This is a genomic window from Spirosoma arboris, assembly GCF_009754945.1.
Taxonomy (GTDB): domain Bacteria; phylum Bacteroidota; class Bacteroidia; order Cytophagales; family Spirosomataceae; genus Spirosoma; species Spirosoma arboris.
The window spans coordinates 461,371-519,041 of record NZ_WPIN01000005.1 but is presented as its reverse complement, the minus strand read 5'-3'; the positions used below and the strand labels follow the sequence as shown (position 1 = coordinate 519,041).

At 45.7% G+C, this 57,671-nt stretch carries 49 protein-coding genes (2 of these 49 only partly in view); 31 read left to right on the top strand and 18 right to left on the bottom strand.

Annotation, left to right across the window (positions count from 1 at the left end):
- Nucleotides 1-734 carry the 5' end (the start) of a UxaA family hydrolase gene (locus GO755_RS16135; protein WP_157586195.1) on the bottom strand. 925 nt of this gene lie to the left of the window's left edge, so the window shows 734 of its 1,659 coding nt (coding positions 1-734); its start codon is at nt 732-734; its stop codon lies off the left edge, out of view.
- A 284-nt stretch (nt 735-1,018) separates the two neighbouring features.
- Between GO755_RS16135 and GO755_RS16130 the strand changes: the two genes are divergently transcribed.
- From GO755_RS16130 to GO755_RS16115, 4 genes are all read left to right on the top strand, one after another.
- Entirely contained in the window at nt 1,019-2,170 is a 1,152-nt protein-coding gene (locus GO755_RS16130; RefSeq protein WP_157586391.1) for an acyltransferase family protein, read from the top strand.
- A 3-nt stretch (nt 2,171-2,173) separates the two neighbouring features.
- Nucleotides 2,174-3,964, top strand: a complete 1,791-nt coding sequence (locus GO755_RS16125; RefSeq protein ID WP_157586194.1) for an adenine deaminase — start codon at nt 2,174-2,176, stop codon at nt 3,962-3,964.
- 95 nt (nt 3,965-4,059) lie between these two features.
- On the top strand, nt 4,060-4,659 hold the full coding sequence (locus GO755_RS16120; RefSeq protein ID WP_111342829.1) for an RNA polymerase sigma factor: 600 nt from the start codon (nt 4,060-4,062) through the stop codon (nt 4,657-4,659).
- A 169-nt stretch (nt 4,660-4,828) separates the two neighbouring features.
- The gene (locus GO755_RS16115; protein ID WP_157586193.1) at nt 4,829-6,100 is read left to right on the top strand and encodes a replication-associated recombination protein A; all 1,272 of its coding nucleotides are present in this window, start codon (nt 4,829-4,831) and stop codon (nt 6,098-6,100) included.
- Between the two features lie 7 nt (nt 6,101-6,107).
- Here GO755_RS16115 and GO755_RS16110 read toward each other — a convergent pair whose 3' ends face one another.
- The 3 genes from GO755_RS16110 to aat are packed head-to-tail and all read right to left on the bottom strand — an operon-like array spanning nt 6,108 to nt 9,057.
- Nucleotides 6,108-7,358: a glutamate-5-semialdehyde dehydrogenase gene (locus GO755_RS16110; RefSeq protein ID WP_157586192.1), complete on the bottom strand. Its 1,251-nt coding sequence runs from the start codon at nt 7,356-7,358 to the stop codon at nt 6,108-6,110.
- 2 nt (nt 7,359-7,360) lie between these two features.
- The gene (gene proB, locus GO755_RS16105) at nt 7,361-8,395 is read right to left on the bottom strand and encodes a glutamate 5-kinase (protein WP_157586191.1); all 1,035 of its coding nucleotides are present in this window, start codon (nt 8,393-8,395) and stop codon (nt 7,361-7,363) included.
- 53 nt (nt 8,396-8,448) lie between these two features.
- Nucleotides 8,449-9,057, bottom strand: coding sequence for a leucyl/phenylalanyl-tRNA--protein transferase (gene aat / locus GO755_RS16100; protein WP_157586190.1), 609 nt, complete (start codon nt 9,055-9,057; stop codon nt 8,449-8,451).
- Between the two features lie 135 nt (nt 9,058-9,192).
- On the opposite strand from aat, the gene GO755_RS16095 reads away from it, so the two are divergent.
- From GO755_RS16095 to GO755_RS16055, 9 genes are all read left to right on the top strand, one after another.
- Nucleotides 9,193-10,104, top strand: a complete 912-nt coding sequence (locus GO755_RS16095; RefSeq protein ID WP_157586189.1) for a dihydrodipicolinate synthase family protein — start codon at nt 9,193-9,195, stop codon at nt 10,102-10,104.
- Between the two features lie 72 nt (nt 10,105-10,176).
- Nucleotides 10,177-11,181: a 4-hydroxyproline epimerase gene (locus GO755_RS16090; RefSeq protein ID WP_157586188.1), complete on the top strand. Its 1,005-nt coding sequence runs from the start codon at nt 10,177-10,179 to the stop codon at nt 11,179-11,181.
- An 83-nt stretch (nt 11,182-11,264) separates the two neighbouring features.
- A complete protein-coding gene (locus GO755_RS16085; protein ID WP_157586187.1) occupies nt 11,265-12,512 on the top strand; it encodes an NAD(P)/FAD-dependent oxidoreductase in 1,248 nt (415 codons plus the stop codon).
- A gap of 63 nt (nt 12,513-12,575) precedes the next feature.
- On the top strand, nt 12,576-14,132 hold the full coding sequence (locus tag GO755_RS16080) for an aldehyde dehydrogenase (NADP(+)) (protein ID WP_157586186.1): 1,557 nt from the start codon (nt 12,576-12,578) through the stop codon (nt 14,130-14,132).
- Nucleotides 14,133-14,194: 62 nt separating this feature from the next.
- On the top strand, nt 14,195-15,043 hold the full coding sequence (locus tag GO755_RS16075; protein ID WP_157586185.1) for a glycoside hydrolase family 16 protein: 849 nt from the start codon (nt 14,195-14,197) through the stop codon (nt 15,041-15,043).
- Nucleotides 15,044-15,069: 26 nt separating this feature from the next.
- Entirely contained in the window at nt 15,070-16,776 is a 1,707-nt protein-coding gene (locus tag GO755_RS16070; protein WP_157586184.1) for a GH39 family glycosyl hydrolase, read from the top strand.
- Between the two features lie 244 nt (nt 16,777-17,020).
- A complete protein-coding gene (locus tag GO755_RS16065; RefSeq protein WP_157586183.1) occupies nt 17,021-17,638 on the top strand; it encodes a hypothetical protein in 618 nt (205 codons plus the stop codon).
- 112 nt (nt 17,639-17,750) lie between these two features.
- Nucleotides 17,751-18,776 carry a DUF6807 domain-containing protein gene (locus GO755_RS16060; RefSeq protein WP_157586182.1) on the top strand — a complete coding sequence of 342 codons (1,026 nt, stop codon included), beginning with the start codon at nt 17,751-17,753 and terminating at the stop codon, nt 18,774-18,776.
- A 96-nt stretch (nt 18,777-18,872) separates the two neighbouring features.
- The gene (locus GO755_RS16055) at nt 18,873-20,438 is read left to right on the top strand and encodes a hypothetical protein (RefSeq protein WP_227686974.1); all 1,566 of its coding nucleotides are present in this window, start codon (nt 18,873-18,875) and stop codon (nt 20,436-20,438) included.
- A gap of 111 nt (nt 20,439-20,549) precedes the next feature.
- Here the strand turns inward: GO755_RS16055 and GO755_RS16050 are convergent, their stop codons facing one another.
- Complete coding sequence (locus GO755_RS16050; protein ID WP_157586181.1) at nt 20,550-20,945, bottom strand: hypothetical protein; 396 nt, start codon at nt 20,943-20,945, stop codon at nt 20,550-20,552.
- A 364-nt stretch (nt 20,946-21,309) separates the two neighbouring features.
- Here GO755_RS16050 and GO755_RS16045 point away from each other — a divergent pair, with 364 nt between their 5' ends.
- Nucleotides 21,310-22,002, top strand: coding sequence for a type 1 glutamine amidotransferase domain-containing protein (locus GO755_RS16045; protein ID WP_157586180.1), 693 nt, complete (start codon nt 21,310-21,312; stop codon nt 22,000-22,002).
- 71 nt (nt 22,003-22,073) lie between these two features.
- Here the strand turns inward: GO755_RS16045 and rfbC are convergent, their stop codons facing one another.
- Nucleotides 22,074-22,619 carry a dTDP-4-dehydrorhamnose 3,5-epimerase gene (rfbC, locus tag GO755_RS16040; RefSeq protein WP_157586179.1) on the bottom strand — a complete coding sequence of 182 codons (546 nt, stop codon included), beginning with the start codon at nt 22,617-22,619 and terminating at the stop codon, nt 22,074-22,076.
- A 110-nt stretch (nt 22,620-22,729) separates the two neighbouring features.
- Here rfbC and pyrF point away from each other — a divergent pair, with 110 nt between their 5' ends.
- On the top strand, nt 22,730-23,560 hold the full coding sequence (gene pyrF / locus GO755_RS16035) for an orotidine-5'-phosphate decarboxylase (protein WP_157586389.1): 831 nt from the start codon (nt 22,730-22,732) through the stop codon (nt 23,558-23,560).
- A gap of 103 nt (nt 23,561-23,663) precedes the next feature.
- Nucleotides 23,664-24,962: a DUF2851 family protein gene (locus GO755_RS16030; RefSeq protein ID WP_317165887.1), complete on the top strand. Its 1,299-nt coding sequence runs from the start codon at nt 23,664-23,666 to the stop codon at nt 24,960-24,962.
- Nucleotides 24,963-25,026: 64 nt separating this feature from the next.
- Here GO755_RS16030 and GO755_RS16025 read toward each other — a convergent pair whose 3' ends face one another.
- From GO755_RS16025 to GO755_RS16000, 6 genes are all read right to left on the bottom strand, one after another.
- Nucleotides 25,027-26,367: a Gfo/Idh/MocA family protein gene (locus tag GO755_RS16025; protein ID WP_157586178.1), complete on the bottom strand. Its 1,341-nt coding sequence runs from the start codon at nt 26,365-26,367 to the stop codon at nt 25,027-25,029.
- Nucleotides 26,368-26,441: 74 nt separating this feature from the next.
- Complete coding sequence (locus GO755_RS16020) at nt 26,442-27,185, bottom strand: 3-keto-disaccharide hydrolase (protein WP_157586177.1); 744 nt, start codon at nt 27,183-27,185, stop codon at nt 26,442-26,444.
- A gap of 53 nt (nt 27,186-27,238) precedes the next feature.
- Nucleotides 27,239-28,165 carry a sugar phosphate isomerase/epimerase family protein gene (locus GO755_RS16015; protein ID WP_157586176.1) on the bottom strand — a complete coding sequence of 309 codons (927 nt, stop codon included), beginning with the start codon at nt 28,163-28,165 and terminating at the stop codon, nt 27,239-27,241.
- A gap of 184 nt (nt 28,166-28,349) precedes the next feature.
- Nucleotides 28,350-30,053 (bottom strand): RagB/SusD family nutrient uptake outer membrane protein, encoded by a 1,704-nt coding sequence (locus tag GO755_RS16010; RefSeq protein WP_157586175.1) that lies wholly within the window; start codon nt 30,051-30,053, stop codon nt 28,350-28,352.
- 33 nt (nt 30,054-30,086) lie between these two features.
- A complete protein-coding gene (locus tag GO755_RS16005) occupies nt 30,087-33,224 on the bottom strand; it encodes a SusC/RagA family TonB-linked outer membrane protein (RefSeq protein WP_157586174.1) in 3,138 nt (1,045 codons plus the stop codon).
- A gap of 25 nt (nt 33,225-33,249) precedes the next feature.
- A complete protein-coding gene (locus GO755_RS16000; RefSeq protein WP_317165886.1) occupies nt 33,250-34,038 on the bottom strand; it encodes a FecR family protein in 789 nt (262 codons plus the stop codon).
- Between the two features lie 599 nt (nt 34,039-34,637).
- Between GO755_RS16000 and GO755_RS15995 the strand changes: the two genes are divergently transcribed.
- Nucleotides 34,638-35,426, top strand: coding sequence for a hypothetical protein (locus GO755_RS15995; protein WP_227686973.1), 789 nt, complete (start codon nt 34,638-34,640; stop codon nt 35,424-35,426).
- Nucleotides 35,427-35,514: 88 nt separating this feature from the next.
- Here GO755_RS15995 and GO755_RS15990 read toward each other — a convergent pair whose 3' ends face one another.
- On the bottom strand, nt 35,515-35,958 hold the full coding sequence (locus tag GO755_RS15990; RefSeq protein WP_157586172.1) for an OsmC family protein: 444 nt from the start codon (nt 35,956-35,958) through the stop codon (nt 35,515-35,517).
- Nucleotides 35,959-36,176: 218 nt separating this feature from the next.
- On the opposite strand from GO755_RS15990, the gene GO755_RS15985 reads away from it, so the two are divergent.
- From GO755_RS15985 to metK, 4 genes are all read left to right on the top strand, one after another.
- Nucleotides 36,177-36,962, top strand: coding sequence for a hypothetical protein (locus GO755_RS15985; protein ID WP_157586171.1), 786 nt, complete (start codon nt 36,177-36,179; stop codon nt 36,960-36,962).
- 124 nt (nt 36,963-37,086) lie between these two features.
- A complete protein-coding gene (lipA, locus tag GO755_RS15980; protein WP_157586170.1) occupies nt 37,087-37,965 on the top strand; it encodes a lipoyl synthase in 879 nt (292 codons plus the stop codon).
- Between the two features lie 86 nt (nt 37,966-38,051).
- On the top strand, nt 38,052-39,242 hold the full coding sequence (locus tag GO755_RS15975; RefSeq protein WP_157586169.1) for a lycopene cyclase family protein: 1,191 nt from the start codon (nt 38,052-38,054) through the stop codon (nt 39,240-39,242).
- An 83-nt stretch (nt 39,243-39,325) separates the two neighbouring features.
- Nucleotides 39,326-40,603 carry a methionine adenosyltransferase gene (metK, locus tag GO755_RS15970; RefSeq protein WP_157586168.1) on the top strand — a complete coding sequence of 426 codons (1,278 nt, stop codon included), beginning with the start codon at nt 39,326-39,328 and terminating at the stop codon, nt 40,601-40,603.
- 84 nt (nt 40,604-40,687) lie between these two features.
- Here the strand turns inward: metK and GO755_RS15965 are convergent, their stop codons facing one another.
- On the bottom strand, nt 40,688-41,065 hold the full coding sequence (locus GO755_RS15965; protein ID WP_157586167.1) for an HPF/RaiA family ribosome-associated protein: 378 nt from the start codon (nt 41,063-41,065) through the stop codon (nt 40,688-40,690).
- Between the two features lie 212 nt (nt 41,066-41,277).
- On the bottom strand, nt 41,278-42,636 hold the full coding sequence (locus tag GO755_RS15960) for a cytochrome P450 (RefSeq protein ID WP_157586166.1): 1,359 nt from the start codon (nt 42,634-42,636) through the stop codon (nt 41,278-41,280).
- Nucleotides 42,637-42,976: 340 nt separating this feature from the next.
- Here GO755_RS15960 and GO755_RS15955 point away from each other — a divergent pair, with 340 nt between their 5' ends.
- The gene (locus GO755_RS15955) at nt 42,977-43,438 is read left to right on the top strand and encodes a 3-oxoacyl-ACP synthase (protein WP_317165885.1); all 462 of its coding nucleotides are present in this window, start codon (nt 42,977-42,979) and stop codon (nt 43,436-43,438) included.
- Nucleotides 43,439-43,516: 78 nt separating this feature from the next.
- Here GO755_RS15955 and GO755_RS15950 read toward each other — a convergent pair whose 3' ends face one another.
- Complete coding sequence (locus GO755_RS15950) at nt 43,517-45,148, bottom strand: amidohydrolase (RefSeq protein WP_157586165.1); 1,632 nt, start codon at nt 45,146-45,148, stop codon at nt 43,517-43,519.
- Nucleotides 45,149-45,254: 106 nt separating this feature from the next.
- Here GO755_RS15950 and GO755_RS15945 point away from each other — a divergent pair, with 106 nt between their 5' ends.
- The gene (locus tag GO755_RS15945) at nt 45,255-46,649 is read left to right on the top strand and encodes a TolC family protein (RefSeq protein ID WP_157586164.1); all 1,395 of its coding nucleotides are present in this window, start codon (nt 45,255-45,257) and stop codon (nt 46,647-46,649) included.
- A gap of 40 nt (nt 46,650-46,689) precedes the next feature.
- Here the strand turns inward: GO755_RS15945 and GO755_RS15940 are convergent, their stop codons facing one another.
- Nucleotides 46,690-47,757 carry a DNA topoisomerase IB gene (locus tag GO755_RS15940; RefSeq protein WP_317165884.1) on the bottom strand — a complete coding sequence of 356 codons (1,068 nt, stop codon included), beginning with the start codon at nt 47,755-47,757 and terminating at the stop codon, nt 46,690-46,692.
- Between the two features lie 215 nt (nt 47,758-47,972).
- Nucleotides 47,973-48,563 (bottom strand): DUF6962 family protein, encoded by a 591-nt coding sequence (locus GO755_RS15935; RefSeq protein WP_198174845.1) that lies wholly within the window; start codon nt 48,561-48,563, stop codon nt 47,973-47,975.
- A gap of 144 nt (nt 48,564-48,707) precedes the next feature.
- Between GO755_RS15935 and sucD the strand changes: the two genes are divergently transcribed.
- From sucD to porN, 8 genes are all read left to right on the top strand, one after another.
- A complete protein-coding gene (gene sucD, locus GO755_RS15930; RefSeq protein ID WP_157586161.1) occupies nt 48,708-49,586 on the top strand; it encodes a succinate--CoA ligase subunit alpha in 879 nt (292 codons plus the stop codon).
- Nucleotides 49,587-49,600: 14 nt separating this feature from the next.
- A complete protein-coding gene (locus GO755_RS15925) occupies nt 49,601-50,848 on the top strand; it encodes a DUF4271 domain-containing protein (protein ID WP_157586160.1) in 1,248 nt (415 codons plus the stop codon).
- A gap of 110 nt (nt 50,849-50,958) precedes the next feature.
- Nucleotides 50,959-51,741, top strand: coding sequence for a uroporphyrinogen-III synthase (locus GO755_RS15920; protein WP_157586159.1), 783 nt, complete (start codon nt 50,959-50,961; stop codon nt 51,739-51,741).
- 183 nt (nt 51,742-51,924) lie between these two features.
- Entirely contained in the window at nt 51,925-52,899 is a 975-nt protein-coding gene (locus tag GO755_RS15915; RefSeq protein ID WP_157586158.1) for a PorP/SprF family type IX secretion system membrane protein, read from the top strand.
- A 254-nt stretch (nt 52,900-53,153) separates the two neighbouring features.
- Entirely contained in the window at nt 53,154-54,287 is a 1,134-nt protein-coding gene (porK, locus tag GO755_RS15910) for a T9SS ring complex lipoprotein PorK/GldK (protein ID WP_157586157.1), read from the top strand.
- Nucleotides 54,288-54,326: 39 nt separating this feature from the next.
- Nucleotides 54,327-55,139, top strand: coding sequence for a type IX secretion system motor protein PorL/GldL (porL, locus tag GO755_RS15905; RefSeq protein ID WP_157586156.1), 813 nt, complete (start codon nt 54,327-54,329; stop codon nt 55,137-55,139).
- A 136-nt stretch (nt 55,140-55,275) separates the two neighbouring features.
- Nucleotides 55,276-56,862 carry a type IX secretion system motor protein PorM/GldM gene (gene porM, locus GO755_RS15900; protein WP_157586155.1) on the top strand — a complete coding sequence of 529 codons (1,587 nt, stop codon included), beginning with the start codon at nt 55,276-55,278 and terminating at the stop codon, nt 56,860-56,862.
- A 56-nt stretch (nt 56,863-56,918) separates the two neighbouring features.
- Nucleotides 56,919-57,671 carry the 5' portion of a type IX secretion system ring subunit PorN/GldN gene (porN, locus tag GO755_RS15895; RefSeq protein ID WP_157586154.1) on the top strand. Its footprint extends 297 nt past the window's final position, so the window shows 753 of its 1,050 coding nt (coding positions 1-753); the start codon lies at nt 56,919-56,921; its stop codon lies off the right edge, out of view.

Below are 57,671 nucleotides of genomic sequence, written 5' to 3'. Positions count from 1 at the left end.
CTTAATACGGTTGCTCCCGCTACGTTGGGGTTATTAATGAAGCCCGCCAGTAATGAACATAAATAGCCCGAGTCTTGCCGGGTGCCTCCACAACCCATTTCGTGGGTCAGGAATTTAATGCCATCTACATGTTTGAAAGGGCGTTTTTGTGCATGATTGCTCGTTTGATTAGGTTCGATAAATGGCTGCATCTTTTTAATGACATCCATTTCGCCTGCCTTGTACAAACTCAATAACTCATGAACGTTTTCGCGGTAGATTTCGGGCTGAGCGTAGCCTAGTTCGCGCTCAAAGGCATCTTTTAAAATCAGGACATTGCGGTTCTCACAAAAAACCAGTGGCACTACAAGCCAGTAGTTGCGCGTACCAACACTGCCATCTGCGCGGTGATAGCCCATGAACGTTCGTTCCTGCCAGTGCGACACATCGGGCGCTTGCCAGGAGTAAGGCTGTTTTTTGTCGAGGCCGTATCGGTCGGCATCGTGTTTGAGATTAAATGTGGTAATCGGTTCTCCACGGCGAATCGGTTGGGTCGCTTTACCGACTAGCACACCATACATCGTGATTGGATCGCCGGGTTGTCGGTCTTCGGTCACAAATTTATGCTTGGCTCCAACGGCATAAGGCAACTCATAGGTATCATTCTCAAATTCAACGTGCTCCCCCGCCGACAGGTTGCGAAGGGCTACGATGACATTATCGCCGGGATGAACTTTCAGGACACGGGCAGTCATTAGAAATACTGGTTAAAAATTGTCAGAATTTAGTCAGATACAGTCAGGAATGGCCGGGCTGTTAACAGCTTTTGACGATACCTGATAACCATTTACGATACCTGACTAATTCATTAAAGAGACGCAATAAGCCGAAATATACCACCTCTCAGCAAAAACTTTATCCATGTTGTTGCGAATGTGAACGCCATTGCCAAGTTTTAAGACTTAATTCCTACCCGTTGCCGATGTCCCAACTTTCTGCTGTAAACCAAACCGGTTTCCTGGCTGGTCGACTAATGTCTATGGATGCCTATCGAGGTTTCGTCATGACATTGATGGCTGCCGAAATCCTGCAATTTGATCACCTTCACGAAGCCTTTCCCGATAGTAGTTTCTGGGCGTTTCTGGCTCATCACCAAAGTCACGTTGCCTGGGCTGGCTGTTCACTGCACGACCTGATTCAACCCTCATTTTCATTTTTGGTAGGAGTTGCTTTACCCTATTCGATTGCCAGCCGGGTTAAGCAGGGGCAATCGTTTCCCGTTCAGCTGTGGCATGCGTTTCGGCGGTCGCTGATTTTAATTCTACTCGGAATTTTTCTGCGATCCACTCATTCCGAACAAACGAGATTTACGTTTGAAGATACGCTTACACAAATTGGGCTGGGTTACCCATTTTTATTCTTAATAGGTAGCGCTCCCAAACCTCGAACGGCCTGGATTGCGCTAGGCGTCGTTTTAATCGGTTATTGGCTGGCGTTCATCATGTATCCAGCTTCTGTTGCAGGCTTCGATTATAGTACAGTTGGTGTCGCGACAGATTGGCCGGAACATTATACTGGCTTAATGGCGCATTTTAATAAGAATAGTAATCTGGCCTGGGCATTTGATACGTGGTTTCTGAACTTGTTTCCGCGCGAGAACCCATTCTTGTTCAATGGAGGAGGCTATGCTACCCTTAGTTTCATTCCGACTCTTGGCACTATGCTGTTAGGTTTGCAGGCAGGTCGGTGGTTACGATCAGGGATGACGCAGCGTGAAATTCTAAAGTACTTCCTGATTGCAGGAGCTACAGGCCTGATCAGTGGCGTTTTGCTACATGTGACTGGAATTTGCCCTATTGTTAAACGAATCTGGACACCAGCCTGGGTACTCTTCAGCGGTGGCTGGTGTTTTTGGTTATTAGCATTTTTTTATGGCGTTATCGATGTGGCTGGTCGGCGGGGATGGGCGTTTCCATTGGTCGTAGTCGGTATGAACTCCATCGCGATTTACTGCCTGGTGCACCTCATTGACAAGTTCATTATCACATCTTTATATACCCACTTGGGGCACGGGCCTTTTCTGGTGTTTGGCACTGCGTACGAACAACTGCTACTTGGCTTCGTTACGCTGGCTATTTTTTATTTAATTCTCTGGTGGATGTACCGCCGTAACCTATTTATCCGAATCTAATTTATGATCACGGCTAATATCCTGAATCTCTTTGATCAAACGATTTTTTATGGTACGCTCACGATTGAAAATGGGCGCATTAATGAGATACACCGTCTTGGGCCCGAACAAAAAGGTGAACCTTATGTATTGCCCGGTTTTGTGGATGCGCACGTTCACGTCGAAAGCTCTCTCTTAACTCCCCCACAATTCGCTCGACTAGCCGTGGTACACGGAACTGTCGCTACAGTATCAGACCCGCATGAGATCGGAAATGTCCTCGGCGTTGCGGGCGTTCATTATATGATTGAGGAAGCCCGGCGCGTCCCCTTCAAATTTATGTTTGGCGCTCCTTCCTGCGTTCCAGCCACAACCTTCGAAACGGCGGGCGCTACAATTAGCGTTAAGGATGTTCGGAAGTTGCTGGCATTGAAAGAAATCGGTTATCTGGCCGAGATGATGAACTTTCCGGGGGTACTGCATCAGGACCCTGATGTAATGGCTAAAATAGCTCTGGCCAATGCCTTTAATAAGCCTGTTGATGGCCATGCTCCCGGCCTGACTGGCGATGATGCTCAACGATACATTGATGCCGGAATCAGTACCGACCACGAATGCTTCACTTACGAAGAAGGTCTGGATAAAGCACAAAGGGGCATGAATATTCTTATTCGAGAGGGGAGTGCGGCACGCAACTTCGAAGCGCTGATTCCATTACTGACTGAGTTCCCACAGCAAATTATGTTCTGCTCCGATGATAAGCACCCCGATACATTGGCTGAAGGCCATATCAATCAGCTAGTTGTACGGGCTTTATCAAAAGGGCATTCGTTGTGGAACGTACTTCGGGCGGCTTGCCTAAATCCCGTGTTGCATTATCGATTACCAGTTGGACTTCTGCGAGAGGGGGACCCTGCAGATTATATCGTGGTTGATAGTTTACAAGCATTTAAGGTCCAGCAAACGGTGATTAATGGAGAAGTTGTCGCTGAAAATGGGGAGTCGAAAATTCCAGATTTGCGGAGTGAGCATGTCAATCAGTTTAGTTGTTCGGCTAAAAAGCCGGAGGATTTTGTGGTGTCATTTCCCTCACCCCCGGCCCCTCTCCCAGAACGGGAGAGGGGTGATGAAACATCTCCAGTACTTCACCCCTCTCCCGTTCTGGGAGAGGGGCCGGGGGTGAGGGAAATCCGTGTCATCGAAGCACTCGACGGTCAGCTCATTACAAACGAACTGCATCTGAAACCTAAGTTGGAGAACGACCAAATTATGCCCGATGTGGAGCGAGATATTTTAAAAATGGTTGTCGTTAATCGGTATCAGGACACACCTCCTGCCATCACTTTTATTAAAAACTTTGGGTTGAAGCATGGCGCCATTGCCTCTTCAGTTGGGCATGATTCGCATAACATTACAGCTGTCGGATGCGACGACGAAAGTATTTGCAAAGCGGTCAATCTGGTTATAGAATCTCAGGGTGGTTTGTCGGCGGTGGCGGGTACGAAGCCTCATGAACATGATGACGAAATAATGAGTAGACGTGAGTTTTTACATCTAACTACCACTCCCGATACATATTTACTGCCATTACCAGTAGCAGGACTAATGACCGATACGGATGGGTATGATGTAGCTACACAATATACGACACTTGATCAGTTTGCGAAGCAAGAGCTGGGAAGTACGCTGGCAGCTCCATTTATGACCTTATCGTTTATGGCTCTGCTAGTTATCCCAGCGTTGAAATTGAGCGATAAGGGACTGTTTGACGGCAAAAGGTTCACTTTTGTGTCTATTCAAGTGGGAAATCCGTGACCATAAAAAAAAATTTTAACTACTTTTTTTAATTCTATTTTTTATGGGTAAGTTTACACACTCCAAGGCTATTCCTAACCTTTACCCTCTCTATCATGGCTCGCTCCCGTACTCAAATCGGCCCCGACGACGAAACCCTCTGGAATTTGTTTCGTGGTGGCGATGAAAATGCGTTTGCCCGACTGTACCAAAATTATGTTCAAACCCTTTACCATTATTGCGCCCATTTCGCCACCGACCGGGCCCTGATTAAAGATTGCATCCACGACCTATTTGTTGAGCTCTGGAAGCACAGAACAACCATCGGACCAACTACTTCTGTACGGTTTTATCTGATGGCTTCGATTAAACGTAAGCTGGTTCGCCATCTAACGGCTGAACAGAAATTAGTTAGCCAGGATGACATGGTAAATGGTCGACGCGTTGGTGATACGCTTCCCGGCGCTGATCCATCTCACGAAAATTTACTGATTGCCCACGAGGAAGATTCGTTTATGAATGACTGCCTGCATCAGGCCCTCGAAAAACTTCCCCGCCGTCAGCGTGAAGCTGTTCACCTGCGGTATTTTCAAAACATGAGCAACGAAGAAATTTCGGCCCTCATGCACATTAACATTCAGTCTGTTTACAATTTGATATTTGGAGCTATGAGCAACCTCAAGCGTTATGTGACGCTCGAAAATGTGTCGCTCTGACGCTGACTACTCCTAACCTATTCTCCAACCCGGTAGCTCTTTATGAACTATCGGGTTTTTTATTTAAGGTGGCGTAGCCGAAGGCTAATATGTAGCTATCAATTTTACTAGACAAATTAGCCTTCGGCTACGCGGATTTCCATCCACGTTACTTTCGTAACTTCGTTGAATGAATACAGACTCAACGCCCTTGCCCGAGCGGGTACGCCCTCGAACACTCAACGACGTTATTGGTCAGCGTAAACTTATCGGCCCGAATGGTGCACTTCGTCGCGCTGTAGAGGCAGGCCGTTTGCCTTCTATGATACTATGGGGCCCACCGGGTGTTGGCAAAACCACGCTGGCATTACTGTTGGCCGAAGCCGTTAAACGCCCCTTTATTGCCCTAAGTGCAATCAATTCGGGCGTGAAAGAGATTCGTGATGTGCTGAGCCGCCCGAGCGGAATATTCCCACCTGTGGTGTTCATTGACGAAATTCACCGATTCAATAAAAGTCAGCAGGACGCCCTGCTCGGGGCCGTCGAGAAAGGACAGATTACGTTGATCGGAGCTACTACCGAGAACCCATCTTTTGAAGTAAATAGCGCTTTGCTCTCGCGCTGTCAGGTCTATATTCTGGAAGGGCTTAGCCGAGAGGAGTTAATTCAGGTGGTTGATCGAGCCATTGCGCAGGATGCGTTTTTGCAATCAAAAAGAATTACGGTTGAGTCGTATGATGCGTTGCTTCGGCTGTCTGGTGGTGATGGACGTAAACTGCTAAACCTCTTAGAATTAGTCGCTTCGGCTCACGTATCTACCGATCCGTTAGTTATTACCGACGAGGGCGTAACGACTGTTGCACAACAGAATATTGCTCGCTACGATAAATCAGGAGAGCAGCATTACGACATTATCTCGGCTTTTATCAAGTCGTTACGTGGTTCAGATCCCAATGCCGCTTTGTACTGGATGGCCCGGATGATCGTAGCGGGAGAAGATCCCATTTTCATTGCCCGGCGCATGTTGATTATGGCATCGGAAGACATCGGCAATGCCAACCCAACGGCCATGATTATGGCGTCGGAAGCGGTGCAGGCGATTCGTGCTATCGGCATGCCCGAAGGTCGAATTATTCTGTCGCAGGTGGCCGTGTATCTAGCCACATCACCTAAGAGTAACGCAAGTTATGTGGCTATTGATGAGGCTATTGCTCTAGCCGAGCAAACGGCTCATCTTCCCGTGCCTCTCCACTTGCGCAATGCCCCAACTAAGCTAATGAAGCAGATTGGCTACGGAAAAGACTACCAATATTCGCATGCTCATGAAGGCAATTTTGCCCAGCAAAACTTCCTGCCCGACGACCTAAAAGGTCACAAACTGTATGAACCCGGTCATAACGCTCGTGAAGCTGAAATCCGGCGGAGTTTGCAGAAGTGGTGGGGAGACTGGTATGGGTATTAAGGCTACGCTACCATCGTACCTGCCCGTCGCCCACAACGATCCATTTCTCAGTCACTAATTTCTCCAGCGCAAATGGGCCACGAGCGTGGAGTTTTTGCGTGGAAATACCAATTTCGGCACCAAGACCAAACACGCCCCCATCTGTAAAACGTGTAGATGCATTAGCATACACGGCAGCAGCATCGACTTCGCGAAGGAATTGGTCGATAAGTTCTTGATTTTGTGAGATAATTGCTTCGGAGTGTCGGGACGAATAGGCCTGGATATGGGACAGCGCTTCATCCAGATCAGCTACGACTTTTACGGCACATTTATAGTCCAGAAACTCGCGACCAAAATCTTCGGGTTGGGCGTGTTGCAGGCTTGTATAGCCTGCTTTCTTCAAAATGGCAAAAGAGGGTTCATCGGCGAAAACCACTACGTTCCATTTGTTGAAATCGGCTGTCAGCATTGACAGGAAACGCTCGGCAATGGCTTCATCGACAAGTACACAATCGAGCGAGTTACAAACCGACGGGCGCGAGACGCGGGCATTCACAACGATGGCAGCTGCTTTGGCCAAATCGGCGGTTTGCTCCACATAGGCGTGGCAAACCCCGGCACCCGTTTCGATGGTTGGCACCAGTGAGTTTTTGCGGACAAATTGAATCAGCGATTCTGATCCACGTGGGATAATAATGTCTACGTAGCGGGTAGCGGTAAGCAATTCATTGACAACGGCGCGGTCGGGCGGGAGCAGTGTAACCGCAGCTTTGGGAACACCAAATTCGACCAATACACCCTGAATCAAACCAATCAAATACCGGTTCGAGAAATCGGCTTCTTTGCCGCCTTTCAGTACACAGGCATTTCCTGAACGCAGACACAAGGATGCCACATCGACCGTTACGTTCGGGCGAGCTTCGTAAATAACACCTACCACGCCCAACGGCACGGCAATTTTTTTAAGTTTTAATCCCTGTTCGATTGTACGCTCCAAAATGACTTCTCCTGCCGGATCGGGTAGTACGGCTACTTCGCGCAAACTCTTGGAAAGGTCGGCTATGCGAGTTTCTGTCAGTTTTAGTCGATCATATTTGGGGTCGCTTTCCGACATCCGATCGAGGTCTTTCTGATTCTCGGCCACGATACCGGCGACATGATCGGCAAGCACATCGGCCAGGCGATTGAGTAAATCAGTTTTTTCAGCGGGGCTAAGCCGCCGAACGGCTGCTGCAGCTTGCTGAGTGGCCTGGAGAAGGGGCGTAATAGGAGTCATGATTACAAAAGTACAATATCATTCGCATTGGCGACCTCAACATTTTGCTGATTAAGCTGTTGCGATAACGTTTCGGACGAAATCCGCGTTCGGGCGACGGCCACCGTTTCCTGTTCTTCATTTATGATTTCGACCAGTTCGCCGGTTGCGAAATCGTTCAGCACAGCCCGAACTCCTACCGCCAACAGGCTTCGACGTTGTTTCAACGCCCGCACGGCACCCGCATCGATCTGCACCCGACCGACGGCTAAGCTGCCGCTTGCTAACCAACGATTCCGGGCAGATAGAGTAATTGGGTGTGGTGTAAACTCGGTTCCTGTTTCACCTTTCAAGGCCCGACCGAGGCTATCTGGTTCTTTTAATCCGAAAATAACGACGCGAATTCCCATCCGGGTAGCCAGTTTGGCGAACGTTAGCTTAGAAGCCATACCACCCAAACCTAGTGATGACTTATCAGTTCTAACAACGCCAAATACGCGTTCGTCGAACTCAACAACCTTTGGAATAATCTGCCCATTGGCATCCAATAAGCCACCTACCGACGTGCAGAGCATCAGTGCTTCTGCGCCAAAACCTACGGCAATGAGGGTTGCCAGTTCATCATTGTCGGAAAACTTTAATTCGCGATCACTAACGACATCGTTTTCGTTGGCAATTGGGATCAGATCATTGTCCCAAAGTTCTTCGTAGGTCTGCTTTAGTTGCAGAAACTGGTCGCGACTGGCAAAGTGGTGGCGTTCGCAAAGACTTTGGGCAATGGAAATGCCGTATATAGAAAAGAAACGAGAGTATTGATTGAGTAATAGTAAATTACCTACAGCAGCAGCAGCTTTACGTTGGGTAATATCGCCCTTATAATCACGAATTAAGGATTTTCCAGCACCCACTGCACCCGATGAAACTAGTACAATACGGTAATGCGGGTGCAGAGCGGCTACCTGACGGGCAATGTCTACCATGACGGGCTCATTAGGTTCGCCGGTAGGTTTTGTGATAGATGCGGTACCAAACTTTAGAACTAAAACAGGCTTTGACATGCGGGCAAAGATAGGGATTTACGGTTTTGTGTATACCGGAAACCATGATCTGCCTATACCTTTTCGGGCACTAAGGCCGTAAAGCGTGCTTTTTGTTTGAGGGCAATTTTAAGCTGCCGGAGGTAATCTGCTTTGGGGATTTCTATGGCACCGTAACGACGAACATTGTCGTTAATGAACTGTGTATCAAGCAAGGTGAAGTGTTGTTGACGGAGAATCAGGATTAAATTATGGAAGGCGACTTTAGAGGCATTGCTAACCTCAGTAAACATAGATTCGCCAAAAAACGCGGAACCTAAAGCCACACCGTATAGGCCTCCTACCAGCCGATTCTCTATATACGTCTCGACACTATGGGCCAGACCCATATGATGCAACTCTGTATAGGCGTCAATAATTTCATCGGAAATCCAGACGCTATCATCTTCAGAACGAGGTTTCGAGCAGGCCCGCATTACCTCAGAAAAGGCCGTATTCAGACGTATTTCAAACTGATTGCGGTTCAGAACCGGGTGAAGTGATTTAGCAGGTTTATAGCTATGAATAGGAATAATGGCCCGAGGGTCAGGTGCATACCAATAAAGCGTACCGTCGGCATCGGCCATTGGGAAAATCCCGTTTATGTACCCGTAAATCAGGTCATCAGCGGTTAGCTTATTCATGAAAACTGTAAATGTGTCGTATGACAAATATAGAAAAGGTGAAAATAGTACCACAATATACTAAATCCCAGTGCTATTATTTTTTGTGAAATACAGAACTTTGATCGACTCAATTTAATCAACTAACTATACCGCATGAACGTCTCTGTGAACTGGGAAGGTGTTTATCCCGCGTTACTGACTCCATTTACGGCTGATGATCAACTCGATCTGCCACTTTTTGAGAAAAATCTTCAAGCCCAGTTCGATGCGGGCGTCCACGGCTTTATCATTGGCGGCTCCCTGGGTGAAGCCAGTACGTTGCTGAACGACGAAAAAATTGAACTCCTAAAATCGGGCCTGGCTGTTAGCGATGGGAAAGTGCCTGTGCTGGTCAATATTGCCGAACAGGCTACCAAGCAGGCGATCGCCCGTGCCCACGAAGCAGAATCCAACGGTGCTGATGGGCTCATGCTTCTGCCTCCGATGCGTTACCCTGCCGATGCCCGTGAAACGGTTACCTTCTTTAAAGCGGTGGCTCAGGAAACGTCATTGCCAATCATGATCTACAACAATCCGTACGATTACAAGATCATGACCACTGTGGCTATGTTTCATGAACTGGCCGAGTTTTCTAACATTCAGGCCGTAAAAGAATCGACGCGTGATCTGACCAATATAACGCGGATGCGGAATGCGTTTGGTGATCGTTATAAGCTGATGGGTGGTGTCGATACGCTGGCGCTTGAAGCCCTGTTACTTGGTTGCGATGGCTGGGTTGGTGGGCTGGTCGATGCCTTCCCAGTAGAAACTGTCGCTATTTATGACCTGGCTAAAGCAGGCCAGATAGCCGAAGCACTTGAAATTTATCGCTGGTTTATGCCTTTGCTTGAGCTGGATATTCACCCCAAATTAGTCCAATACATCAAACTGGCTGCAACAGCCACTGGCCTTGGGTCAGAATATGTACGGGCACCGCGTTTGCCTCTCATTGGCGCAGAACGAGAGCAAGTACAACAGGTTATTCAAACCGCTTTGGCGAACCGACCACTTATTAATGTAGAGTGAAGAATGAAAAGTGAAGAATAGTTGCTTTAGCCCTTATTCTTCACTTTTCATTCTTCACTCTACACTGAAAATATGTCTGAGTTTCATTTTTTTTGCATTGACGCACATACCTGTGGTAACCCCGTGCGGGTTGTTACAGGTGGGAGCATTCCGTTTTTGCAGGGCGGGAATATGAGTGAAAAACGTCAGCATTTCCTGCGTGACTACGACTGGATTCGGAAAGGGCTCATGTTCGAGCCTCGTGGTCATGATATGATGTCGGGAAGTATTCTTTACCCGCCTACTGATCCTGCTAATGATGCGGGTGTTTTGTTTATCGAAACCTCTGGGTGCCTGCCTATGTGCGGTCATGGCACCATCGGTACAGTAACGGTTGCCATTGAGCGAAACCTGATTACACCTAAAACACCGGGTGTTCTCAACCTGGAAGTTCCTGCCGGATTGGTTCGGGCAGAATACCAGCAAGAGGGACGAAAGGTAACGTCGGTGAAGATTACGAACATCAAATCGTATCTGGCCGCAGAAAAATTGACGGTAGAGTGTCCAGATTTAGGTACGCTTACGGTCGATGTTGCGTATGGTGGTAATTTCTATACTATTGTCGATCCACAACCCAATTTCCCCGGTTTGGAGCATTACAAAGCTGAGCAATTGATTGGCTGGGCGCGGGTGATGCGTGAGCGGATGAATGAACAATATACCTTTGTACATCCCGAAAATCCGACCATTAACGGCCTGAGTCATATTCTCTGGACAGGCAAACCGCTGCAAGAAACTTCTACAGCCAGGAATGCCGTTTTTTACGGCGACAAAGCGATTGACCGCTCACCTTGCGGTACAGGAACATCAGCCCGAATGGCGCAATGGTATGCACAGGGACGACTCAAGCCGGGCGATACGTTTGTTCACGAAAGTATTATCGGGTCTATTTTCAATGGACGTATCGAAGCGGAAACAGAATTGGCGAGCCAGCCAGCTATTGTGCCAAGCATTGAAGGCTGGGCTCGGATTCACGGCTACAACCACATTATTCTCGACGAAGACGACCCATACGTATTTGGTTTTCAGGTTATTTAAAAAGTGAATGAGTGAAAGAATGCAAGAACGTTCTTTTCGCTCCGGTGCACTCTTTCGCTCATTCACTCATTCACTCTTTAATAATGTCACATATAGGTATTGTGGGTGGAGGCATCGTCGGACTTTGTTCGGCGTATTACCTGCACAAAGCGGGGCACCGCGTGACACTGTTCGATCAGGGGCCGATTGCCGATGGCTGTTCGTTTGGAAATGCAGGCATGATCGTGCCCAGCCATATTATTCCGCTAGCGCAACCGGGTATGATTGCCAAAGGCATGCGCTGGATGTTGAAATCGACCAGTCCGTTTTATGTGAAACCACGCCTGAACGCCGATTTGCTACGTTGGGGTTGGCTTTTCTATCGTCATTCGACGCCTGAACATGTTGAGCGATCGATTCCAGTGTTGCGTGATCTGAGTTTGCTTAGTAAAACACTGTATCAGGATTTAGCCACCAACGGCGATTTGAGTTTCGAATGGCAGGAGCGAGGGCTGCTTATGCTCTACAAAACCGCATCTGCCGAACACGAAATGGCCGAAGAGGCCGAGGTTGCTAATCACTCGGGAATTGAAGCACGCATACTCAACGGCCAGCAAGTACAGGATTTGGAGCCTGATGCGCGAGTTGATGTTCGCGGAGGTATCTATTACCCCGGCGATGCACACCTGAATCCGAATGAGTTAATCCGCTCATTAGTAGCTTATCTTCGTAAAGAGGGCGTTGCCATTCTGGAAAATCATGCCGTTACTGGCTTTGGTAAAACGGGTTCTAAAATTAAATCCGTGCAGACATCGCAGGGTGATTACTTTGTTGATGCGGTTGTTGTAGCGGGTGGTGCCTGGTCGCCAATAATTGCGCAACAGTTGGGGATAAGCCTCTCTTTACAAGGTGGTAAAGGCTACAGCTTTATGCTTCAAAACGTAGCGAACAATATTCGGGTACCAGCCATCATGCTCGAAGCCCGTGCTACCGCCACACCCATGGGAGCTGACCTTCGCTTTGCCGGAACGCTCGAAGTAGCGGGTACCGATATGACTGTGAATATGAATCGAGTACGAGGTATCGTGCAATCGATCAATCAATATTATCCAGATATATCGGTCGGTATGCCCGCAGTTGATACGGTTTGGCGAGGCTTACGACCCTGCTCGCCAGACGGTCTGCCCTATATTGGTCGTGCAGAACGCTATGACAATGTTGTGCTGGCTACGGGGCATGGCATGATGGGACTCAGCCTTGGGCCAGCTACCGGCAAATTAGTTAGTGAACTGCTGACTAATTCGGTTAGAAGCATGGACGTTGCCGCTTTTAAACCAGAGCGTTTCGCCTAAGTATATTCTTAAAAACGGGCTACTTTTGCCCTAACTATTTATAACATTCTCTTGCCTGTCGTTATGACAAACTCTCTTGCAAATCCTGTTGCCGAATCATTTCAGGGTATTAATCCAACTACCGGCCAACCCTTGCCGGGCATATTTGAGGAAGCGACCGCAAGCGAGGTTGCTCAAGCTTGTGAACGTGCCGCCGAAGCGTTTTCTGAATACCGTAAAAAGTCGGGTGCTGAGAAGGCTCGTTTCCTGGAACAAATTGCCACTGAAATTGAAGCCTTAGGCGACGAATTGTTGACACGCGCGCAGGCTGAATCGGGCTTACCACTGGCTCGTCTGACAGGTGAACGCGGACGCACGACTGGCCAGCTTCGTATGTTTGCGGAGTACCTACGCGAAGGCTCCTGGGTCGATGCTCGTATTGACACAGCCTTGCCAGATCGTCAGCCTTTGCCACGCCCAGATTTGCGCCAGATGTTACGTCCTTTGGGCCCTGTCGGTGTGTTTGGTGCCAGTAATTTCCCGCTTGCTTTTTCCGTTGCGGGTGGCGATACGGCTTCGGCACTGGCTGCTGGTTGCCCAGTTGTGGTGAAAGGACACCCAGCCCATCCGGGCACATCACAATTGGTAGGTGATGCTATTAGTCGGGCAGTTGTTGCTTGCGGGCTGCCCGTTGGAACATTCTCGTTGGTGCAAGGGCGCACAGTAGCTGTGGGAATGGCCATTGTAGAACACTCGGCTATTAAAGCTGTTGGATTTACAGGTTCGTTTCGAGGAGGAAAAGCATTGTTCGACGCAGCAGCCCGTCGCCCAGAACCGATTCCGGTTTATGCCGAAATGGGTAGTACAAACCCCGTTTTCTTTTTACCGCAACTGCTTAAGGAGAAGGGGGAAACGCTTGCACAGAGTTTTGTAGGTTCGCTTACTCTGGGTGTTGGACAGTTTTGTACGAATCCCGGCTTAGCCGTGGTTGAGCAATCGCCCGAAGCTGATACGTTTATGCAGACAGCGGCTCAGTTCGTAACGAATAGCCAGCCTGCTACCATGCTCACGCAGGGAATTCAGCGCGCGTTTACGGAAGGGATCAGTAAATTAACGTCTGCCGAAGGAGTGGATGTGCTTGGACAGGCTACTTCGACCGAGAGTTTCGCTAACGGCACACCAACGCTTTTGAAAACGTCTGCCGAATCATTGCTGGCTAATCCGGTTCTTGCCGAAGAGGTGTTTGGCCCAAGCAGTGTTCTGGTCGAAGCGACTAGTCGTGAACAACTGCTCGCTGTCGCGCGAGGCTTGGAAGGCCATTTGACCGCTACAGTATGGGGCACCGATGCCGAACTGCCTGAGTATGCTGATTTGCTCGAAATTCTGGAACAGAAAGTAGGCCGGTTATTGATTAACGGCTTCCCGACGGGTGTAGAAGTTAGTCATGCTATGCAGCACGGCGGCCCCTATCCGGCTACGACAGATTCCCGCTCAACCTCTGTTGGCACCAATGCTATTTTACGTTTTGCCCGCCCCGTTTGCTATCAGAATTTTCCCGATGCGTTGTTGCCCGACGAACTGAAAGCCGCTAACCCGCTGCACATCTGGCGTCTGGTCGATGGGAAACGAGTGAATGGATAACTTTCCCTCACCCCAACCCCTCTCCCAAAACGGGAGAGGGGCTAAAAGCTAGTTATCTAATCATGCGCCCATTCATCCTTCTTCTAACAGTTCTACTGATAGCCAGCCTTAACAGCTTTAGTCAGCCTGTTGGCTCACCGACTAAGTCAGATAGTGGCTGGAAACTAGTTTGGGCTGATGAGTTCGAAACGGCTGGACCGCCAAACCCGAAGAACTGGAAATTTGAAACGGGCTTTGTCCGAAACCACGAAATTCAGTGGTACCAATCAACTAATGCTCGTTGCGAAAACGGCTTTCTTATCATCGAAGGACGTCGCGAACAAAGAGCCAATCCGAACTATAAACCCTCCAGCTCTAATTGGCAAACTAACCGACCGACCATCGACTATACTTCCTCGAGCTTACATACGAATGGCTTGCACAGTTGGCAATATGGCCGTTTTGAGATGCGGGGACGTATTGATACCAGCCCCGGTTTATGGCCCGCTTTCTGGACATTAGGCGTAAAAGGGGAGTGGCCCGCCAACGGCGAAATCGACATTATGGAATATTATCGGAACATGCTCCTGGCCAACGTTGCCTGGGCAACCGGTAAGCCCTATACCGCAGAGTGGCGTAGTACCAAAAAGCCGATGAACTCCTTCAACGATCCCAATTGGTCGAAGAAGTTTCATGTATGGCGCATGGATTGGGATGAAACAGCTATTCGACTTTATGTCGATGACAAATTATTAAACACTGTTCTACTTTCAGAAACCATTAATAAAGATGGAACAGGTATTAATCCGTTTCGGCAACCTCACTATTTATTAGTCAATCTGGCTATTGGTGGAGATAATGGGGGAGACCCAGCGGTGACTCCGTTTCCAAATCGGTATGAAATTGATTACGTGCGGGTTTATCAAAAATAATCAGAGATTTATTGAGTACCCAATTCATGATGCAACAGAAACAGATTACCCACTTATTCGTTACACTGCTCAGTTTCTGGATAATCAATACAAGTCTAGCGCAGGTCAGCCAGCCCAAATCCGTTGCCATTGAGGTTGATTTGGCAGCCGATAAAGGTCCCATTAAGCCCATCTGGGCGTGGTTTGGTTACGATGAACCGAACTACACTTACATGAAAGACGGAAAGAAACTGCTTACCGAAATCTCGCAGTTGAGTAAGGTGCCCGTTAATGTACGAGCGCACAGTCTGTTGGTTACTGGCGATGGAAAAGCAGCTTTGAAATGGGGCTCGACTAATGCCTATACTGAAGACAAAAAAGGCAACCCAGTCTATGATTGGACGATTGTCGATAAAATTTTTGATACGTATATAGAGCGGGGGATGAAGCCCATTGCCCAGATTGGTTTCATGCCTGAAGCGCTATCGACGCACCCTCAACCATATCGACACTATTGGAAACCCGGCGATAACTACAACGATATTTATACCGGCTGGGCTTATCCGCCGAAAGACTATGCGAAATGGGGTGAATTGGTCTATCAGTGGGTGAAACATTCGGTGAGCCGATATGGTCAGAAAGAAGTTGAAAGCTGGTATTGGGAGCTATGGAACGAGCCCAACATTAGCTACTGGAAAGGTACCACCGACGAATACATCAAGCTCTATGATTACACTGCCGATGCTGTTAAACGCGCTTTACCAACGGCTAAGGTGGGCGGGCCTGAAGTAACCGGCCCTAATTGGGACGTATCAGCCAAGTTTTTTAAAGCCTTTATGGATCACGTCGTTAGTGGCAAAAACTATGTGACGGGTAAAACAGGTACACCCATTGATTTCATTACATTTCATGCCAAGGGCGCGCCCAAACTGGTGAATGGTGCTGTTCAAATGAATATGGGCACACAGCTTCGGGATATTGACAAAGGCTTTGAGATTGTGGCTTCTTACCCGACGCTGAAACACCTGCCGATTATCATTGGCGAATCCGACCCCGAAGGATGTGCGGCTTGTTCAGAAGATTTACATCCCCAGAATGCATATCGGAATGGAACCATGTATTCCAGTTATACGGCAGCTTCATTTGCCCGAAAATACGACCTGGCCCAGGCTCGTGGTGTGAATCTGGAAGGAGCCGTTACGTGGGCTTTCGAGTTTGAAGATCAGGCTTGGTTTCGTGGGTTTCGCGATCTGGCTACCAATGGTGTCGATAAACCCGTGCTGAACGTATTCCGAATGTTTGGGATGATGCAGGGTAATCGGGTTGCCGTGAAAGGCGGCCTTGCCTACGATTACGCCCGAATTCGGGATCAGAGCGTCCGGGCTGAAGATGACATCAATGCCTTCGCTACGAAAGATGCGAGAACGGCTTCTGTAATGGTCTGGAATTATCATGACGATAATCTCCCTGCGCCCGACGCTCCCGTCTCAGTCCAAATAAAGGGCGTTCCGGGGCAGAAAGTGTTGCTTCAACATTATAGAATTGATAAGCAGTTCAGCAATTCGTATGAAGTCTGGAAAAAAATGGGATCGCCTAAAACGCTGACGCCCGAGCAAGTAGCCGAATTGGAGAAAGCGGGCCAACTTCAATTGCTCACCTCGCCCGAATGGATTCCGGTGAAATCGGGTGAGGTTACTGTGAAAATGGATCTGCCTCGGCAGGGCGTATCTTTGCTGAAGTTTTCCTGGGAGTAAATTACCGTAAAACGAATAATAATCCTGTAGGGCACCTTAACTATTAATGGTGACCATGTCACGTATGTTCGTCATATAACAACGCATGGAGGAAGGTTTCCTTGGGCTACTTGTGCCGATTATAGCGATTCTCGTAAAAAGATTGCCAATGCCGACCGGACGCGAATGGTATTCGTTAAAAACAATTAAACCAAACCCTTTTCTCACTGTCGAACGTTTATACAAAAAGGACTAAAGACCAATTATGAAAAAAGCACTTGTTTTATTGTTGGCTGCATTGCCGTTGTTGTTTAGCCAATGCAGTGTCAATAACCAGATTTCTCAGGCGAAAACGCTGGGCAATTGCCGTTATACGATTGCTTCCGCCGATAGTATCTACCTGGCAGGTATCGATGTTCGGCAGCTACGAAAAGTAGAAGATATTAATCCCGCTCAGTATCCTCGTTTAGCGACGGGCTTGCTGACGCGTAATGTACCATTGAACGCCCGCTTGAATATTGATATCACTAATCCAACTAACAAACTGGCAGGAATTAATCAATTGGAATATCGTATTCTATTAGCTGGGCAGGAATTGTTCAATGGTTTCCTGAATCAACGTATTGAAGTACAGCCCGGTGGTGGGCGTACGCGGGTGCCGGTTCAGTTAAACACCAATGCTTATCAACTGCTTACAGATAGTAAAACGCGTGATGCGTTTACCCAATTAGTACAAAATTTGTCGGGAGCAGCTGGAACTCAGCCTTCAAAACTGACCATTAAAATTAAGCCAACGCTGGATTTGCTGGGTAAGCAGGTTAATTATCCAGGTTATATCACGATTGACCAGGACGTAACGAATAAAATTTTATTAGGTAATTAGCCTGCGTTATATCTTTGTATTCAGTAGCATTTTATTCGCCCCGACTTTTTAGGTCGGGGCGATTTGCTTGAGTTGCAACCCGGATTTCTACCTTTGACTAACTAATTAGCTGATGCGTTACTATTTTACTGCTTTCCTCTTTTTGAGTATGATTCTAACGAGTCAGGCTCAGTCGAATCAGATTCAACTCACTCATGACGAAGCACAGAAACGTGTTACCGTTACAGTAGATGGGAAGCCCTTCACTGCCTATATTTACCCTGGACCAACGGTTTTAAAAAAGCCAGTCTTATATCCCATTTTATCGGCCGGAGGTAACTTTATCACACGTGGCTGGCCACTCGACCCACGGCCTGATGAGCGCATTGACCACCCCCACCACGTAGGTATGTGGTTCAATTATGGTGACGTAAATGGTCACGATTTCTGGAATAACTCTATTCAGGTTGGTCCCGAGCACAAAGGCCCATTTGGAACCATTGTACATACTGGGATTAAATCTATGAAAAGCGGAAAGGGCAAAGCGGAGTTAATTGTTACTGCCGATTGGCTCGATAAAGATGGGAAAGCCATGCTTCAGGAAACGACTACTTATGAGTTCCAGGCTACAGCTAACAATCGTACGATTGAGCGTATTACCACATTAAAGGCCACTGATAAAGAAGTAGTTTTTAAAGATAATAAAGAAGGAATGATTGCCTTGCGGGTTGCTCGTCAACTCGAACAACCATCTACTAAACCAGAGGTTTTCACCGATGCACAAGGTGTAGAGACGAAAGTGCCAGTGCTGAATAATAAAGGTGTAACGGGCCTATATCACAGCAGTGAGGGTGTAGAGGGTGATGCTGTTTGGGGAACCCGTGCACAATGGGTAAAATTAACAGGCGTTATTAATGGAGAAGCGCTTTCGGTTGTTCTATTAGATCATGCCAAAAACATAGGCTATCCGACGTATTGGCATGCCCGTGGCTATGGTCTGTTTGCTGCCAATCCATTAGGGCCATCAATCATGAGTAGTGGAAAGGCACCCGCCTTAAATTATACACTACCAGCAGGTCAGGCTGTTACGTTCAGGCATCGTTTGTTAATTCAGTCGGGTGCATTATCTGATACCGAGTTGAGTCGATTAAACAAATAGTTAACATATATTTAAAATTATTAACTTGTTAGATGAGGATCATTTGGCATATTATTTGTAAACACCTCATTAGTATATCAAATCGTGCCGGTTTATATGACCCATATCCTCTTTAGTAAATTCTCGTATTGGAGTCGTGTATTTTTTGTTGCCTTTATATGGGCACCAACTCTGTTAATTGCTCAGATTCGTAATTCGTCTCCCATTCCAGGTGCGTCGCCATCACTTCGTTTGGCAGCCGACGGCTTACAAACAATTGAGAATTCGCAGATAAAGGTGGGCATTAACACAAACGCTGGTGGTGCTATTACCTACCTTACATTTCAGAATGATCAAGGTGGTAAAGTGAATACCCGGAATATGGTGAGTAATCCAGTTATTGGTGGGCGTACTGACCTGGGTCGGCAGATACAAATAGGTCTCTATGGTGGCCCCTATGACTACTCCCAAAATGGAAACCCCGCTTGGATTGGTCTGGGGTGGAATCCAATACAGGCAGGTGACGTATATTTTAATCCAGCACAGGTACTTTTAGTCGAAAAGCAAGACAACCTGCTTCATACAAAAACCATTCCCAAGCAATTTGCTTTTAATAATGAACCAGGAGAAGCTACAATAGAGCACTGGATTCGTTTAGATGGTAACGTAGTAAAGGTTCATGTAAAGGTAGTTTTGTCGCGCTCTGATAAGACTCAATACGAGGCTCGCCAGCAAGAGTTTCCTTGTGTGTATTTGACCGGTGATTACCATAAAATGTGGTTATATAACGGTACTAGTCCTTATACAAATGGCTCGCTCTCACTGGAACAGATACAGCCTCCTCAAACTATGATTTTTGGAGATGTCTTTCCTACAGAACCCTGGATGGCGTCGACGAATGAGAACGGCTATGGAGTTGGCTTGTATGCACCTGGTAACTACGAATTTAAAAGAGGTTATTTTGGGGCAGACCTAAGTGGAGATGAGACGAGTACAGTTGCTTCCTATATCGCAGCTACCAATAAGGTCGTATTTGATTATAATTTGGTTCATGAGTGGGATTACGAACTAATTTTAGGTCATATAGATAACATACGTTCATACGTATATGGTAAAACTCACTCGCCTACTGGTCCTAATTTTTTATTCGATACGGCGCGTAAGGGCTGGATTTATTATCATGCAACCGATACTGGGTGGCCTATTTCAGGGAAATTGCATGTTATGCTAGACGATGCAACAAATGCGCGTATTTTATCGCCATTCGTTTTTTGGAAAGGGCGTAGTAATCCGAAAATATATTTGCGGGCGGCATTTAATACGCAAAGTGATAAATTTCGCCTTAAATGGCGTAGAAGTGATGATATAACAATATATGGCACTGGTGACCGGATAATGGAATTCCCAGTAATTAATGACGGTCAATTCCATACCTATACAATTGATTTGAGCTCAAACGATAATTGGCTTGAAGCTGATATTGGACAAATTGCATTTGAGCCTATTACCGATAAAGCACAGCCTAACGCCTGGGTTGAGTTAGCCTGGGTTGCCACTAGTCCGGATGGCCCTACTCCCGATCCAATTGACCCAACAACAGATATTGATGCTCCTTGTGTTCCTGGTTGTGCTTTGGTTACTGTGAAAAGAATTCAATACATCCCTTCAAATCGAAAGCGGTAAACAACTAGCGAAAGGGCTCCCGCGTAGGTCTAGTTCTTATAAATCAGTTAGGGGTTAATTCACGGAGATAGTTTCCCGTGAATTAACCCCTAACTGATTTATAAGAACTATTTAGTTCAAATGCACTAGTGCTGACCGATAAACACGTCCATCAAGCGACTTCATCCACGAGCGTAAAGCTTGGCTTTCGGAAGTAGCTCGACCAAGCTCGTTATCGATCTGACGAAGTAAAAAAAATAATTGATGAATGTGTTGCCACTGATCAGCTAATCGATTACTGTTTTGAGCTTCTGGCTTTTGCTGACGAGCTGCCTGTGTTAGTTGGCGCAAACTCATTTTAAGATGATAACGAAGGATTATTAAGCGGCTGGCCATGGGTAACTCCTTCGGACTGCGCTCCATATGTGATATACTTTTGGCTAGTACGTTATTTCGTTGCTGAAGCTGATCGGATACAAGCATCCAGGCATATTCGGCTTGTAGAGATTCATAAGTTAAGTTTTGCATAATAGCTAGTACAGTACGGTTTACCAACAAATATAACGAAACACCAACTTATTTGATAAGATAAACTCTTGATTCGACAAATTTTTATTTGCTTAACTGACATTACACAAAATATTTATTATCAGTAGTTTACTATCGGTTATAATAAACTACTGACTTTGAGCATATATTATAAAGCCAGCTTATAATATATGCTCAGTTGTTCGTCCATGCGGGGCGCTGAATCTGGAAATTGGGCCAATAAAAAGCCTGACGATTTGAAAGAGAGTTTAAGTATCTGCCAATAGACGGTTTTACTATAAACCCTTTATCTTCGTCCCGAAGTGCGGATTATTTACCGTAAACTGCCGCTGTCAACTTACTCATGGACCCTATTTATCGTGCGTTAATTGTCTGTACAAACCATGCAGACTATCCAACAAAGCTCCAAAAAACGGGCTTGTGGCTGAGCGAGGCCACGCATTTCTATGATGAGTTGGCTGGGCGAAACCTGCCTTACGATATAGCCAGTCCTTTAGGAGGAACTATACCTATTGACGAGAGGAGTATTGAGCGACGTGATACGATTAATGAAAAATGGTATCATGATCCGACATTTCGCTCGAAGTTAGATAATTCTCTGAAGCTAGATGATATTAACCCTTCGAACTACCAGATTCTCTACTTTACTGGTGGACATGGGACTATGTGGGATTTTCCGGATAATCTGGCTTTGCAACGGCTTACCCAGCAGGTTTATGAAAGTGGCGGTATGGTGGCCGCTGTCTGTCATGGAGTGAGTGCGCTGCTTAATGTTATGCTATCTGACGGCTCTCTGTTGATTGATAATCGCCAGGTAACAGGTTTCTCAAATATGGAAGAAAAGCTTGTTCGGCTCGATGAGGAAGTGCCGTTTTCTCTCGAAGACGCCCTACGCCAGAAAAAAGCACTTTATAGTAAGGGCTTAATACCCTTTTTGCCTTATATTGAAGTCGACGAGCGATTAGTAACCGGGCAGAACCCACTATCAGCGCGAAAAGTGGGTCGGAAAGTATTGGAGGAAATGTATGAGAAGTGAATAATAATATAGGATGTATGATATAGTGTTTTCGTCCCACCTATATCATACATCCTATATCTTACATATAATCACACTACTGCCTGAGATAAAACTTCTCGTAGCGTCTTTAACTCCTGATCTTTCTCCGAAACAATAGGATCACTGACTCCCCAGTTAATATTTAGCTCTGGATCGTTCCAGATAATGCCGGATTCAGACGATTTGTTATAAACGTTTGTGCATTTATAGCTGAAAATACTGTCTTCCAAAGCAACAAAACCATGTGCGAAGCCTTCTGGAATATAGGCCATATTAGCCAGTTTTGCATCCAGCAAAAAAGTTTCGTATTGGCCAAACGTTGGCGAATCTGGTCGTAAATCAACAGCAACATCCAACACTTGTCCAGTAATAACCCGCACTAATTTCCCCTGTGCAAAAGGGGAATGTTGCATATGTAATCCTCGCAAAACACCCTTTACAGAGAAGGATTGATTATCCTGCACAAATTCCATGGGTAGCCCCAGCGATACGAAAAGAGGTTTATTATAGGACTCGAAGAAATGGCCGCGCTCGTCTTCAAATACGCGTGGAATTAATTCGATCAGGCCCTCAATGGCCGTTTGACGGACTTGCATAATAAAGTGATGTTTCGTAAACGAAGGTCTCTTATGGGCAAATTTATGAAACCGAGACTGTAAGTTGTAATTTTGGGCAGAATCTTTTGTCTGTGATTCCTTATTTCAACATGACCTATTCGGAGCTAAGTAATCTGATTTTTGAAAAAAAGTCCTACTTGTGTGTTGGTTTAGACACTGACCCTCGCAAACTTCCTCGCCACCTACTAACAGAACCCGATCCGGTTTTTGCATTTAATAAAGCAATTATTGACGCTACCGCCGATTTAGCCGTAGCTTATAAACCCAATATTGCTTTTTACGAAGCGCAGGGCCCTCGGGGTTGGGAGAGCCTACAGAAAACACTGGACTATATTCCAGCTAATTGCTTCACCATTGCCGACGCTAAACGGGGCGATATTGGCAATACGTCAGATCTGTATGCACGCACTTTTTTCGATCCCACAGCTGCTGGACTATCGTTTGACTCGGTGACTGTAGCTCCCTACATGGGCCGGGATTCTGTCCTGCCTTTTCTAGCTTATGAAGGCAAATGGATTATTCTTTTAGCACTGACATCCAATTCCGGTAGTGCCGATTTTCAGCGCCAGCAAGTAGGTGATCAGGAGTTATTTGAAATGGTAATTGACACGGCACACACTTGGGCCGGACCAGATAAGCTGATGTTTGTTGTAGGAGCTACACAAGCTGATGAGTTGAGTCGTATTAGAGAAATCGCTCCTGATAACTTTCTGCTTGTGCCCGGTGTAGGCGCACAGGGTGGTAGCCTTGAGGAAGTATCCCGGCGAGGTTTGACTGCTTCTGGAGGCCTTTTGGTGAATGCATCCAGAAGTATTCTATATGCATCAGATGGGATAGATTTTGCCGATCGGGCACGAATAGAAGCCAAAGCTTTACAAGAGGAGATGGCGAAGCACTTGGCTAATATCACTAAATTTTAGAATAAGGAATAGTTGTAGATATATTATTTTAGTAAGTGTGTTTATATTCAGCATTCAATTGAGTTGATATAAATGATACTTACTATTAATTATCTACTGACTCGTGCCTGAAATTTTTCTATATTTTATTTGGCAACACCAGTATTTCACTAGAAACAACCTCCTGACTACCGACGGTGAGCCTGTGCAGGTGTTACATCCGGGTTTTCGTAACTACAATGCTGGACCTGATTTCATTAACGCCCGGTTATTGATCAATGAAGTAGAGTGGGTTGGTACAGTTGAGATGCATACCCGAACATCGGATTGGCTCGTGCATGGTCATCAGCACGACCGGGCTTACGACAATGTCATTCTGCATGTTGTCTGGCAAGATGATCGATCTACCAATGGTCGTCGGGTCGACCGGGCTAACGGGACACCATTACCTACTCTCGAACTACAACCTCTTACTGATTCAAGCTTTCTGGATCGCTATCAAGTATTAGGCGACTCGCAGGAGCCTATACCTTGTGCCGGACAATTTCGGAACGTTGCTCCCTTACGCATTACATCAATGCTGGACAAAGCCATGCTGCAACGATTGGAGAGGAAGGCGGGAGGGGTTCAGCAACTAGCTGAACAAACAGGTGGTGATTGGGAGGAAACCGCCTACCGATTGTTAGCGATAAATATGGGGTTTAAAATCAATGCTGATCCCATGGCGCAACTTAGCCGCGCTGTGCCCTTAAAAGCGATTCTGAAACATCGTGATGTATTAGTACAAGTAGAAGCGATGCTGTTTGGTACAGCTGGGTTATTGGAAACAGATGAAGCGGACGATTATATGAAGACGCTTCAGCGCGAATACCGGTTTATGGCCTCTAAATATGCACTTGCTGATAAACAGATGGCTACGCACATCTGGAAGTGGGGGAGGCTGCGGCCCGCTAATTTTCCTACATTACGATTGGCACAGTTAACTCGCCTGATAACGCATCATGCCAGTTTATTTTCACTCTTTGTAGGTACGAGAGATATTGGAACCTTACTTAAAGCCTTACAAGTATCGCCAACCAACTACTGGCAATCGCATTACCGCTTTGGTAAACAAACTGAAAAAGGTGTTTCGGCTTTGGGACTAAACTCTGCCGAGAACATTGTGATTAATACAGTTGTACCATTGCTGGCAGCCTATGCCCATCATCGGGGTGAACCAGCTTATATTGACAGAGCCATTGATTTGCTAGAGCAGCTACCTGCTGAAAAAAACCGACTGACCGAAGGCTGGGACACTCTTGGACTGGGTATCCACACAGCCTTCGATTCGCAGGCGGCTATTGAACTCTATAATGAGTTTTGTTCCGTAAAGAAATGCTTAAGCTGCCAGATAGGAGCAGCACTATTGAAAGGTAATAAATGAATTGGGTGGAGTAAGTGAAGCAGGTTTACTACCATTCCACTTACTCCACCCAATTCACTAAACACTAACTAACAACTACATCTTGTTTGGTCGAATCCCAGGTTACACGTTTGCCGGTATGCAGAGCCATTGTGGCCATGATGTTAGCAACTGAGTGATTGAATCCTACGCGGGCAGGTGCATTTGGTTCTTTACGGCTACGCACACACTCCATCCAGTTCAGCATATGTAGCGAAGTCATTGGATCGCCACCGGTGTTGGCGGAAGTTTCCATTTTAGCGGCTTCTCCAAGTGACATGGTGGGCAGAAGATTCGCCTGCATATTCATGTCTTTGGCATATTTCGCTTCCAGACCTCCTTCGGGCGAAATCTTGTTCGTGTCGAGGTTAATCATGCCGCCATTCGAGAAGTAGTATTCTTTTACACCGCCAGCTTCGTTGTTCATCCGCGAGGAATATAACACCTGAAAGCCCTTAGTTTTATCGTTGTCCGGGCCGTAATCGAACACGGCTGTAAAGGTGTCAGCATTGACACGACCATCTTTCCAACTATAGACACCACCATTGGCAACTACGCTACGTGGATGATCTAAGCCACTGAACCAGTGTACTGTATCAATTTGGTGGGACATCCATTGACCAGGAATACCTGATGAGTAAGGGTAAAACAACCGGAATTCCAAGTATTTGCGTGGGTCCCATGCAGTTTTGGGACGGTTAAGTTGGTAGCGATCCCAGTCGGTATCTTCTTTGCGAATTTCCGACACCAACTTAGGCCGGCGCCAGCGACCCGGCTGATTGACATTCCAGGTCATTTCGACCATCGTAATGTCGCCAAACTTACCCGATCTGATAAAGTCATTGGCCGCATGGTAGTTCGGTGCTGACCGGCGTTGCGAGCCAACCTGCACAATTTTCTTTGAACTTTCGACGGCCTTAACGGCTCTGCGAGCGTCATCCAAAGCTTCGGCGAAGGGCTTTTCGCAATACACATCCCGGCCCGATTCAACGGCGGCAGTGCAGTGGAGTGCATGCTGGAAGTCGGCCGTGCTAATAATTACAGCGTCGACATCTTTGCGGTCGAGGAGTTCGTCGTTATTACGAGCTTTGAAAAATGTACTATCGTTCAAACCTTTTCCTTTTAAATATTCTTCAGCTTCGTCACGACGCCGATTCCAAAGGTCGGAAACGCCCACAAAAGCAAAATTCTGGGCTTTGGCATGTTCCGCAAACGCAGGTGCCAGCGACTGCCGGAAGCGGTCGGAAAAACCGATGATGCCGACCCGAACGCGGTCGTTCGACCCTAGTATACGGGCGTAACTGCTGGCTGAGAAACTCATCCCCAGTCCTGCTAAGCCGACGGCGGCCCCTGCCGATTTTTTTATAAACTCACGCCGATTTTCCATAAAATTTAATGTGTTTAAAAAAAGATACGATAAACGATGATAGAAAGACTATTGGCTGTAGCACGTAAAGCCTTTTAAAGTGTTTTGATCTTCATATTTCGGAAGTATACCCGATTACCATGATCCTGAAGTAGAATATGACCTTTAGGCGCTTCACCAAAACGCCCATTGGCGTTATATTCGGGGGCTTTATATTTGCTCATAGCAACCAATTCGCGGAATTGCTCGCTGCCTCGTTCGTACTCGACTACTTTTTTCCCGTTTAACCAGTGTTCAACGTGTTTACCTTTCGAAATAACGCGTCCTGTATTCCACTCACCAATTGGTTTGGCTTGCTTGCCAGTTGCTGGAATTAAATCATACAGAGAACCAACCGTACGGTTGCCATTGCGACCCAGTTTCGCATCGGGATGCTTGTCGTCATCCAATACCTGAAACTCAAGGCCAAATGCTGATCCTTTTGGTTTTGGGCTTTGTTCGGCCACAAAATATTTGACACCACTATTGGCGCCTTCAGTTAATTTGAAATCAAAGACAAGGTCAAAATCAGTGTATTCGCTAGTGGTAACAATATCGCCGAAGCTTTCCGATTCAGAGCCGTTCGATTGTTGGATCGTCAGCATGCCATCGGTAACTTCCCAGCCTTTTTCGGGGAATTTGTCTTTGTAAGCACCACGCCAACCGTTAGTGGTTTTGCCATCAAAGAGCAATTTCCAGCCGTCTTTTTTCTCCTGTGCTGTTAGTGTATTGGGAGCTTGTTGGCCTTTGGCCGCAAGTAAACTCAGTGCCAGAAAGCCGGATAAGATTAGTTGTTTCATAGTGTTAATACGTGGAAAAACGAAAACAGAACTCCGTTTCCATCTAGTCAATTTCACAATTGAACGTGGAGCGTTTTAGTAATATAGTCTTTATTGATCTGAGCGCACTGAATGGGCGTTTTGTCTTTTTCGGGTACACCATCTAACTCAACAATTCCCCAACCGCTGAATTTAATCTCATCTAAGGCTTTGAATACCGCCGGAACATTTACATTTCCCCGTCCCAGTTCCACAAATTTGTATGCTTTGGGATCACCAGGTTTTTCGGGGAGGGGCGACATTGTGTCTTTCAGGTGAAGTGCGTAAATAATGTCTTTGTATTGCTTGACAGCCTTTTCGGGTTGCCCACCACCTTGTTTATAGTGAGCAATGTCAAGCTCTAATTTCATGTACTTGGGATTCATGGCCTGCACAATTATCTCTACTTCTTCAGGGGTTTCGCCGAGTTGACTCATATGATTGTGATAGGTAGCCTGAATACCCAAGTCGGCAGTTTGCTTACCGATTTCGTTCATAACAAACGCCAGTCGTTTCAACTCTTCGGTCGTTGGAAGTCGATCTTTAGGCCGCGCTGAGTTCGTTAACTGAATGGCCGACCCACCAAGTGCTTTCACAAAACTTGCGTGGGCTACGTGCATATCAATGGTACTCTGTTCTTTAGCTGGGTCAATTTCCACATTTCCACTCGAAAACATAGCCAGAGCCAGGTGGTTCTGATCAAGTAAGGCTTTCAATTCAGAGGGCTTGGCTTTATAGGGTCCAAACGCATTGGCGCGAAGCTGAATACCATGATAACCGAGAGAAGCCAGATCTGTGATTGCCTGTGCATCGTTTCCGCCCCACGTAATGGCTGAGTAGGCAATTTTCAGGCCGGACGGTTTGCTGGTTCGGGCAAATAACTGGTTCGTTGCAGCAGTGAGTGCCAAAGCTGATAAACCAGCCGTGGTGAGAAACTGTCGTCTGTTTACAGTCTCTTGCATAAGTAGGAGGGGAGGGATAATCAGTATAGACTAGTGTGCCTGAATACTGATGGTGAAACGAATGAGTTACAGTTTAATAACTGGCAAAATAAGTGTAAATAGACTTAGTTCTACTGAAATGAAGAGCGAAAGCGAGAAAAGCAGTTAACTAATTCGCTCTTTCTCGCTTTCGCTCATTTATTCGTTAGTATCCAGGATTCTGCGGGAAACCTGGGCTACCATTGGCGGCTTTATCGCTGCGGTCAATCTGAGTTTGTGGAATTGGTCGTAGATTATGTGTTTCCTTAATCGCTGGGGCTGCATCTGGGTTATATAATTTAACCCGAGAAACCAGATTCCCCCAACGTTTCAGGTCAAGCCAACGAGTTTGCTCACCCAGCAATTCGCGCGCACGTTCCTCCATCAGGAAATCCATAGTTGCCTGATCAGCCGTAATTTCCATGGCACTTTCCTTACCTGGTACCGCTGCCCGACGGCGAACCATGTTGATAGCAGTTGCTGCGTCAGCTGCTTTTCCTTGTTGGATCAGGGCTTCGGCTAAGATCAGATAGGTATCGGCTAAACGGAACACTAAATAATCACGGCTACCAGCTTCATAGGTTTTATCAGGACGAAGCGGGTCCATGAATTTAACTAAGGTTGGAAACAGAGAGTTACTGTACAAACTGGGAACCAATACCTGATAGGGTTTGGCTGCGCGTTGCGCCATTGTCCATTCAACACCTGGAATGTAGATGGTGGTGTCGCCAGCTTTGAACGTAACTGATTTTTTTGAGTTGTCAAACACGTTCGTGAACGTACCACCGGCGGTATTACAGAGCCATGTATCCCGGAAGGTTTTTTTATAGCGGGAGTCATTGACTCGGTCCTTAAATACGGTTTCCAATAAATAGGTGGTTGGCTTCAGGCGCTTAAATGGGCGATCATAAACGATGTCACGTTGCATACCTGCCTGTACATCATATTGCATCCCAAAGAGCAAGTGAAGGTTGTTCCCATTACTATTCACCGTATTATCCGAATTGATATTCGTCAGTGGATCAGACGTGTATTGTACCGACCAAATTACTTCGCTGCTAATCTCACCAGCGCCTTGTGCAAATACACTTGCAAAATCGGGCAGTAACTTGAAACCATAGTTCGCAATTACGTTTTGAGCATAGGTCGCTGCTTTAGCGTAATCGTCAGCTGCTTTGGCCGATGAGGTCGCCTTGGTTAGATACACCTTCGCCAACAAACTTTCAGAAGCTGCCTTAGTCGCTCGTCCATAATCAGACGATGCTGCCTTGTTTTCCAAGTCGGGCAAAGACGCTTCTAAATCGGCAATGATGGCTTTGTAAATATCTGCTTCTGGAGCCCGCACTGCAGTCTTCGTTGGCACCAGCGTTTCGGTCAGGCGTAAATCGAGGGGGCCAAATTGCTGGAGCAAAATGAAGTAATAGTGAGCCCTTAAGAATTTAGCTTCGGCCACGCGTTGTTTTTTGATAGCATCCGTTGTGTTAGCTACAGTTGCCGCTCTTCCTATGACCGCATTACAGGTGTTGATCCCTTTGTAGAGTTCCTCCCAAACTTGTTGGATAATATCAACAGTACCAATTAATTGAGAGTCATAAAAGTGAAACCCTTTATAACTGCCGTCGGCACCCGTCTGGTAAAGGTCAGTACCATATTCGGTCATGGTCAGCCCACGTTCCTGGCCGTAAAAGGTTCGTATTGACGAATAAGCGGAGTTAATAGCTGCCTGGAAACCTGCGGGCGTGCTAAGATAATCGCTACTAATGTTCGAAACGACGACTTCATTCAGTGTGTCTTTACACGACTGACCCATGAGCATAAGAGCCGTAACTCCTAGTACTCTTAGTGATTTTATGGATAATTTATACTTCATTTTTTTAGATGTTAAATGGCGCAAACGCCTGTTTTAGAACTTGACATTCAGACCAAAGGTGGTTACCCGAGTGGCAGGTGTAACATCGCTGTTTACGTTACCGTCCGACGATTCGGGGTCAATACCATTGTATTTCGTGCGATAGCTCGAGAAAATAAATGGCTGCTGGATGCTGGTGAATAAACGCAGGGATTGTAAGCGCAACTTTTGTGTAATAGAAGCTGGGAAGGTATAACCAAAGTTGATGTTCCGCACTTTCACGAACGAACCGTCGAAATAGATAAACGACGTGTTATAGATTGGAAACTCTTGGTTAAAGTTGGGCCGTGGGAATGCGTTTGTTGGGTTATTAGGTGTCCAGTAATCGACAACGATCTGATTGTACCGACCTTGTAAGGTGAGGTTGTTCTGATGGAACTTGCTGACAATGGTCTGTCCGATCCGGGCGAAAATAAAGAACGAAAGATCAAATCCTTTATAGCTGAATCGGTTGGTGATACCACCCTGCCATTTGGGAATATCGTTACCCAGAATTACCCGGTCATTCGCCGTGATTTTTCCATCACCGTCAGTATCCTGTAACTTAACTTGTCCAGGAGTAAAGCCAAATGACTTAGCAACATCCGCTTCACTGGTTTGCCAGATACCTAACTTCTTATAATCAAAGAAGGAGTTAAGTGGTTGGCCAATGAACCAGCGGTTTCCTGTATCATCTATTTTACCATTGTACAATGACAGAATAGCTTCTGTGTTTTTATAGAATGTGAAATCCGTTGACCATTTAAAACCACTTTTGCTATTTATGTTTACCGTCGATAAACCTATTTCTATTCCTCGGTTGCGGGTTTCACCTACGTTACGTGTAACAGCGTTGAAACCCGTTGATGTTGGCAGGTAATCGGATAGTAGCAGGTTGGTAGTATTGGTTTGATACACTTCCAGCGATCCAGCTACCCGACCGCGCCAGAAGGAGAAATCGACCCCAACGTTTTTGGTTGTAGAGGTTTCCCATTTCAAATCAGGGTTACCGATGGTATTAGGCCGATATCCATATGCTGGTACAGCATTCCAGGCATAAGGTGTGCGACTTACTAAGCCCTGTGTTTGGTAAGGCGAAACCCCCTGGTTACCTGTTTGGCCATAGCTTACCCGTAGTTTGAGTTGGTCGAGCCAGGTCACGTTTTTCAGGAATTCTTCACTGCTCATGTTCCAGGCTAAAGCCAGACCAGGGAAATTACCGTATTTGGTGTTTTCACCGAATCGGCTCGATCCATCACGACGGATAGTTGCTGTCAGCAAATACTTATCATTGTATGCATAATTGACACGAGCCATATACGAATTAATCGTCCACTGGGTAAGCCCGCTGCCTACACCCAATACAGAACTGGCATTTCCTTCGTTATAAAATGATTGTGTTTCAACCGGAACACCCTTCACCGAAATGCTATTGATTTCAAAGTTATCCCGTTGAATGGATTGCAGAGCCGTAACACCCAGCGTATGCAGACCAAACGTCTTATTATACGTTAAGATGTTTTCAAGTACGTAGTTAAAACCAAATTGAGTGTTGGACGAAGCCACAGGACTTCCTCCTTTGATATCGTTTGTTAGACCTCCTTCAAAGCGCCCTGCCCGTTGTGAGGTAAAGTCAGGACCGAAGTTAACGCGGTATTTCAGCCCGTCGATAATGTTAGCCTCTGCATAGATTGCATTAAAAATGCGGTACTTTTTGGTCTCATCAACTTGAGCACCTGGCACAAGCTCGGCCTGAGGATTCGTCAGTAACGCATCACTCGTTTGCGAAAAGATCATATTCCCGTTATCATCAAAGGCTTTGGCCAGCGGGTTTTGACTCAGCGTGTACCCGTATGGATTTCGGTTAGCACCATTCCGAATGCTATAGACCAAATTCGATGAAATACCGACTTTAAGTACTTTATTGATCTGGTGATCGATATTAACCCGAAGCGATGTACGTGTATAATCTAAGCCCGGAATAATGCCTTTGTCCTGAAAGTAGGCACCTGAAATATAAAATTGTGTTTTTTCATTGCCACCCTGAACCCCAATGGAGTGGTTCTGCTGGAAACCCTGCCGAATCATCATGGATTGATAATCGGTCGTACGGTTGTTCGCAATACCATCTAATTCAACCGCTTCAAACAATTTAGAGTCAGCATAGGCATCAACAGTACCTGTAGGGACAAGATTACCATTTGCATCCTTGTAGGTGCCAACTGTCCGGCGCGACTCCCGCTTTAACTCAGCATATCCAGCGCCATCATACAAGTGAATTTTGTCTAAAGCATTGGTAAAGCCAACGTAGTTATCGTAGCTGATTACGGTTTTGCCTTTAGGCGCTCCTCGTTTGGTTGTAATTAACACAACACCATTGGCGCCCCGTGCTCCGTAAATAGCGGTCGATGTAGCATCTTTCAAAATCTCTGTCGAAGCGACATCATTTGGGTTAAAGTCCTCATAACCACCAGAGACAAAATCAAAGGGGCGGCTTGCTGACAGTTCGTTCCGATCGCCCGTCAGTGGAATACCATCGACCACATAGAGCGGGTTGTTACTCGCGTTAAACGAACGACGGCCCCGAATCAGAATTTTCGGCGTTGTACCAGGCTTACTCCCTGATTGAGCCACGTCGACTCCAGCTACCCGGCCTTGTAGTGCCTGGCCTATGTTAGTAATTGGCATCTCGGTGATTTGCTTTGCGCTTACCGATGAGATAGCACCAGTTAACTGGCTCTTTTTCTGCGTACCATAACCAACAACGACTACTTCATTCAGAGTTTTGTCGTCGGAGTTCAGTCGAACATCAACGGTTGATTTATTACCTACCGTAATTTCTTCGGCCCTGAAACCGACCGACGAGAATACCAATACGGCCTGTCCGTTCGGTATGGCAATTTTGTAGGCACCATCAGCATCGGTAGTGGTACCACGTGAGCTGCCCTTCACCGCTACGTTTACACCCGGAAGGGCATTGTTATCGTCGACCGATACTACTTTACCCGTAATAATGCGCTCCTGCGCCGGGTTTTCTACAAGTGGTCGATGGGTAGGTGGCGCGCTGAACGCCGGTTGGCTAACAAGCGTGAGCGCCGTTAGTCCAAGCAAAGGAAGCCACGCTCGCCGTGGCGGTTGGGTAATTGTCTGCATTGTAGGTTCAAGTAAGAGTTAATTGTTAAGGTAAAGACTTAGCTAAACCTGCGATTATCTGAATCGAATCGCCAGGTTGAAGCCGAATAGGCTGTTGTTGTTTTAGAAGTAAGTTTACATTCCCTGAAGTCAGGGCTACGTAAGTTCCTTTTGGGCGTTGCCGTACTCGAAAAATGGTACCCACGGCTTCTATCGTAAAGCCGTCTACATGGACCCGGAATAAACGGGCTGATGATGTGTCATTCCGGTGTGTAACCGAAAAGTCAGCTTCACCTGTTAGCCAGACTGCCCTTGGTGTTTCGTCATCCCATTGGCGTGCATACCGTACAGAGCTGTTGGGTTGCAGCGTCATGGTTGAGTTATCGGGTAATCGGATCAGCCGGGTTTGGTTAGCCGGAGTACTTATTGTTGACACACACTGATTAGGGCCATACTGCATCCAGAGTGCCCAGCCAATCAGGAGCATGACACCCATCAGGGCAGCTACTGTTCTAATAAAGTACCACCAGCCAATAACAGCCCGTACATCGGGTTGAAGCGGGCGGAGGTCTTCCATTGTTTGGAGCGATTCGCGAATTCGCCCCCACACCGACGAAATTTCGTCGGTCGATAATGCTGGTAGCCTTGGCTGGCTAGCTTCCTGAATCAGTCTACGGGCCGATTCGACCGTTTCGCTACAATCTGGGTTTTGCGAAAGCCAGTTTTGCCAATAAGCCTCTACCTCGTCGTCGTTGGGATGTTGTACCCAACGCACAAACAAGTCATCAAGGGCGAGCTCCTCAACGGTGTAAGCAGAGTATGGCTTATGGGACACGGTGTATAACTGTTTCGTGTAGGCCAAAGCGTCAGATATAAGGGTTTCTACTTATTAAAAACATCACCTGAAGGCGGAGTTGTCGCCTGATAGACTTAGATTAATTGTGGATTATTCTTCGATTTAGCTTTATTATGTACTATTATTCTTTGAAAAAATTCTAGTATGATATTCAGAAAAAAACTAGACATAAAGAATGTTTTATCTCACTTTTTTTATGCAAGCGTTACCGGGAACGTTCCCGGATAGGAAAACAGCAAGAATTTTTTGTCGAATAGAGGGAGTTTTGTAACAAATAACTGGTATTCTCGAGGTGATTTATAGAGTGTATTTGCTAATGTATTTTGTACTTATTCAAGAAGGGTTCCAGCTGACGAGGAGAATATGGGCAGTTTTCAAATAACGTAAACAGCCTACGAAAGGCATAGACTTCTTTTTTAGTCGACTTTTTTAGCTCTTTTTTTACCAGTTTTATGCCTGTCTGCTGGCGATTTTTTGCGCAAAAAAAACGCCAGCAGATAATGTTTCGATCATTTTTTTGACAAAAAAGCTCCGTTAAAACCATTAAGCCTATCCGTCGTTATTAGTTTACCAACGGTATGAAAATTATGCGATTTCAATGGATTTTAGGTTTACCTTTTCTAATTTGGCTTATTATCGGAACAACAGCCTGGGCACAGCCCGAAGCATCTGTCGAGACTTCCGCCCATAAAATTTCCGACACTGTACAGAGTAGCCGTCCAAAGTCACTTACATTCACTGCCTCAACCGACCAGCGTTTTTTTTTCTTTAGCGATACTCGTAATGCTAATAACCGGCGAGTTCCGGTCAGTGTGTATGGGGTAAGAGCTGGGTTTTTATTTCCTCCTCAGCATGATCGTCCTGCTTTGCGAGGTGGGCGTTCCGCTAGTTTTAAGGCTGGTGCGGGCTTTTACTTTATTAACCAGCGGCTCGACGAGCCCGGTTTACTACCCAACACGTCGGAATCCGTTACCCGTCATTTGCGTATTGCCACCGTGTATTATGAACGTTATCTGTTCCGCCGGAAAGCCTTTGAAGTGAGTATGCCAATTGAATTTGGATATGGACACTCGCGCTATGAACGGGATGATGACCAATTGAACAAACACGAAGTGGCGCGGGGAATTTTTTTGCCACTTGGGGTTGGGGTTGCTGCCGCCTACCAGTTCCCAACTGTACGCTGGCTACGACCCTTACACTGGTTTGGCCTAAATATACTGACCGGCTATCGCTTTATTCTAAAAAAAGATATTCCAGACAGTCAAATCAATTATACTGGTTTTTATATATCAGTTGGTCCTTCCTTTTTTCTGGAAAATCTGACCGCCGATATTAAATATTGGCGTCAGAAACGAAAAAAGCGATAATCAGTTTCTCTTTGAAGCTGATTATCGCTTTGAATTATAGGGATCTCATGATGTATTTCTCTAGTCCCAATACATCATAAGTCAACTATCAGGCTGTTACTCCTTCTTCCCATTGAATACTCACCGCCTGCTCGAGATCTGGATGAAGGCTGATGGCAACTGGGCAGGTATGCGCAATTTTTTCCAGGCGGGCGCGGGTTTCATCATCGGGTAGAAACGGCTCGCCCTCTCGATTGGCGCGGAGAATCAGGGTAATTTCAATCCGGGCAATGCGCCGAGGAGGTTGGCTTGTCATCACCTTCGTTACATCCAGTTCGCTACCAGTTAGGTCGATACCATCACGTCGGGCAAAAATCGCCATGGTTGTTATAATACAGGAGCCAAGAGCATTGGCAACAAGGTCAGTAGGAGAGAAGGCTTCCCCCAAGCCCTGATTATCAGTAGGTGCGTCGGTATTAATGTGGGTGTTTGATTGTAAATGCACACAATCTGTACGTAGACCACCCAGGTAATCAATATGAATCGTTGCCATAGAAAAAAACGTATATGCTTAGTCGGTCGAAAATTCCCTATCTTATTAGGTTAATGGATCATCCTAATAAAAACCATTGCCTAAATCTGATGGGTGCAAAGGTTTTATTCGCTGTTTCGGCTTAAACATATAAAGAATGATGTAGTTACGCTAATTGTGGCGCCTGATTTTGTGAATATACATAATAATGAGTAGCTTTAATTCAGGATTTTACGGAAATGCAAACACTATACAAAGTACTTGGACTTGCGTTAAGCTCGCTCCTGCTATCAGGCCACGTTTCTAATGCGCAAAATGCTGACAGTGAGGATGATAATTATCACACTATAACTACGTTTGGGTTGACTACCAACACGAATTCCGGGATAATTGGCGGCTTTGCGTTCCGGCAGTCGCGGCTATTGTCGGGTAAGTTGATGGGTATGCCACAATATAGTTATCTGAGTGTTGAGCTTGTTAATGTAAAGCATCCCAAAGAGATACAGTCTTCCATCAATTCTATTGGCTCGCGCTATATTGATGGGAAAGAAAATTATTTGTTTGTGTTGCGCCCATCATACGGTAGGGAAGTAAAGCTGTTCCAGAGAAATGGTGACGAAGGTATTGCGGTAAGTGGTATTCTGGCAGGAGGCCCTTCATTAGGCATCATTAAGCCCTATTATTTAGAAGTATCTTATGGGAACTCATCCCGAACAGTGCCTGCTTCCCAAGTCAACGGGTTTACTACACCAACGGGCGAGACAGTAACGGGAGCCGGAGGTTTTTTTCAAGGCCTCGATCAGTCGAAGCTAACTGTCGGGCTGAACGTAAAAGCTGCTTTGAGTTTTGAACTGAGCGCTTTTAGAGCCAATACGACTGGTGTTGAAATTGGATTTTTAGCCGAAATTTTCCCCAATAAGGTCGTTATCATTCCCAATCAAAGTCCTACTGGCAACCGGGAAGATGGCAATCGTAACTTCTTCACCTCGGCCTACCTTACGTTGTTTTTTGGAAGTAAGAAATAAAAGAAGTAAGAGGCAGGGAGCGCGGAGCACGGTTTTTTATCCATGCTATACGCTCCCTGCCTCTTACTTCTATAGTGAACTTTCCGCCCTGAAAACGAATTTTGCTGGAAAGGATTGAGGAGCCATGATCGAACTACCCGTAATACCCTCTGAACAACAACGAAAAAAGCGCCCTGATTGGCTTCGTGTAAAATTGCCAATTGGACCTGAATATGCCAAAGTTCGTAAATTAGTAGACGAGCATAAACTCCATACCATTTGTGAGAGTGGCAATTGTCCAAATATGGGCGAATGCTGGGGAGCAGGCACTGCTACATTTATGATTCTGGGTAATGTTTGTACACGAAGCTGTACTTTTTGTGCCGTGGCAACCGGACGCCCAAACGAGTACGATACCGACGAACCTCGGCGCGTGGCCGAAGCCATTGTGCTGATGAAAGTTAAACACGCTGTGATCACATCAGTCAATCGGGATGAACTGAAAGATCGGGGAGCGGAAATCTGGTATCAGACAGTGAGACTCATTAAAGAAGCATCACCCTCCACAACTATTGAGACACTCATTCCGGATACAAAAGGTAACTGGGATGCGCTTGAACGAATGATTTCGGCTGGTCAGGAAGTAGTTTCGCACAATATGGAAACCGTCGAACGGCTCTATCGCCGTGTTCGACCACAGGCTCGCTATGAACGTAGTCTTGAGCAGATCCGTCGAACGAAAGAATATGGTCAGCGAACAAAATCGGGGATTATGCTTGGTTTAGGCGAAACTCACGATGAAGTGTTTAAGGCAATGGATGATCTGGCCGAAAATGGACTTGACATACTCACACTTGGCCAATATCTGCAACCCACTAAAATGCACCACGAAGTAATTGAGTGGATTCATCCCGATACGTTTGCAATGTATCGTGAAGAAGGATTAAAGCGCGGGCTAAAATATGTAGAGTCGGGCCCATTGGTTCGATCAAGTTACCATGCAGAGAAGCATGTGAACGTGTAAGAAGACGGATAAATAAACAATTTAGCCATCTTCACCATTTTAAAGGAGAGAGTCCGGACCAACGGCCCGGACTTTTTCTTTGCTGCATGAAAAAATACGACTTCATCATCGCTGGGGGAGGTATGGCAGGCTTAAGTCTGGCATATTACCTGCTTCAGTCTCCATTACGTGATCGACGTATTCTGATTCTGGACCGCGAACAGAAAAATCGTAATGATCGGACATGGTGCTTCTGGGAGCATGAGCTCGAAGTAGGGAGGCCAGAGCGGTCTAGCCAGTTGACAGCACGACCATTTGAGTCGGTTTTGTTTCGCACCTGGCATTCGATCTCTTTTCATGGCACTACTTATTCTGGTGTACTCGATATGGGGGAGTATCAATACAAAATGCTTCGGAGTATCGACTTTTACACATTTGTAGAAACCGAACTGGCAAAATGGCCTAATGTTGAGCGGAAGAATGCGACGATCCAGCGCATAAAAGACACTCCGCAGGGCGGCTTCGTTATTGCCGATGACGAACCATATATTGCCGACTACGTATTCGATAGCACATTTGCTCTAAAATTAGACCAGCCTGAAAATCATAACCTGCTACAACATTTTAAAGGCTGGGTAATTAAGACCTCAGCTCCTTGTTTTGATCCGAAACGACCCGAAATCATGGATTTTCGTGTAGATCAGCAAGGAGATTGCAGATTTCTGTATGTATTACCTTTCGATGAAAAAACGGCCTTGATTGAGTATACAATTTTCAATTCTACACTGCTGTTCGATAAGGAATATGATGCTGAACTCCGCCAGTATATCGACCGTTTCTTAATGACAGGAGGGTATGAAATCTGCGAAACCGAATATGGGGTTATTCCCATGTCGGATGAGCAAACCCAGGAGAACCCTTCTGAACATATTGTCAGGATTGGTACATCGGGTGGTTTTACAAAAGCGTCAACGGGGTATACCTTCCACCGAACGCAGCGTTATTTGCAGGACATTGTGCAGAACCTTGCCGAAACGGGTAAGCCACATCGTATGGTGCCTTGGTTTAAGCGTCGATTTAAGCTTTACGATAGTATTTTCCTTAATGTTCTGGAAAAAAATCGACATCCGGCCGATGACATTTTTACCCGAGTGTATACCGAGAACCCCCAGCGCGTTTTCAAATTTTTGGATGAGGAAACCCGCTTTTTCGAGGAAATAAGATTATTTGCTACAATGCCGTTCTGGCCATTTCTGCTTGCCTTTTTCGATGTATTGCGCCGAAAGATAGCTGGATAACAACGAAGGCAGGAGTTGAGGGTTTGCCCCCTACCCAGAAACTCGTAGATTTGTAGCTTAAACCAAGTCATACGGATAACTCAATGCCTTATCTCTTCACTTCCGAGTCTGTTTCTGAGGGACACCCCGATAAAGTTGCCGATCAAATTTCTGACGCACTGATTGATAATTTTCTGGCGTTTGATCCATCCAGCAAAGTAGCTTGTGAAACCCTTGTTACAACTGGTCAGGTTGTTCTGGCTGGCGAAATTAAGACCGATACCTACTTAGACGTTCAGAAAATCACGCGCGAAGTGATCCGTAAAATCGGCTACACCAAGAGCGAATATATGTTCGAGGCTAATTCGTGCGGCATTTTCTCTGCCCTGCACGACCAATCAGCCGATATCAATCAGGGCGTTGATCGGCTGGTTGACAACAACGATTTTGAGTCAAAAGCGAACGCTCAAGGGGCTGGCGACCAAGGTATGATGTTCGGTTATGCCACCAACGAAACTGACAACTACATGCCATTGCCGCTCGATTTGGCTCATGCCATTCTTCGCGAAATGTCGGTGATTCGGAATAATGAATTAGAGTTGATGCCGTATCTACGTCCCGATGCCAAGTCGCAGGTGACCATTGAATATTCTGACGACGATCAACCTATTCGGATTGATACTATCGTAGTGTCGACTCAGCACGACGATTTTGCCGATGATGCAACAATGCTGGCCAAAATCAAGGAAGACATTATTAATATTGTAATTCCGCGTGTGAAAGCGGCTCAGAAAGCCGAGCTGCATGGCCTGTTTACTGATAACATTACCTACTACATCAACCCAACTGGTAAGTTTGTAATTGGTGGTCCTCATGGCGATACTGGTTTGACGGGCCGGAAGATTATTGTTGATACTTACGGCGGTAAAGGCGCGCACGGGGGCGGTGCTTTTTCGGGTAAAGATCCATCCAAAGTAGACCGTTCTGCGGCTTATGCCACTCGTCATATTGCCAAAAACTTAGTAGCCGCTGGTCTTTGTGATCAAGTACTGGTACAGGTTTCTTATGCTATTGGCGTGGCTAAACCATGTGGTCTATATGTCAATACCTATGGCACTGCCAAAGTAGATATGCACGACGGTGCTATAGCTGAGAAAGTGAGCGAAATTTTCGATATGCGCCCTTATGCTATCGAACAACGGCTTAAACTCCGCAACCCGATTTACTCGGAGACGGCTGCCTATGGTCATATGGGTCGCAAGAATGAAATCGTTAAGAAAACGTTCGGATCTAACGGGAATACGAAAGAAGTTGAAGTTGAGTTGTTCACCTGGGAAAAACTTGATTTTGTTGATAAAGTCAAAGCTGCATTTGGTTTGTAAAGTAGCACGAAAGGAACCCACGCTACTAAAATCAGAAAGCCACTCCCAAGAGTGGCTTTCTGATTTTAGTAGTACTCTAATTAGTTATAACTCATCAGGTTCAAAGACCTCGTCTTCAGCTTCAACTCTGGATGTTACCTCAGCGATAGCTGGGCTGGAAATATCACTTCGTTTTTGTTTAAATCGAACGAGTTTGTCTTTCAAGACATCCATTACCCGATCGGTTGCGCTTTCGAAGCTTTTATCGTGTTCCTTCACGAAGATTTCCTTACCTGGAATCATCAGTCGGACTTCGACGATTTTCTCTTTGACTTTATTGGAGTCAGCCCCCTCTAGTCTTAAGAACACTTCTCCGCTGATAATACGATCATGAAAAGTGTCTAGCTTATCAAGCTTAGCCTGGATAAAATCTAACAGGCTCTGATCTGCCGTGAATCTAACGGCGTGCATTTGTAGTCTCATTGTGTCGCATTTAAAGTGAACTGAAATTAGAACATCAATGGACTGTCTAAGTTTGGCTATTGGAACCACAAAGTCAAGGCTATCTACGAAAGATGCAACTGTGTTTCACAGGATTTAGCCTTCAAAAGAGGTAATCGCTTGACAGAATAGCTTTTTAATAGAAACGTGGAACGGTTAAATACAAAAATTCTTTAAAAAGTATAAATGAGAATTTACGACAAACCGATCCAAATGGATTGATTTGGACGTAGTGTGATCAGTGGCTTAGGAATGATGCGCTGATTTGGGGTCGCCTTTAACTCAAATGAACGTACTAGCATGGCTAACAAAATCTGCATTTCCATTAGCGCGAATTGATTTCCAATACATAGACGTGGGCCTCCACCAAAAGGCAGGTAAGCATAGGAATGGAGTTGGTCTTTGGGACCACCCGGTACAAATCGATCGGGGTCAAATCGATCAGGGTTAGGCCAATTAGTCGGGTCTCTGTGAAGTAGATAAGGCGAAATCAACGCGGTATCGCCTGCTGGAATAGTGTAAGGTCCAATAGAGTCTGGATTGTGCGCCCGCCGACTCATAATCCAGGCGGGTGGGTAAAGTCGCAAAGACTCCTGCACGACTTGTAGCGTATAGGTAAGCGAACGAAATAAGTCAGGTGATGGCGTTACTGCATCGCCTAATACAGTTCTGCTTTCAGCCTGGAGTCGCATAAGAACGTCGGGATGCTGACTTAAAAGATAGATTGTCCAAGCCATTGAGACAGCTGTAGTTTCGTGACCTGCCGAAAAAATGGTTACGCACTCATCGCGTAATTGCTGATCAGACATTTTTTCGCCCGTGTCTTCATCTTCGGCGCTCAGCAACATGCCTAACAAATCATCTTTATCTTCGTCACGTTGGCGTCGTTGTTCGATAACTCCGTAAATAAAAGTATCGACCTGCGTTCGGGCTCGCTTTGAGCGTACATTATCTGGTGTTGGCCAGCTATAAGGAAACCGAAGTGGGGATAACATCTTCTTATTGGCCAGATAATTAAGGTCATCGAGGGCGGCTGAGAGACCATCCAACTTTCCCGTTGTATCAGATCCAAACAGCGTTTTGCAGACAATACGCATCGTTACATCCATGAACGCCTGCGACATATTGACTGGCTGTTTGCTTCTCTGCTGTTTCAGCTCCACTATCCAGTTGGCCGTTTCGGCAATCATGGTTGTCGTTAGAGCGGCTAACCTCTGCCGATGAAAAGCGGGTTGTGCCAGCCGTCGTTGCCGTCGCCAGAAATCGCCATCACTGGTCAGTAGTCCATTTCCCAGAAAAATCTTCAGGATCTCAAACGCTGGTGAGCGACCGTAATTTCGATGATTTTCCTGTATGACATGTTTGACATCTTCAGGTCGAAGGACCAGGTACTGATGCCTTCCGCCAATACGCAGATGCACAAGCCGTTCGTGCTGACGCTGTAACGTATGCAGTGTACCCAGTGGATTGCGCAGGAAGGCGAGGGTATTTCCTAGCATGGGCAAACCTGGATGAAGTGGTACGGGAAGAGTAGAAAGATCTGTAGTTTCCATCAATGAAAAGCCATTCCGAAACAAGGTTCAGAATGGTTATAAAGATAATGTTGACCTATTAGAATTGCTATGAATTAACGACCTCTCCACCGTTTACATGAATAACTAACCCGCAAAATACTGTGCCAAAACACGTAAGCTGGCGCTAGTTCGCGGGTTGGCTGGCGCGTTCCATAGGCGTATCTTTGTCAAATTTCTCACTTCTTTCTGCGTTTTAGCTAGCCGGGTGAGTAGAGGAATCTTTACATTCATTACGTTGCTATTGGTTGCATTTTTGGGAATAAGTCAAAACGGGCAGCAAACTTTGCTGTGGAAGAAATGAAGAAACGAAATTTATAACGTGTCGAATCAACAACAAATCAAATCAGCCCTTTTCGCCCTGTGTGAAGCTTATGTACAACAACGAATCATTAACGCCCGACAAGCGATGGAAGATGCTCAGGAGGCCGCTAATTCGGAATCAAAAAGCAGTGCGGGCGATAAATATGAAACCGGTAGAGCTATGGCTCAACTCGAACGCGACCGAAATGCTCAGCTCTTAGCCGAAGCTCAGAAACTTGGTCAGGAGTTGGCTCGGTTAAACATCGAAAAAAAATATGATACTGCTCAGTCAGGTAGTATGGTCATTACGAACCGAGGATCATTTTTTATTAGTATGAGCGCTGGCAAACTCACCGTTGATGGAAGAGATTATTTTGCTATTTCAGCTGCATCTCCTATTGCAGGGGCCTTAGCAGGACGAAAAGCGGGCGATGAAACAACGTTCAACAAAATAACTTATCAGGTACTGGAAGTGTATTGAAAATAGTCTGGGTCGTCAACAATTGTCAGAAGCTGGTCTGGAGTCGTTAGTTGAACGACTCCAGACCAGCTTCTGACCTTAATAAACCCGCTCGCCACCAAGCCAGGTTTGGCGTACTTTCGTCTGGCGTAGTTTCTGATTTGGAACCGTCATAATGTCCTGGTCAAGAACCACAAAATCAGCCTGTTTACCCGGAGCGATACAACCCCGCAATTGATCTTCGAAGTTCGCATAGGCTGCCCAGCGAGTCATAGCAAGTAGGGCTGATTTTCGATCAACAGCATTTTCCATCTGGTAGCCACCTTCCGGGAAGTTTTTAGCATCCTGACGGGCTACTGCTGCATGAAAACCAAATAGTGGGTTAGGGGCCTCTACTGGAAAATCACTGCCAAAAGCAATCAGGCTATTCTGTTTCATAAGGTCATTAAATGCGTAGGCTCCTTTTACCCGAATTGGCCCCAGTCGATCACCGGCCCAGTACATGTCTGACGTGGCATGCGTAGGCTGCACAGACGGAATAATTGAATATTGGCCAAACTTCACAACATCTTCTGGGGAAACTACCTGCGCGTGTTCGATTCGCCACCGACGATCGTTTTTCTCTTTCAATAGTTTACCGTAGAGATCAAGCATTAAATGGTTGGCCGAATCACCTATGCAGTGCGTATTGGCTTGAAATTTAGACGCATACAGCAGTTTTGTTACACGCTCCAGTTCGGATGGAGCAAGCAGCAGAAAGCCGCTGGTTTCGGGACGGTCGCTATAAGGTTGACGCAGGCAAGCTCCACGTGACCCTAAAGCGCCGTCGGCGTAAAGCTTGAAGGAGCGAACGGTCAACCGATCTGTTTGGAAGGGTCCCCGTTTGAGAAAGTAATTCAGATTTGGTTCGCCGAGGCTGATCATGGCGTAATCGCGAATCTTGAGCTTACCCGCTTGTTGCAAACTATCGATCAGGTTAATTTCATCGGGGCTGATGCCTGCATCAGATATAGTCGTGAGTCCCAATGTGAAACAAGCCTTTTGCGCATTTAGCAACATGCGGGCTTTATCGGCATTGTCGGGACGTGGGATAACACGTTTAATGAATTGCATGGCATTGTCTACTAGTACGCCTGTTGGCTGGCCGTTTTCAAGGATAACTTCGCCACCCGGCAGTTTCGATCCAGCGGTTACATTGGCTAGGCGAAGAGCTTTTGAATTCACAAAGAGTGCATGACCGTCTACTCGCATCAGTGCAACAGGTACATTGGGGAAGGCAGCATCCAGTTTTTCTTTTGTCGGAAAAACTTTGTCTGGCCAGTCGTTCTGATCCCACCCACGACCGGTAAGCCAGAGAACAGTAGGGTGGGCCTTATAAAATGTTTTCAATCGTTCGAGAACCTCATCATACGATTCTGCTCCAACCAGATCGGCCTGATCAAGTACTTGACCCAGCCCCAGGAAATGAGCATGGGGATCATAGAAGCCTGGATAAACCGGTTGTCCATTCAGATCAACTGTGGTCGTGGCCTCATATTGATCGGCCAGCGCTTGTTCTTTACCTACCGCCAGAAATTTTCCATCCTCAATGACAAACGCATCGGCCATCGAAAAGCTGGAATCTGCGGTATACACTTGCGCATTTTTGACGAGCAGATCAGCCTTTTTTTTGAAGGAACAGCCCGTTAACAGAGCCGAAAGAGTAGAAAACAGCAGCAGTAGACGTTTCATGGAGATTAAAAGGAAAGATGCAAGATAAGCGAAAGGCGAATAAGCTGACGGGCCAATTGAAGATTCTCTTACTTTTGTCTTACTTGTTCTTCTCAACCTCGAATCAATGAAACTCAGCAGTTGGTTTATTTTTACTTGTCTTCCTTCTTTGGCTCTTGCTCAGCAATCCACTCAACCTGCCCAAACCCCTATTCAACGTGCCCTACGCAATGCTACTATTGTGCAGCAAGGTGAAATAGTTACGTTGGCTAACGCTATTCAAACAGCACTTGCCCAAAACTATCAAATTAAAATAACTCAGGCACAGCAGCAGATAGCTAACTATAATAATACGCTGGGCAATGCTGGTTTCTTACCTGTGTTGAGTGGTAACCTAACTAATAACAACTCAAATCAGCATATACGACAGTCTTATTTAATACAAACCACTCAGCCTACTGATCTGCCAGGAGTTGTCAGCAAAAACACGACCGCTAGTGTCAATTTAAACTGGAACATTTTCAACGGATTTGCTACGTTTTATGTGCTTGATCAGCTCAAAGAGTTAGTAAAAATTAGTGAAGTAAATACCCGAGCTAATATTGAAGCAACAGTAGCCAGTGTCTCGTCTGCTTACTATAACGTCGTGCGGCAACTACAACGTTTACTGGCTGTACGTCAAGCGCTTGATATATCACAATATCGGCTTGATCTTGCCAAAACTAACTTTGAAGTGGGTAGTTTCTCGAAGGTAGATTATCTAACCGCTCAAGTTGATTATAATGTAGATAGTGCTTCCCTGATTGCTCAGCAACTGGCGCTCTCTAATGCTAAAATTTTACTGAATACACTGTTAGTACGTGATCCTGTTACTGAATTTGCTGTGCAGGATACAATTCTGGTGCGCTCCAATTTAGTTCTGGAGCAGTTACGTGAATCACTGCTGGCTAATAACCCATTATTGGCGGCTGCTGTCCTAAACCGTCGGGTTGCGGATTTAAATATAAAATTGGCCGAGGCACAACAATACCCAACCGTAAATTTATTGTCTGGCTATGCGTACACGGCCATTAATAACCAGGCGGGGGGGACCTCAATTTTAGCATCAGCCCATAACAATGGTCTGACCTATGGCATTCAGGCATCGTTACCTATTTTTAATGGATTTAATCTACGCCGTCAAAAGCAGGTGGCTGCCGTTAATTCACTAGCTGCTGAATATCAGACGAATAATCAGCGAGTACAGCTCGAGCAGGCACTTACGCAAACATTTCAACAGTATAGATCTAACTTACAGTTACTGTCACTTGAAGTACAGAACTATAAAATTACTACGCAAAACGTAGATATTGCCTATGACCGTTACCGGCTAGGAACCTTGACCGCTGTAGGTTTTCGTGATGTGCAGCGAAATCTGCTCGATGCTCAACTTCGATTAATTGATGCTGAATACAATTCCAAAACTGCAGAGATCGAACTCCTTCGGCTAAGTAGTACGATCACTCAGGAACTTGGGCGGTAAGTAAGTGGAGTAAGTGTACTAGACATGTTATCTACTACACTTACTCCACCAACTTTATCTGATCTTTCAGAAATTTTAGCAGTAATTTCTCAATCCCATCCAGTCCTAAAGGATCAGTCTGCCGAAACCGTGCTTTTTGCTTAATATACGGGTTCAAATCCTTACACTCATAGGCTTCCAAAATCTGCGGATGCACATAGTGTTTCCGACAAACAGCACGTGTGTTCCCTAATTGATGAGAAACCTCGTCAAGAATTGTGTTTACATTCTTTTTCAATTCTTTTTCCGTGTCACAAGGCTCCAGCTCGACTAAAAGTCGCAGCGCGTTTACTGTACCGGCCCAGGTACGGAAGTCCTTTGCCGAAAAATCGTCGCCCATTGTTTCATGCAGATAATCGTTTACCATACCTGAGTCGACGACATGCCGTTTGCCATCCGAATCAAGATACTGAAATAACTCTTTGCCTGGAAGGGCGCGACAGGCCTTTATTAGGCGTGATAAGCGTCGGTCGTGGAGAGAAATGTCGTGGTAAATACCTTTCTTGCCTTTAAAACTAAAGCGCACTTCACTGCCTTCGAACGTAACATGCCGGTTTTTGAGGGTTGTTAAGCCATAGGAGCCATATTCTTTCTCATAAGCAGCATTACCCACCCGAATCAGAGTTTGCTCCATTACACTGAGAGCAATGGCAATTACTTTCTCACGTGAAAGACTACTAGTTTTCAGATCGTTAGCTAAGCGTGCCCGAAGTAGCGGCAGTGCTTCGCCGAAGGCTACCATTCGAAAGAATTTTGTCTCGCTCCGAATCGTGTTCCATTTCGCATGATAACGATATTGTTTCCGATTCTTAGCGTCGATGCCAGTTGCCTGTAAATGGCCATTGGCTCTGGGGCTAATCCAAACGTTCTCCCAGGCTGGGGGAAGCACCATGCTACGAATGCGTAGAAGCGTTTCTTCATCCTCCACCAAGCTGCCCTTAGCGTCAATGTATGTAAACTGGTTGCCTGTTTTCTGACGATGAATACCCGGCATGGTATCATTCATATACACAAGTCGAGCGGCTCGAGCCACTTGAGCTGGATCGTGTGCTAATTCTAATAAATTCACGTTCGTTGAGTCGTTTAATAAAATTAAGCAGAGAGATACCAAGCCCACAGAACCATAGCCAAACCGTTTACTTCTTCTTGTTTATCAACTCTTTGGCCTTAGTGTCTTTATGTTTAATTTATATTTTTCTCTTCCCATTTCAGAAAGGATTGAGTGCGTAACTCGTTGCTTAAAGCATTGGTTAGATTTGCTTCTTCTTTTTTAGATAAGTGCGTTTACACTACCCCAACGCGCCAGTCTGAAGCCTTCCCAAAAAGCCAGAGGGCAACTGTTGTTGCATAATGATAAAAATCGGTAGGGTGTATTAGGGAATCGAACGCTTCGGCTTTGGTAGCCAATCCCATCATCATGGCTGCCAATACTACCCACAAACCTCGTTTGTTGCGTTGCAGTAATGAAAAGACGGCCATTAACATCAACACTAAAATACCAAGAGATGGTACAATAGGTGTGAAGACGCGCACATCAGGGAGCAACAAGCTGATGAATAAAAGTATTCCCAATACAACAGTAGCTATAAATGTGATTAGGGAAAGATTCTGTCGATTCAGTAAGGCATATACGGCAGTAACTACGCATACAACGCCTAAGCTATCAGATAACACAATCATAGATTGATGCAGAGGCTCAAGCGATTCATCTCCAGCAAAATAAATGACTCCAATTAAGGCTGCCAACGATGTTATTAATAAAAAGAAGCCCCATAAGAGCCGATTAAAGAGAGAAATGCGGCCGAAAAAGTGCCAGAACACCCCGACGCCCGCTCCAGCCAGAATAGAGCCAGAAAGGATGTGCGAAAAAATCATCACGTAATTTACGAAGTTTCGGCTACTTTTGCCCAACTTTTAAAGACGCAAGAAGGGTAGATGGGCGATTGGGAAGTCTCGCATCCCTTATCTATTCCTCTTTTCTTTGCATAACTGTATCGCCAACGATTTCTAAAACCTGTCATGTCTGTTTTAGTCAACAAAGATTCTAAAGTTATCGTCCAGGGCTTTACTGGCTCGGAAGGCAGTTTTCATGCCCAGCAGATGATCGAATATGGTACCAACGTTGTTGGGGGCGTAACACCTGGAAAAGGTGGTCAAACGCACCTCGATCGACCTGTATTCAACACCGTTCAGCAGGCTGTTGATCAGGCCGGAGCCAACGTCTCCATTATTTTCGTACCACCTGCTTTTGCTGCCGATGCCATTATGGAAGCTGCTGAAGCCGGTATTAAGGTAATCATCTGTATTACCGAGGGTATTCCGACGGAAGACATGGTAGCCGTGAAAAATTACTTAGCCGATAAGGATGTTCGACTCATCGGGCCAAACTGTCCTGGTGTTATGACTGCCGAAGAGTGTAAAGTAGGTATCATGCCTGGTTTTATCTTTAAAAAAGGCAGGATCGGTATTGTTTCCAAATCTGGAACGCTTACTTACGAAGCAGTCGATCAACTAACCAAAGCTGGACTGGGTCAATCAACGGCAATTGGTATCGGAGGTGACCCAATCATTGGCACGACGACTAAGCAGGCAGTTGAACTGTTAATGAATGATCCCGACACAGATGCGATCGTTATGATCGGTGAAATTGGTGGAGGAATGGAAGCGGAAGCCGCCCGCTGGATTAAAGCCGACGGTAACCGCAAACCCGTTGTTGGCTTTATTGCCGGACAAACTGCCCCCAAAGGCCGTCGAATGGGTCACGCTGGTGCCATTGTTGGTGGTGCTGATGATACCGCTGCTGCTAAAATGGCCATCATGCGCGAATGTGGAATCCATGTGGTTGAATCACCTGCTCTCATAGGCGACACAATGCTGAAAGCGTTGGGGGAAAATTAATGTGTAATGAGCGAATGAGTGAATTAGTGACGGTCCGACGCTTCGGTAAGCAAATTCAATATGAGTCAGGAACGCAACATGCGTTTTTCAATTCACTCATTCACTCATTCATTCATTCGCTCGTTCTTCTTTTCATAGTTAATAGCGCTATCGCCCAACCCCGTACAACTGGTGTTGGGCCTAATGGACGCTATTATCCCGTCCATGATTTCCACGATGATTTTCAGGTATATGACGAACGGGCAAAAGCTTATGTCCCCTATATCGTTGAATTACATGCCGACCAGACAGCGCTGAGCGTTTACGTAGATCTGGAAAGTAATCGGCATTATAGCCTGATGATAGCTACCCAGAAGGATGGGTATCTCTTTATTAACGCAGCACTCAAGCGAAAACTCCGTGCCGACCAATGGCAGGTTTTAAACATAGATAGTCTGTATCGACTCTATCGTCAGCCTGAAATTTTCCTGACTATTTACGGAGCTCCGGGTCTCAATGATAAGCAGCTATTTATTGGTTATCCTAAATCGGCGACGCAAAAGCCCGTTGTTCTGCGTGACGATAATCTGAGCGTACGGCCTCGTGCCCGAACAATCTACGATAATTTTATAGGATTAGGCCTATTGTTTTTACTAACTACGCATGCCTTTCTGTACTCTTTTTATCACCGGGCTTTTCACCGATTTTATAGTTTACGTGATTTAGTATCAATGCGGGCACAGGACGATTCTTTCCTCATTAATCGACCTCTAAGTAGCACCAATACACTGTTCGCCCTCAATTTAAGCTTTGTTATTGCTTATCTGATCGTCCTCATACAAAGCCGTAACATAGATATGTTCGCGTCGCGCACATTATTATTGGGTGAACAGCATATGGGCTGGCTACTAGGTGAGTTTTTTTTGCTGAGTGGAGTTGCATTCTTAAGCTTGATCGGCAAATATGTTGCATTGGAGATAATGGGTGGCTTATATAAATTAGAGGAGGTTGTTAATGTTCACTATTTCAAAATCTTACAGGCTTCTTTACTATTTTTCACGTCTTTAACCTTGCTGCTTGCTGTTATAGCCTATAATACCTCGACTACTATATGGTCACAGAATGCACTGCTGTTGCCTTTGATTGGTTTCTATGCTGCTCGCTTAACACTTTTATACTTCGTCATACGTAGTGTCGACCCTATCAAGAATCTTTATTTATTTTCGTACCTTTGTATCGTTGAATTGATTCCACTCATCATCGGTTTGCGTTTTGCGCTGTGATGAATGAGTTTTCAGTCAACAGTATGCCGCTGGCAGTCAGCAAATGCATGTTAAGACTGTCGACGAAAACTGTTAACTGCCAACTGACTATTGACCCGAGTAGAGATTCAATGAACGAGACTAGTATGCAATCCACAGAGGCCCGGCTTACGAAAGTGAATCGGATGTTAGTAACCCAATCCCGACCCGCCGACGAAAAATCTCCGTATTTTGATTTAGTTAGCAAGTATAATCTCCAGATCGACTTTCGTCCTTTTATTCAAATTGAGGGTGTGTCGTTTAAGGATTTTCGTCGTCAGAAAATCAATATCCTGGCTCATACGGCTATTATTTTTACCAGCCGAAATGCCATCGATCACTTCTTTCGGATTTGCCAGGAAGGTCGGATTGAAGTTCCGGCCGATATGAAGTACTTCTGTATTTCGGAGCAGACAGCTAACTATTTGCAGAAGTACATTGTCATTCGAAAGCGTAAAATCTTTAACGGTACCAAAACGGCTACCGAACTGTTTGACCTGATCAAGAAACATAAGAACGAAAAATTCCTGTTTCCCTGCTCAAACATCCGCCGGAATGATATTCCCGAGTTCATGGATACCAGCAGTCTGCATTTTACGGAAGCTGTTATGTATGAGACCGTTCCAACAGATCTGTCGGATTTGGATATAAAAAGCTATGATATCATCGCTTTCTTTAGTCCGTCGGGCGTCAGTTCATTATTGAGCAATTTTCCTGATTTTAATCAGAATGGAACAAGGATGGCAGCGTTTGGCCCAACCACTGCCAAAGCAATTACGGATGCTGGCTTAACCCTTGATATTGAGGCTCCATTGCCCAATGCGCCGTCTATGACTGGGGCCTTAGATTTGTATCTAAAAAAGGCTAATAACTAATAAATAATTGCCGCTAAACAAAACTGAATGCCGGAACCGAGAAATAACCTCATTTCCGGCATTTAGCCTTTATTTCCGGGCCAATAATTTGTCTTTACACGCGTTTAGTTGTAAACTGTGATATTGTTTAACAGAAGGCTGTAATCCTTGATCAATAGTCATTCTGAATTTCGTTTAGGCCGTATGATTCGCACACTTTACGTTTACGCTTTATTGCTTCTAGCGATTGCTGCACCAACCGCCCGGGCGCAGCAAGATCCGCAGTTTAGTTTATACATGTATAATCCGCTTTATTATAACCCGGCAGCGGCTGGATCGGAGGGCGTATCACGACTGCAAATCACACAACGAACGCAGTATATAGGTTACCAGACTGTTGGTAATGGCGACGGTAGTGCAGCACAAAGCACGCAGATGCTCTCATTCAATATGCCATTGGCTAAAATTAAAAGTGGTATCGGTATTTATGCACTCAACGATAAATATGGACCGTCAATTAATCAAGCCGTACAGTTATCCTATGCTTATCGTCTGGCATTGAAAAATGGAACACTGGCATTAGGTGTGCAAGCAGGAATGTTTAATCGGGGATTTGACTTTGGGCAATTTCGAGCTACTGACCCGAATGATCCTCTTATTCCAACCGGCCGTATCAATCAGTTCAAGCCTGATATTGGGGCCGGAGTCTATTACAACACCACCGACTACTGGCTGGGCGTTAGCGTGTCGCACCTAAATCAGGCTACATATAGTTATGTTACTGATCGCTCGATTGATGCCTCAGAGCCTAAAGCTTATTTGTCGGCAGGTTACCGGCTTGGCTTGGGCTATAATATTGATATACAGCCATCATTATTGGTTCAATACAGTACAAAACAAGGAATTCGGGGATCTGTAGCTGTTGCTAATATAATTGGTACCTATGATAATCGAATTTGGGCAGGCCTTGGTTTTCGGTTCAAAGATGCTGTCATGGCTACAGCTGGTATAAATTTAATGCGTAACAACGCCTTACGCGTTGGCTATTCATTAGATATTACGACGGGGGGAGCACAAATAAAAAGTCCGGCATCGCACGAAATCATATTAGGTTATGCATTGCCAGCACCAGATGCCCGAAAGAAGCCAATTGTAAGAACTCCACGTTTTCGATATTAATTTTGCACCGGTAAATAGCTTGATTTCGGTAATTCAGACCATTTTGGCAATATTCTTGTTAGGCAGTTTGCAGCTAGTAGCTTATTTTTGGGGAAGTAGGCTGGTTTAACACCAAATTCGTTTACCTGAATAGTACTGAATTTGAGTAAGAATACTGATAGAAAATAATTCTGAACCCGGTTTTACATACAATAACCAAAAAGATTTTCGTTTTTAGTCTGGTCTCGCACAAGAAGAAGAAGAAAAGTTCTACGATGATGAAGTATAACTGGTTAACAGTCAACGCAACCCGGGTAGTGATGGTCGCAGCAGTAGTACTGCTTATGCAAGGTTGTGGCTTTCTGAAGTCAAAATTTGGAGGCAAAGGCGGCAAAGGAGGAGAAGTTGGCGTCACAAACGGGGAAATTACAGCAACCGGGCGTAAAGGCTGGAAACAACCTACTCCTTATGGCATGGTTTTGATCCCTTCAGGTTCATTTATTATGGGGCAAGCCGACGAAGACGTGGCGGCTACCCAGATCAACATGAACCGGCAGGTGACGATCAGTTCATTCTACATGGATGATGCTGAAATTTCAAATCACGAGTATCGGCAGTATGTCAATGCCTTGTTGGCCGACTCCGTGTCTACGCTGGGCGAAGAAGAGATCATGTCCAAATATTACCCAGATACAACCGTTTGGAAAAACGATTTCACTTACCACAATGGTGATCCTATGCTGGAGCATTACTATGCGCACCCTGCTTTTGACACATATCCTGTAGTAGGTGTAAGCTGGATTGCTGCTAAGCATTTCTGTAAATGGCGTACAAATATGCTCGATGATTTCCGTAATAAAGAGGGAGGCTATCGGTCGTTTGGATTTCGCCTGCCGTCAGAGGCTGAGTGGGAATGGGCTGCTCGTGGTGGCAAAAATGGAGCTAAGTACCCATGGGGTAACCCTTATGTGGCTAACGGCAAAGGATGTTATTTAGCCAACTTCAAACCACAACGTGGTAATTTTGACGCAGATGGCTATCCATACACAGCTCCAGCAACCGCCTATAGCCCCAATGATTATGGCCTATATAATATGGCCGGTAATGTAGCTGAATGGTGTCGCGATGCCTATGCTGAAAACACAAATGCTATTGTGTGGGATATGAATCCTGATAACCAGAATGCCGATGAGCCTCGTAAAGTGGTTCGCGGAGGTTCCTGGAAAGACATCGCCTACTACCTCGAAACAGGTACCCGTTATTATGAATATGAAGACCAGAAACGTTCTTACATTGGGTTCCGTTGTGTGATGGATAACCTAGAAGGACGGACTGCATCGGCTCGTGGAGGTAAAGTAGGGGGGAGTAGCAAGAGCAAAAGCAGCAAGAAAGCAGCTAAAAAAGTATAACTAAAGTCAATTACCTATTCCATCCAACAATCGCTTATCATGGCAGCAGAAAAATCCACAAGTTTCTTTTGGGATCGTTTAGTACCAACCATTTATAGTGCTGGGGCAGCCGTCGTTATCTTCGGAGCCTGGGCTAAAATTACGCACAACGAGCAGTTTGGCTTCATGCTAACGCTCGGCCTGTTAACCGAAGTAGTTATTTTTGCCTTATACGCAGTTCAAAGTTTTACAATGCCAGCTATATCAGGCGATGGATATGCCTGGGAAAAAGTTTATCCTGAATTGGCTGATGATTTTAAAGGAGAAGCTCGTAAGCCAGCTCCACAAGCTAATGGGTTGACTGGTAACATGGACCAGATGTTAGCACAAGCCAAAGTGACGCCTGACGTATTCGAACGTTTAGGCACTGGTTTTCGCAGTCTTAATGAAACAGTATCGAAAATCAAAGATCTTACCGATGCAACCGTAGCTACGAATGATTATGCTAAGAGTGTAAAATCGGCATCGAGTTCGATTACTGAAATGAATAAATCGTATGGTACAGCTATCACGGCGATGAATTCAATGGCCGATGCGACTACTGAAGCGAAGGATTACCGGGATCAATTCCAGAAAGTAACCAAAAATATGGGTGCTTTAAATGCAGTTTATGAACTGGAGTTACAGGACACCAACAAGCATTTGAAAGCAATGAACGCGTTCTATGGTAGCTTGACGGCTGCGATGGAAAACATGAGTGATGCTAGTCGTGATACACAACAGTTTAAAAACGAACTAGCTAAACTGACGGGTAATTTAGCCTCTCTCAATGGTGTGTATGGCAGTATGCTGACAGCCATGCGTGGCAACTAAAAACGGTTTACACTATCGCAGTACAAACTAATATGGAAGTTCGTACTGCGATAGATAAGGTAGACTTCTCTCTTCATAACACATAACCGCTAAAGCGGACTGTTCCACAATTTTTTTATTCTCACTACCATAGTTTATGGCAGGCACAAAAGAGACACCCCGTCAGAAAATGATCGGGATGATGTATCTGGTTTTGACCGCTTTACTGGCTCTACAAGTCACGTCGGCCATTCTGGAAAAATTCGTTTTAATTAATAATAGCTTAGAGCAATCCACTGGAGCCGTTGGTAAAATTAACCAGGGCACGTTTGATAATATTCGGGGTACTGTTGAAAAATCAGGTAACCGAGCTACCGATTTAGCCATTGTTAAACAGGCTGAAGAAGTAAGGAAGATAACAGCGGATGTAATTGGTGAAGTTGATAAACTCAAAGAGCAACTAGTAGACGCTGGTGGCGGTCGTGATGAATCGGGCAATATTAAAAACCTGAGCGAAGAAGAGAAAGTAGCACAGCTTATGATCGGTACAAACCGTAATGGAGCGGCCTTCAAACTGAAAGATCAGCTGAATGGATACGTTGAAAACCTCTCGAAATACTCGGGTACAAAATATACCCCCATGGCTCTTGATGGAAAAGATGATCCAATTGCCAGTAACTCACCTGACCAAAAAAGAAAGGATTTTGCTGAGCTAAACTTTGCCCAAACACCTGTACCAGCAGCTTTGGCTGTTTTGAGTCAGAAACAAGCCGATGTACGCCGACTTGAAGGTGAAGTGCTCGACGTACTGGCTAGCAAAGTTGGTGCTCAGGACGTTAAATTCGATAAAATTATTGCCATGCTAAGCATGGACTCGAAGGTAGTTGTTGCCGGTACGAAGTTTAAAGGTCAAATGTTTCTGGCTGCATCCTCATCAGGTATTCAACCCCGTATGAGTCTGAATGGTGGTGCAGTTCGTATGCAGGATGGGCAGGGTATCGTTGAGTTTACTGCCCAGGGTGGTGCCTATGACAAGAATGGCCTTGCACGTCGTGTATTAACAGGATCGATTGCTTACCAGACTCCGGCTGGTTTGAAAACTGTGCCTTTATCGGCTGAGTATTTCGTCGCCAAACCTTCCTATCAAATCGAAACAGGTACATTACCTCCTTTGTACCTCGGTTGTGCGAACAAGCTTAGCATTCAAAGCCCTCAGTTAGGGGCCTTGTGGAACCCAACAATTACGGCAAATGGTGCTGCAGTAATTGCATCGGGTGAAAAAGGGAAAGTGACTGTTGTACCGAACTCTGCCAGTGTGGCTTTAAATATTAGCAACGCCGGTAGCTTATTGGGTACAGAGCCATTTCGAGTGAATAAAGTACCACGTCCAACTCTACAAATTTCAGTAGGTGGAACACCGACCACTGATCCTCGTGGTGTACCGGCGTCTTCGGCACGTAGCGTGAAGATTCAGGCGGTTCCTGATCCTAGCTTTGCTGCATTCTCGCCAGAGGATGCTAACTTCCGGACTACAGGAGCTACCATATCACTGGTGCGCGGTACGAGACGAGTTAAAACTGCCGAGGTAGGTGCTGGTGGAGGTCCTATTGGTGAGATTGCCGCAGAAGCGCAACCCGGTGATCGGCTAGTTATTGAAGTTAGTGGAGTACAACGCCGAAATTTCCGTGGTGATATTAGTGATGTACCAATGGGTAATTCGCTTGCGCAGATTTCCCTGTATTGATGTACTAAAGCGGTTTCTTGACCGTTAACTTACTGAATTGACAACAATTAGTAGCCATGACACAGATTAGAACGATACGATTTGCTGGTGTGCTAGCTGTAGCTGCGCTGGCGTTGGCAGGGGAGAATGCCTTAGCTCAGGAGAAGGCGAGCAGTGGCGTAAATGCAAATTCGGTTCGTGGAATCAATGAGAACGATATTATGATGAAGAAGACCCTTTGGCGTCGAATTGACCTAAAGGAGAAACAAAATCAGTCGATGTTCTCGAAGAATAATGAGATTTCGAAGTATTTGATGGAGGCCGTGAGAGCTGGTCTAATTGACGCATACACGAATGATTCGTGTACGACGAAAATAACACCTGAGAAATTTCACGAAAATCTACTGATTCCGAATACAGGAGGTGGTCTGTCGGCAGAAGAAAAAGCTGCTGGTTTTACCGAAGATGGTAAAGGCGGTGCTAAAAACGATGGCTGGGATACCCCCAAAAAAGACGATAAGAAAAAAGCAGACGATGGCTGGGGTGCTCCTAAGAAAGCCGCTGAACCTGTTGATGATGGCTGGGGTGCTCCTAAGAAAAAATCGTCTGTTGCAAAAAATGCAAAGGGTAAAAAAGGTAAATCTGTTGTTGCCCCTGTTGTAGAACCGAAAAAAGATACTGTAGCGGTTGCGCAGGCACCTGTTCTATCGGGTGATGAATATTTTCCAAAAGAGTTAAATATTCTTGAACTTAAGGAAGACTGGATTTTTGATCGGAAACGTTCACGTTTATATTATGATATTCAAACTGTAACGCTTTTACTGCCCGCT

Coding starts and splice junctions, on each gene's coding strand:
- GO755_RS16050 (WP_157586181.1), bottom strand. CDS start 20,945: ATGCAAAACTTAACTTATGAATCTCTACAAGCCGAATATGCCTGGATG.
- GO755_RS15920 (WP_157586159.1), top strand. CDS start 50,959: ATGAACGAGACTAGTATGCAATCCACAGAGGCCCGGCTTACGAAAGTG.
- GO755_RS16015 (WP_157586176.1), bottom strand. CDS start 28,165: ATGCAAGAGACTGTAAACAGACGACAGTTTCTCACCACGGCTGGTTTA.
- GO755_RS15990 (WP_157586172.1), bottom strand. CDS start 35,958: ATGGCAACGATTCATATTGATTACCTGGGTGGTCTACGTACAGATTGT.
- GO755_RS15935 (WP_198174845.1), bottom strand. CDS start 48,563: ATGATTTTTTCGCACATCCTTTCTGGCTCTATTCTGGCTGGAGCGGGC.
- lipA (WP_157586170.1), top strand. CDS start 37,087: ATGATCGAACTACCCGTAATACCCTCTGAACAACAACGAAAAAAGCGC.
- GO755_RS16010 (WP_157586175.1), bottom strand. CDS start 30,053: ATGAAGTATAAATTATCCATAAAATCACTAAGAGTACTAGGAGTTACG.
- GO755_RS16110 (WP_157586192.1), bottom strand. CDS start 7,358: ATGACTCCTATTACGCCCCTTCTCCAGGCCACTCAGCAAGCTGCAGCA.
- GO755_RS16065 (WP_157586183.1), top strand. CDS start 17,021: ATGAAAAAAGCACTTGTTTTATTGTTGGCTGCATTGCCGTTGTTGTTT.
- rfbC (WP_157586179.1), bottom strand. CDS start 22,619: ATGCAAGTCCGTCAAACGGCCATTGAGGGCCTGATCGAATTAATTCCA.
- GO755_RS16055 (WP_227686974.1), top strand. CDS start 18,873: ATGACCCATATCCTCTTTAGTAAATTCTCGTATTGGAGTCGTGTATTT.
- GO755_RS16125 (WP_157586194.1), top strand. CDS start 2,174: ATGATCACGGCTAATATCCTGAATCTCTTTGATCAAACGATTTTTTAT.
- GO755_RS16060 (WP_157586182.1), top strand. CDS start 17,751: ATGCGTTACTATTTTACTGCTTTCCTCTTTTTGAGTATGATTCTAACG.
- porL (WP_157586156.1), top strand. CDS start 54,327: ATGGCAGCAGAAAAATCCACAAGTTTCTTTTGGGATCGTTTAGTACCA.
- GO755_RS16020 (WP_157586177.1), bottom strand. CDS start 27,185: ATGAAACAACTAATCTTATCCGGCTTTCTGGCACTGAGTTTACTTGCG.
- pyrF (WP_157586389.1), top strand. CDS start 22,730: ATGACCTATTCGGAGCTAAGTAATCTGATTTTTGAAAAAAAGTCCTAC.
- GO755_RS16075 (WP_157586185.1), top strand. CDS start 14,195: ATGCGCCCATTCATCCTTCTTCTAACAGTTCTACTGATAGCCAGCCTT.
- porM (WP_157586155.1), top strand. CDS start 55,276: ATGGCAGGCACAAAAGAGACACCCCGTCAGAAAATGATCGGGATGATG.
- GO755_RS15965 (WP_157586167.1), bottom strand. CDS start 41,065: ATGAGACTACAAATGCACGCCGTTAGATTCACGGCAGATCAGAGCCTG.
- GO755_RS15925 (WP_157586160.1), top strand. CDS start 49,601: ATGAGTGAATTAGTGACGGTCCGACGCTTCGGTAAGCAAATTCAATAT.
- GO755_RS15995 (WP_227686973.1), top strand. CDS start 34,638: ATGAAAATTATGCGATTTCAATGGATTTTAGGTTTACCTTTTCTAATT.
- GO755_RS16120 (WP_111342829.1), top strand. CDS start 4,060: ATGGCTCGCTCCCGTACTCAAATCGGCCCCGACGACGAAACCCTCTGG.
- porK (WP_157586157.1), top strand. CDS start 53,154: ATGATGAAGTATAACTGGTTAACAGTCAACGCAACCCGGGTAGTGATG.
- GO755_RS16070 (WP_157586184.1), top strand. CDS start 15,070: ATGATGCAACAGAAACAGATTACCCACTTATTCGTTACACTGCTCAGT.
- GO755_RS16115 (WP_157586193.1), top strand. CDS start 4,829: ATGAATACAGACTCAACGCCCTTGCCCGAGCGGGTACGCCCTCGAACA.
- GO755_RS16025 (WP_157586178.1), bottom strand. CDS start 26,367: ATGGAAAATCGGCGTGAGTTTATAAAAAAATCGGCAGGGGCCGCCGTC.
- GO755_RS16045 (WP_157586180.1), top strand. CDS start 21,310: ATGGACCCTATTTATCGTGCGTTAATTGTCTGTACAAACCATGCAGAC.
- GO755_RS15945 (WP_157586164.1), top strand. CDS start 45,255: ATGAAACTCAGCAGTTGGTTTATTTTTACTTGTCTTCCTTCTTTGGCT.
- aat (WP_157586190.1), bottom strand. CDS start 9,057: ATGAATAAGCTAACCGCTGATGACCTGATTTACGGGTACATAAACGGG.
- GO755_RS16095 (WP_157586189.1), top strand. CDS start 9,193: ATGAACGTCTCTGTGAACTGGGAAGGTGTTTATCCCGCGTTACTGACT.
- GO755_RS15975 (WP_157586169.1), top strand. CDS start 38,052: ATGAAAAAATACGACTTCATCATCGCTGGGGGAGGTATGGCAGGCTTA.
- GO755_RS15915 (WP_157586158.1), top strand. CDS start 51,925: ATGATTCGCACACTTTACGTTTACGCTTTATTGCTTCTAGCGATTGCT.
- GO755_RS16005 (WP_157586174.1), bottom strand. CDS start 33,224: ATGCAGACAATTACCCAACCGCCACGGCGAGCGTGGCTTCCTTTGCTT.
- metK (WP_157586168.1), top strand. CDS start 39,326: ATGCCTTATCTCTTCACTTCCGAGTCTGTTTCTGAGGGACACCCCGAT.
- GO755_RS15950 (WP_157586165.1), bottom strand. CDS start 45,148: ATGAAACGTCTACTGCTGCTGTTTTCTACTCTTTCGGCTCTGTTAACG.
- GO755_RS15960 (WP_157586166.1), bottom strand. CDS start 42,636: ATGGAAACTACAGATCTTTCTACTCTTCCCGTACCACTTCATCCAGGT.
- GO755_RS16085 (WP_157586187.1), top strand. CDS start 11,265: ATGTCACATATAGGTATTGTGGGTGGAGGCATCGTCGGACTTTGTTCG.
- GO755_RS15985 (WP_157586171.1), top strand. CDS start 36,177: ATGCAAACACTATACAAAGTACTTGGACTTGCGTTAAGCTCGCTCCTG.
- GO755_RS16090 (WP_157586188.1), top strand. CDS start 10,177: ATGTCTGAGTTTCATTTTTTTTGCATTGACGCACATACCTGTGGTAAC.
- GO755_RS16080 (WP_157586186.1), top strand. CDS start 12,576: ATGACAAACTCTCTTGCAAATCCTGTTGCCGAATCATTTCAGGGTATT.
- sucD (WP_157586161.1), top strand. CDS start 48,708: ATGTCTGTTTTAGTCAACAAAGATTCTAAAGTTATCGTCCAGGGCTTT.
- GO755_RS16130 (WP_157586391.1), top strand. CDS start 1,019: ATGGATGCCTATCGAGGTTTCGTCATGACATTGATGGCTGCCGAAATC.
- proB (WP_157586191.1), bottom strand. CDS start 8,395: ATGTCAAAGCCTGTTTTAGTTCTAAAGTTTGGTACCGCATCTATCACA.